The following is a 45,193-nucleotide window of genomic DNA, read 5'->3' on the forward strand; positions in this document are numbered from 1 at the left end:
GGTTTGATTCCAAGCGGTGTGATAAGAACCCCGATGCCGTAGTCGAGGAATTTCTTCAGCTGTTGAGGAATTCATCATGACAACCCCTAACCCCCAACCGCCATTAAAATACTCTCAATAACTCATTGACCGGCTCAAAGCTTTGTCGCAGTCACCTTTAGCCGCTGCCGTGGCTTGGCAAGGTTACCTCCTATTAGGGCGAGGGATGGTGTACATTAAGCCAGACCGTACACCATCGGAGAGGCTCATCCTCACTCACTACTGTTCTCTGGAGCAGTTTTGGAAAAGTATCCCTACAGCGGAACGAACACTCCACTTGAACTGTTCCTTCTACAACTTGCTCTCTAGCTACTGCCAGCTAACTGAATATGTTGTCTGCTACCCCAAAAATGCCAGTGCTGAATTAGAGGTGACTAGCTTCGACCATCTTGAACCTCCGGCTGAATACACAAGCCTGAAATCAAAGGGTTTTTTCCAATCAGGAGACGGTTTACTAATTACCTTCAACTATAATTAGCTAGCCTTTAGGATGAACTTGATTCAAATCTAAACTGAATGACTTGAGGCTATCGAAATCAATAAGTCCTTTCGCAATCTGTTCAATAAGTTCTGATTGACTCAAATCAAGAGCAGCACTTAACTTATCAAGTTTTTGAGCAGCCGTAGGAGTTAAAGAGAAAGTTTTTTTCTTCTTGACCTCTGAATACATTTCCGGACGACCCCGCAGACTTTTGTGTCCCGCTATGGCTTTTTTACGCTGGTGGGGCTTAGGAGATGGCTTGACTTTTGGGGTAGCAGGTGTGTCACATAACTTACATTTGTATCTCTGTTTGCCGTTTTTATCGTGTCCGTTCCTGATGATATTTCCTAGAGCAACTTGACCAAAGGCAGAACAAGTTTTTCTGGAGCATGAAATTTTCACAACTCACTGCCCATCTAACTTCCACGCTCATTCCAATCTGTCCAGGCGTTCAGTCAGTTTTGATATCGACTCTGAGACGCTATCGATATCGATTACTGTAGTGCTATCAATTCCAGCGCATTGGCATAGAATTCGGCAGTTAGGTCAGGGGCTGCCAGAAAGTCTTTCTCGCCCACAATCAGGCATCTGGGCCACGGTCGCTTTCACACGTGGATCGAATGCCGCCAAGTGCAATACATGACCGCCACTGTAGGAGAAGCCCCACAGACCAATGCGCTCGCGGTCATTCACTTTGGAGTTGAGTCCAGGCAAAAATCGAAATTAAAGGTATCCATCACGGAGCGATCGCAGAAGTTTTCGGTCTACTGATATTCTCTAGCGTCAGTTCGTTCAGGTGTTGACAAGACATGGAAGGCTCCTGTGAATGTGCAAGATATGTACTTGATCAAATGGAATACAGCCATTTGCGAAAGAGGTGGGTGAGGCGCGGCATAATCACATAGGTCAGCAGGGCAACCGTTAGACCTGTAACCAACAACGTTCTGAGCAATACCGGAAGCCCAGCTAGGAGTGGTACTAGCAAACGATTGAGAATAGATATCGTAAAAAACACTGCCAGCCATGTGACGACCGCCATTTTGTAGCGCGGAGGTGGAGCCTTCATGGGTTTGTTGGGAAGCGTAAACCAGGTTTCTAGACCTGTCAGGGTTTGAATGGTTTCAGGCTTTTCAATTAAGGGTTGCAGTCGCTCAATCCATTCTTGCCGAATATCTGATTCAATCCAGGTTTTGAGATTGTTGTAGCAATCGAACTTGAGAATGACCACGTATTCAGGATGAGCATGATCATGAGGTCGAATCGTGCTTACACCCAAATGACCCTTGAATTTTCGTGCATCTGCGGCGATACCATGAAACCATGCCTCATAACCTTGTTCACGTCCTGGTCTCACGATATGAGAAATCACGGCGGTGACTAGATAGTTTTCTTGACTGGTATTGCTTGCCAATGGTTCTTCCAACATAGAATTTAACAGTCCGGGAAATTGGATGGTTAAAACAGAAAACCAGGAAGCCGTAAGACTATAGCTATCCCCAACAATGCTGGCACTGTTTCCATTAAAGGGATCATTGGTAATGGCACTACTTGTACCAATATCAATTGAATTCAAAGAACGAGCATAGGTTAAGCCCAAACTTAAGGATTCTGTGGGTTTGAGTGTCAGTTGTGCTAAGGCAGAGTAAGAACCATCAAATAATCCAGATCCCGCAGTCGGGTTGCATTGGTGACAAGTTAAGGCTGTATGCCAGTTATCAAGGACTTTCTGCCAATGCTGGGTATGCCACTAGGTCAGGCATCTAGACTTCATAAGTAAATATGCTCGTTGGCGAAGGTTTTTCGAGCTAATCTACATTTAGTGTGAAGTTTTCACATGAGACACTAGATATAGGAGTTGACTAATTCAGGAAGTGCTTAACTTGTCACGAATGGATCGCTGGGGACAGCCAGTTAATTGCGATGGGTCGTAAACTTCGTATGTATAGCGAGTCTGTCCAGCCAAGTCGGTCGTGAATGAGCATTTAGGGTTTTGCAGAATGCCTTAAATAGAACACGCACAGCCCATGCCTCCCCAAAATCCGGCTAAACTCCCAACCTTGCTTAGTAACGCTGACGACAACTGGCTACTGGAATGCTGACTTGGAGAACAACAGCCTAAAGAGGAAGGTCGATAAGACGAAGCCGCAGGAATCGTTGTTTTGTTATGGTAGCCCCCATAATGGGCAACGGGAGACCAATCCGGGCTAACAGGTAAGGGAGGTGGGGCTAAGGTTTGGAATTCATCGGTTGCATATACGGGTTTGCCATTGACAAGGGTTAAGACCGATTCCAAGCTTTTGATGCGTTCCTCTGGAATCGAAAAGTAATCCTCGGAGAGAACCGCCAAGTCAGCTAACTGACCGGGTGCGATCGCGCCTTTATTTCCCTCCTCATTGGAAAACCAAGCCGCATTTGTCGTGTAAATCCTCAGCGCCTCCATGCGGTCAAACCGATTTGCCTCTGGATACAGCGACATACCACCAACTGTCTTACCACTAACCAGCCAGTAAAGACCCACCCAAGGGTTATAACTAGCAACTCGCGTTCCATCCGTTCCACCACTGACAGGGACTCCCATTGCCAGCATTTGTTTAATGGGAGGAGAGTTTGCTGTCGCCGTTTTCCCATAGCGATTGACAAAGTATTCCCCCTGATACGCCATGCGGTGCTGAATGGCAATTCCTCCACCCAATGCTTTCACCCGTTCGATGTTGCGTTGCGAGATAGTTTCGGCATGGTCTAAAATCCAGTGCATACCCTCGAAAGGTATCTCGCGATTGACAGTTTCAAAGACCTTGAGAAAACGGGTGATGGATTCGTCGTAAGTGGCATGGAGACGGAACGGCCAGCGATTTTGAGCCAGCAGCGTTACCACTTCCGTTAGGCTGGACTCCATCGTTTCTGGGAGATTCGGTCGCGCTTCCACAAAATCCTCATAGTCAGCAGCAGAATAGACGAGCATTTCCCCCGCACCATTCAAGCGATAAAAATCATCCCCTTGACCGGGAGTAGCAATCTTACTCCACTGCTCAAAGTCATCGAGTTCCTGACCGGGGCGCTGGGTGAATAAATTGTAAGCCACGCGAACCGTCATTAAACCTTGCTGGTGAAGTTGATTGATAATTTGATAATCATCCGGGTAGTTTTGTCCGCCTCCCCCTGCATCAATAACGCTGGTGATACCTAAGCGATTCATTTCGCGCATATAGTGGCGAGAGGAGTTGAGCTGGTCTTCTGGACTCAGCTTTGGTCCCTTAGCAAGGGCCGCATAAAGCAGGGTTGCATTAGGTTTGGCGATCAGGAGTCCGGTGGGATTGCCGTTGCGATCGCGTTGAATCTCTCCTCCCGTTGAATTGGGAGTATTTTTGGTGTAACCAAGGGCGCGTAGTGCTGCCCGATTGAGTAAGGCAGAGTTATAAAGATTGAGGATGAAAACGGGAACATCTTGAGACACCGCATTGATTTCCTCAAGAGTCGGCATTCGACGTTCGGCAAACTGAAACTCCGTCCATCCCCCCACAACTCGCACCCACTGAGGTGCTGGTGTCCTTCGTGCCTGTTCTCGCAACATTCGCAATGCATCCGCTAAAGACGGCACGCCATCCCACCTTAGCTCCATGTTGTAGTAAAGACCGCCACGAATCAGATGAGTATGGGTATCATTAATGCCCGGTACAACTGTCCGACCTTTGGCATCAATTATCTGGGTATTATCACCCTTGTATGCCATTATCTCTTTATCCGTGCCGACGGCTAGAAAGCGACCTTGACTAATCGCAACCGCTTCGGCAAAAGAACGTCGGTCATCTTGAGTTGCAATGCGAGCGTTCGTAAGGATTAATTCTGCCTTTGTATCTGCATTAAAAGCTGTGGTTGCAAACGTGCGGCGCTGTCCTAATAAATAGGACGAAATCCCTGCTCCTAGGGTTAGTTGGAGAAAATCTCTCCTTGTTGTTCTGCGTTTGTTACTCATGAGAACAATTCAAAATCTAAAATGCAAAATTGGTTAGGCTAGGAAATAGGCGCTGCAATTGGCAAAGTTCGCTGCATCTGAAAACTTCACACTAAACGTAGATTACTCCCTTCCCGGTCTAAGAATACCTATGTTGAGATAGCAAGGGGAGCAGGGGAGGCAGGGGGAGCAGGGGGAGAAGAGAATAGGTAATCTTCTGGCGGGAAGGGAGTAGCTCGAAAAACCTTCGCCAACGAGCATATTTACTTATGAAGTCTAGATGCCTGACCTAGTGGCATACCCAGCGTTGGCAGAAAGTCCTTGATAACTGGCATACAGCCTTAACTTGTCACCAATGGGCGTTCGCGATTGGCAGAGCCAGCATTTGATGTTGCTGCATAGCTCGTCATTAGGTTTTTGTAGTCAGGAATAAACTCTGCAAGGAGATTACCTAGCCCTTCAATATCGTTACGCCAATCACGGTGCAATTCACCCACAACGCTAAACCAATTGACCAATGGAGGAATTGCTGACCTGGACAGGTTTGCCGTCCGCTGGAGGGGTTGTTGCAAGGAGCTGAAGTTCCCATGCAAGGGCTACCGCACTAGCACCGCCATGCTCAAGAACAATATCTGATACATCCGCAGATGTTTCTGTGCGTGCCCAGTCACGTTGCCATTCAAAAAGTACAGCCATCCAGTTGATTGGAACTGCACCCGCCTGAACCATCCGGCGAACCGCCATGTCATGAGCTTCCGCAGTAACACTGCCCGAAGCATCGGTAACGATGAATACGTCATAACCTTCACCAAGCGCCTGAATTGCTGGCATTGCGAGACAGACCTCGGTCCAAAGCGCAGCAAGTATCAGTTGCTTGCGACCACTTTTCTTCACGATCTCTGTAACGTTTGGATCTTCCCAGGTATTGATGAAAGTGCGGTTGATCGGTTTTTGATCAGGAAAAACATCCTGTAGTCCCTTAATGATATAACCCCCTCTTTCTTCAATGACTGTGGTCAGGATTGTGGGTACGTTGAACAACTTTGCCGATTTAGCAAGACCAATCACATTGTTAATGATCATCGTAGGTTCATGGCTGTTCAGGTTGGTGAACTGAAAGGGCTGGTGGTCAATCAGTACCAGGATGCTATCTTCTGGACGAAGCAGTCCTTCTAGACCGATTTTTTGATTTTTAGACATTGAACTCTCCTATTTGAGCGATTGGTGAATGAGGAATTGCAGAATGAAATCAAAAGCTAAACATCTCTGCTTGTGCTTTTAAGTGAAACGTCTGTTTACCCTCAAGGGTTGATGACGTAAGCGATCGCGCCATGAACTGAGTCTGCAAGACAACGCCAAATTTCGCCACTTAAGAGCCGCGAGTTAAGCACAGAGTTAAGATTTTCGCGTCGCGTGCCCAAAGAGCATTCGCTTCACTGTGAAATTGCTCCTAATGCTTTCAACGTCGCTGCTTGAGCGTGCGTTAATCCAGTTGCACCTTGAATATTCATGCCTTCAAGCATAGAACCGTGCAATTTACTTGCTCGATCCATTTGCATGACTGTTTGCACAAATTCAATATAGGTGGTCGCCTTCAAGCTGTCGCCTATAGCAAGTTAAATTTTTTACAGTGCAAATTGATAGATTAGCCATGCCATCGCGGAGTAGAAGGCTAGCTCTAACTTAAGTTAGAATCCGAATTTGATCGAAAGTACATTCATACAACCGATCGACCATCAATGTCTGAATGCAAAATCTGGTAGCGATGTCCCACACCTTTGATGCGGACGAAACCTGTTTGCCCCCGGGATGAAGCGGCTGTCACTACGAGCCATTGCCGTGAACCGACGACAGACCCTGGCTGCCTCAACGCTTCAGCAATACGGCTCTCGATTCCGAGGCAGCCTGTGGGAGATCTTGAATCTGAAGCCCCAGTCCCCTGAGGGACAGCAACTTTTCAGGCACTACTTGACTATTGAGAAGCATCTGCTGCTGTTCCTCGACAATGAGACGGTGCCGCCGACTAATCATTTCAGTGAACAGGCACTGCGCTGGAGCGTGGTTTTTCGCAAGGAGCTTTATATTCTGGAGTTTGGCAAGCGATATACTTTGGGAAACGGATGACAGTCCTTCATCGGGGGAGCATTCAATGATTACCCTGCCTGGAATTACTATCCACAGCAAAATCTATGAGAGCTTAGCTTCCTTGGTGTATCGGGGTATCAGAGAGCAAGATGATTGTGCAGTGATTGCCAAAGTTCTCAAGCAGGATTATCCCTCTCCTCAGGAATTAACTCGCTATCGGCAGGAGTATGAAATTACTCGTTTTCTCAACATTGAAGGCGTAGTCAAGGCATACAGCCAGCAAGACTACCAGCGCACGCTGGTTATTCTTTTGGAAGACTTTAGTGGAGAGTCTTTAGAATGCTGGATGCGGCAACAATTAGACTTCTCTCCCATGCCGCTGTCGGTTTTTTTGAATATGGCGATCGCCATTACTGATACTCTAGGCAAAATCCATGCGGCTCATGTCATCCATAAAGACATTAATCCTAGCAACATTGTCTTGAATCCGAAGACTGGCGTTGTCAAAATCATTGATTTTGGCATTGCCACTCGCTTCAGTCGCACCAATCCCACATTCAAAAGTCTCCATCTTCTAGAAGGAACCCCCGCCTATTTGTCGCCAGAGCAAACCGGGCGAATGAACCGGATGCTCGACTATCGCACCGACTTTTATTCATTGGGCGTAACCTTTTACGAACTGTTGACGGGACAATTGCCGTTTCCCACCAGTGATCTCCTGGAACTAGTTCACTGTCACATTGCTAAACCGCCGATTCCCCCGCATGAATTGAATGCCACGATTCCCCAACCTGTTTCAAACCTGATTTTGAAACTGATGGCAAAAAATGCAGAGGATCGTTATCAAAGTGCCTGGGGTGTCAAAGCAGATCTAGAGCGCTGTGCCCAACAACTGGCAGAAATGGATCAGATTAACACCATATCGTTGGGGCTGCAAGATGTTTCCGAGCAGTTCCGCATTCCTCAAAAACTGTATGGGCGAGAAGCGGAGATTGCAGCATTATGGGTGGCGTTTGACAGAGTGGCAGGGAGTAAGGCAGTCCGTGAAATGATGCTGGTCTCTGGTTACGCTGGCGTTGGCAAAACGGCATTGGTACAGGAACTCTTTAAACCGATCACCGCAAAGCACGGCTATTTTATCTGGGGTAAATTTGACCAATTCCGGCGCAATATTCCCTACAGCGCGATCGTCGATGCTCTGCAAAAATTGGTGCAGCAACTCTTGGGTGAACCCAATGAACAGGTAGAAGTATGGCGATCGCGTTTACTCAGTGCTTTGGGAAGCAACGGGCAAATTATCATAGATGTCATTCTGAATTGGACGAAGGTTTGTTAGTTCAAGAGTATAAGTTTCTGCACGATCGCGTTCAGCAAGCGGCTTATGCTTTGATTGATGAATCGCAGAAACAGATGGTTCATCTCCAAATCGGTCGCAATTTGCTCGAAAAAACTTCATCAGAGCAACGACCCGATCGATTGTTTGAAATCATCGATCATCTCAATCAAGGACTTGAGCTAGTCGCTGCTCGATCAGAACGAACTGAAATTGCCAGATTGAATTTAATGGCAGGTCAGAAAGCAAAGGCAGCAACGGCTTATGAAGCAGCTTTTAAGTATTTCACTACAGGGCTTAAACTCCTCAATTCAGAGAGTTGGCAGAGTGAGTATGACCTCACCTTAGCGCTGTACTCAGAAGCAGCAGAAGCGGCGTATCTCCAGGGTTGCTTTGATGAGATGGAACAGTTGGTAGAAGTGGTACTCGATCGTGCCAAAACAGTGGTTGACAAAGTACAGGCTTACGATAGCAGAATTCAAGGATATTTGTCACAGGGCAACCTGAAAGAAGTACTAAAAACTGGATTGGAAGCGTTAAAGCTCTTGGGAATAGATTTAATAGAAAATCCAAGTCAGTTAGATGTTCAAAGAGAATTGGAGGAAACGGCTGCACTATTAGCTGGACGAGACATCGAAGACTTAATTAATCTAGCAAAGATGACCGCACCAGAACCGTTGGCAGCAATGTATATCCTGGTGAATATCGTGGTTGCTGCAAATATGGTGTCACCAGCACTGATGATACTGATTGTGTGCAAAATGGTAAATTTATCAATCAACTACGGCAATGCTACCTGGTCACCACTGAGTTATGCTGCCTACGGATCTATTCTATGTGGAGTTGTTCAAGACATTGAACTCGGTTATAAATTTGGTCAATTGGCTCTCAGCTTGACAGAACGATTGAATAGCAAAAAAAGGAATGCTAAAGCATTAGCGATATTTAATGCCAACATCATGCCCCGGAAGGTACATTTTAGGAAAATAATACCAATTCAGGTTGATGTTTATCAAAACGGAGTGGAAACCGGAGACTTTGAATTCGCTGGCTATGCTGCATGTAATGTATGTTATTACTCGTTTCTTGTCGGTGAGGAACTCACCCAACTGGAACAAAAAACGGCAACCTACAGCAAAGCAATCAGACAAATCAGACGGGAAAACCCCTCTAATTGGATTGCCGTGTTGTGGCAGACAATCCTTAATCTGTTAGGTAGATCTGAGAATCCCACCCGTTTGATTGGTAGTGTATATGATGAAGAGCAAGCGCTATCGCGCGCTATTGCAGTTAAAGACGGAACTGAAATTCCCTACCTCTATTTAAACAAAATTATACTGTGTTATCTATTTGGGGAATATCATCAAGCTGCACAAACTGCTGTGTTAGCAAGGCAGCCTTTAGAAGAAATAGCAGAAGCTATATTCCATTTCTACGATTCTCTGGTGCTTTTGAGCCTATTGGTTGAGGCTTCAAGCTCTGAAGAAGAAGCTTGGCTAAGTTGTGTTAGCACCAACCAAGAAAAGGTGCAAAAATGGGCAGATTACGCTCCAATGAATTATCTACATAAATTTCATCTAGTCGAGGCAGAGAAAGCACGAGTCTTAGGGCAATTTTTTGAGGCTGAAGAGTTTTATGAACGGGCGATCGCAGGTGCTGCTGAAAATGACTTTATCCAAGAAGAAGCATTAGCTTATGAATTAGCGGCTAAACATTATCTGGCGCGAGGTCGGTCAAAAATTGCTCAAACCTACATGAAAGAGGCGCACTATTGCTACGATCGCTGGGGCGCAACCGCTAAAGTTAAAGACTTAGAAACTCGCTATCCACAGTTCTTTTCTCAGTCGTCTAGAGCCGCTTCCACATCAATTCCTATTACTGCTGAAACTATCACTAATCCCTTCCATACCGCTTTCGATTTAGCAGCAGTGATGAAAGCTTCACAGGCGATTTCTCGTGAAATTGAACTGAAGCAATTGCTGCGATCGCTGATGCAAACTTTAATTGAGAATGCTGGCGCACAAACCGGATATCTGATTTTAGAAAACTCAGGAGAATGGTCGATTGAAGCGGCTTGTGAACTCAATGCCGATGAGAATGCTTGTGCGACTCAGGTGTTACAGTCTATTCCAGTTGCCGATCAATTGCCAGACTCAATCATTCAATATGTGATTCGGACTCTAAAGCCTGTCGCCTTAAATGATGCGACTCGTGAAGGTGCTTTTATTAATGAGCCATACATTCAACAGAACCAGCCTCAATCTATTTTCTGTTTGCCGCTGCTGAATCAAGCCAAGCTGGTCGGTGTATTGTATTTAGAAAATCGGTTAGCAGCTGGAGTATTTACACCAGAGCGATCGCAGGTCTTGCAGCTATTATCGACTCAAGCTGTGATCGCCATCGAAAATGCCAACCTTTACTCAGAACTGCAGGCTAAGGAAAGCAAGATCGCCCAGTTCCTTGAAGCGATTCCGGTGGGAATTGCGATCGTGGATGCGATGGGTCGCCCTTACTATGCCAACCAATGCGGCACTCAACTCCTGGGTAAAGAAACTGATACTTCCATAGCACCGGAGCAGCTCTCAGAGGCTTACCAGCTTTATGTAGCAGGAACGGATCAAAACTATCCAGCGGAGAGCTTGCCTAATGTTCGGGCATTAAGGGGCGAACGCATCAGGACTGAAGATATAGAAATTCGTCGAGATCATGTCTCAATTCTAATTGAGGCACGGGGAACACCAGTTTTTGATCAACAGGGCAATATCACTTATGCGATCGCTACCTTTCAGGACATTACAGAGCGCAAACAAGCCGAGAAACTCCTAGCTGACTACAACTGCACTTTAGAGCAACAGGTTGCAGAACGAACTGCTGCGTTACGACAAAGTGAGTCCAATTACCGCAACCTGCTACAAACCGCGAATTCCGTGATCATTTGCTATGATCCGCAAGGACGGATTCGATACATCAACGATTATGGGGTAAAACTCCTAGGTTATGAAGAACATGAGATTTTAGGGCGAACCTTATTTGAAACCATCATTCCAGAAGCCGAACTCTCTGGACGCGATGTGAGACCCATGTTCCACGATTTACTTCGTAATCCTCAATCGTACCCGCAAGGCGAGAGTGAAAACCTGTGTCGAGACGGACGGCGAGTTTGGATGGTCTGGTCGAATCAAGCCATCTTCAATGAACAGGGAGAGGTCGTTGAAATCTTATCGGTGGGCAATGACACCACCCAGCGCAAACAAGCAGAAGAGGCATTACAACGCAGTGAAGCCAAGTTCCGAGCTATCTTTGAAAACTCGCAGGTCGGCATCTACCGCACCCGCCTCTCGGATGCATTAATTCTCAATGCCAATCAACGCTATGCCAATCTGCTTGGCTTTGATTCACCAGAAGAAATCATTGGGCTGGAACACACTATCAACTATTTTGTAAATCCCAGCGATCGCCAAAAAGCCATTGAGGCGATGAAGCGGGATGGGGAAGTGCGAAACTTTGAAGCACAACTGCGAAAACGAGATGGGACAGTTTTCTGGGGACTTTCCTCTGCTTATCTGAATGCAGCCGATGGCTACATCGAAGGGGTGACTGCGGATATTAGCGATCGCAAACAGGCAGAAGCCGCGCTGCAAGCCTCTGAAGCAGAACTGCGAGCGCTCTTCTCAGCCATTCCCGATCCGCTGTGTGTTTACAATGCTGAAGGGCAAGTGATCGACGCAATCCCAGGAAATCCATCCTATGGAGAGGAGTATAGGGAGAAATATATTGGTAAAACAATGCATCAACTCTATGCCAAGGAACAAGCTGATGAATTCCTGAATTATATTCAGCAGGTGGTGAAAACCCAACAAGTACTCACCGTTGAATACACTGAATGCCAGTGGATAGCTAGACGAGAAGTCCGGTTTTCGGCTCGCATTGCCCCGATTCGGCACGAACAGGTGATTTGGTTGGCGCGAGATATTACGCCGCAAAAGCAAGCAGAAGCAGCCTCAATTTTAGAAGAACGCAACCGCATGGCGCGTGAAATTCACGACACACTCGCTCAGTCGTTTACAGGTATTCTGGCTCAGGTCGGAGCTGCAAAACAGGTGCTAACGGATGATGTAGAAGCAACTGGGGCACACCTAGACCTGATCAAAGAATTGGCGCGAACTGGACTGTCTGAAGCACGGCGATCGGTCGTCGCGCTGCGTCCTCAGCTTTTGGAGGAAGGCAGTCTACAGAGCGCTCTCCATCGTCTCATAACTCAAATCAGAGCGGCTGCAAACGATACCACTTTGTATTATGAGGTCAAGGGGATAGCGTATGCTCTACCCACTGAAGTCGAGAATAACCTACTGCGGATGGGGCAGGAAGCCTTGACCAATGCGATCAAACACGCCAACGCTGACGAAATTCGAGTGGAGCTAATCTACGAGCATGATCAGTTTTTGTTGCGCGTGAAAGACAATGGACAGGGCTTTGGAGTTGGGAGTATTCCAACCTCTGAGGGTTTTGGCTTACTCGGCATGAGCGAACGGGCAGAGCGCATCGGCGCACAACTCACTATTCGGAGTCAACCTGGACAAGGAACAGAAATTATTGTCACCGTCAACCCTTGAGTGAGCATCACGATGAGCCAAGCTACGACCATTCAGGTTCTGATTGCGGACGATCATGCCATTTTTCGGCAAGGATTAGCCACGATTATTGACCGTGACCCAGAGATGCAGGTGATTGCCCAAGCCGAAAATGGGGAACAAGCGATCGCTCTATTTGGGGAACACCAACCGGATGTCACTTTAATGGATCTGCGAATGCCGGAAGTGGAAGGAGTTGCCGCCATCGGTGCAATTTGTGCTGCTGCTAAATCGGCTCGGATTATTGTACTAACCACGTATGATAGTTACGAAGATATCTATCGGGGATTGCAGGCAGGCGCAAAAGGATACCTGTTGAAAGAAACTGAACCGGACGAGCTTCTGAATGCGATTCGTACTGTTCATCGGGGTCAGAAGTATATTCCGCCCGATGTAGGAGCCAAGTTGGTACAGCGCCTCAGCAATCCAGAACTGAGTGAAAGAGAACTGGCGGTACTCCGCTCACTGGCGCAGGGGATGAGTAATGCCGATATTGCGACTGCTTTGAGTATCGGTGAAGGCACTGTTAAATCTCATGTCAATCGAATTTTGAATAAGTTGGATGTGAGCGATCGCACCCAGGCTGTGATTGTTGCCGTTAAACGCGGCATTGTTAGTTTGTAGGGTGTACTTTCGATCGAGTTGAGAGTCTAACTTAAGTTAGAGCCGACCTTCTACTTTGCGATGAGTAGTTGCTCTATCAATTTCTACTGTCAAACTTTTAACTTGCTGTAGACGACGACTTGAAAGCGATCTCCTACATTGAATGTATGCAAACAAAGATGCAGTCAATGGATTGAGCAAGTTAATTGGAGCAGAAATGGCAACCTTGTATCGTTGTTTTGAGAACGTGAGTGATGCAGCGAACGTTGCCAATTGCAGCACCTATTTCCTAGCCTAATCAACCTTAAATCCTATTGGCAGAATCACAACTGGGCAAATCTCGCCAGAAGTGCATCCAATCAGGCAAATCATGCTCCTCTAGAGCGGTGAAGCTGATTGAGTTTTCAACCCTAAAACATTGGAGATAAATCTATGACCTCTACTCCCACAGCTACAGACCCAACGCTACGCCAAGGCGATTCTGGTGCTGCTGTCAGTGAGCTACAACAATTGCTGAATGCCAAAGGAATCAACATTACAGTCGATGGAGTTTTTGGCAATGCAACTCGCGCTGCAGTGGTTCAGTTTCAACAGCAGAATGGACTTGTTGTAGATGGCATCGTTGGCACCCAAACTTGGCAAGCCCTTCGTCGAGGTGGCCCCATTCAACTGGCTGATGCAGCCATTTACTACGAGCCATCGAAATATCCCTATCAAAAAGAGGCGTTTGAATGGTTGCAATCCCAGATTTCTAGATCGGCTCTAGAGGAATTTGCTCGCCGTTGGCGGAACCTACGCTAACGCAGCAATCACCGATTTCAAAGTTATTCAGCCCAGGATCGAATTGCTGACGCTGGGAATGCCTAAATCATAAGGTTTTTCCCAGCTTTCGTGGCAAGGTTCCAGGCTTGATGCAGATGTAGAAAAATGAACGACGATCGTAGCCATAGTTCCTTACTTGTACCTCCTTCAACCCAAGATTGGATGCAGGGTGTGCTGAGTGCTAAGGTCGTGCTGGTGATGTATGGAGACTATCAATGTCCTAGAAGTGCAGACGTTTACAAGCTGATTAAAGCGATCAAACGAGAGCTTAGTGCTGCTTCTGGAGAGGATGATTTATGTTTTATCTTCCGTCATTTTCCGCAAACACAGATTCATCCCCAAGCTCGACGGGCTGCCCAAGCTGCTGAAGCCGCCGCTGCCCAAGGACAGTTTTGGTCAATGCACGACACTTTATTTGCCCATCAACAGAAGTTAGAAAATGGTTATCTGATTGAGTACGCCAACGATTTAGGGCTTGATATCCCTCAATTTCTCAAAGAGTTGTCTAAACAAGTGCATATTGATCGCATCAATGAGGATATCGAAAGTGGATTGCAGAGTGGAATCACGGCTGCTCCAGCCCTATTTATCAATAACATTCGATATACCGGACGCTGGAAGATGACAGAGTTAATGACAGCCATTGTTGCTGCAAGTCATTAAGCTCCCCAACCTTTGTTCGCCATCCATGTTTGACTGAGGACAATTTTATGAAATTCAGTCCACGATCGACCAAAGATGATTTTAAGCAATCAAGGTTTTCAACTCAGGCTGATTTTTCCAATGCTCTCTCTTCTAATCATGCCCTTGTTACGGTTGCCCAAGAGGTCGCTGAGCGGCTCCAACAAGCCTATCCTCCTCCATCTGATGACCGTAACTCGGTTGAGGCGATCGTGATTCGCGCAGTTGATTCAGACTTGAGGCAAATGATTCTCGCTGAATCACTCACAAACCGGGAGTTGAAGGTGTTGCAATTGATTGTTGATGGAGACAACAGTATCGCGATCGCTCGGAAGCTTAATATTTCTGTGGGTACGGCAAAAACTCATATTCGCGACATTCTGAAGAAGCTCATATGAGCAATTTCTGACACATTCGTGCCTAGTGCTTATTTCTGAGAAGTGAGCAAGGTTTCAATCTAATTCATGACAATTCGGTCGATGTTTAAAGGCTCATGTTTTTAGTCTTGGGCAGCTTTATTGCGCTCAATTTCTAACTTAAAGATTCTGTTTTTGCTTGCTAGTGCCAGTAAGCTACCTGATTTTGACGGTTAGCTTTTCCTGTTGAACAAACCACCAATTTTTGCACCATGCTAACAATTACAACGCCAACCTTTGAATTCAAGAACAGAGGCTTAACGCGCACCCAATTACAACAAGTACTCGACTATATTCATACTCACCTTGATCAAGACTTGTCACTGGCTGAACTTGCAGAAACTCTAATCGTCTAATTGGGAAATCTTTCATAACAAGTAAGTTTCATCAAAAAACCATAACTGCTCTTGAGGAGAGGATAAGAAATGACTAATATTGCGCTGAAAATGCCATTGCAATCCTCTATATCTCTTCAGAAGCCCAAAACCGACGGCACCCCTCCCCCACTGAAACCCCATCACGCGGGACAGAAGCATCAAAATAATGTCCCGTCTCGTAGTCGCCAACGCGGAGTTATCCTAACACGGCAGGGATGGGATAAACTCCAAACTGCTAAATTTCAGGCAGAGTTTGAAGAGAAGGCGAGCGATCGCTTCACCTTAGAGGAATTGAGTGAACGCACACAATTGGCACTCAATACCATCTCCAAAGTCTTAGGACGCTCAGAACCTGTAGATCGCTATTCACTGCAAACAGTTTTTCAGTCCTTTGGCTTGGAGTTGAATAGAAGCGACTACTCTCACCCTAACTCGCCATTGAAAGGACTAGATACTCGGCAGAAGCATCCAAGCCAAGACTGGGGTGAAGCGATGGATGTATCTCTGTTCTGTGGAGGTGAAACGGAACTGACAACACTACGACAGTGGGTATTGGAAGAACACTGTCGGATGGTTGCCGTGCTAGGAATGGGTGGAATTGGCAAGAGTACCTTAGCCGTCAAACTTGCATCGCAAGTTGAGCAAGAGTTTGAAATTGTCGTGTGGCGATCGCTACACAATGCACCCTCATTAGAAGAGCTAGTGGACAGTATCTTGCCATTTCTGCTGCACACGAAGGGAGAAGCCTCGCTGCTGCCTGGTAGCTTAGATCGGAAAATAGCCAAACTAATGGACTGCTTGCGCTCCTCACGTTGTTTACTGATTCTGGACAACATGGAGACAATTCTCGCTAGTGGAGATCACAGCGGACGATGTCGAGCAGGCTATGAGAGTTATCATCAGTTGCTCCAGTACATTGGGGCAATTCCTCATCAGAGTTGTGTGATTTTGACCAGTCGTGAAAAACACCGAGAAATTGCACTACTTGAAGGAAAAACACTTCCTGTACGGTCATTACACTTAGGTGCATTGAAGCCAACTGAAGGGCGAGAGCTGTTTGAGCAAAAAGGGCAATTTATCGCCTCAGAAATCGAGTGGAACGCGCTGATTGAACATTATAGCGGTAACCCTCTAGCTCTAAAGCTTGTCGCTACAGCCACTCAAGAACTCTTCAACGGCAGAATTGCAGAAGTCTTGAAGTATGTTGAACAAGGTTTACTGGTCTTTGATGACATCCACGATGTGCTCGATCGCCAATTCGAGCGATTGTCGCCTGTAGAGCAGGAAGTCATGTTGTGGTTAGCCATTCATCAGGAGCCTGTCTCTCTAGATGAGTTGAAAGAAAGTTTAGTCAGCATTGGCTCAAAACAGGAGCTGCCAGGAGCTTTGAACTCACTGTTGCGGCGATCTCTAATCGAGAAAGCGGAGCCTACGCTGGTCGAGCTTACCACTTCTGCACTTATTGAGGAGAACATAACTCACTTCAGTTTGCAGCCGATAGTCATGAAGTATGTGCTGGCGCGACTGATTCGACAAGTCTGCCATGAGATCGAACAGCAGCAGATTGGTCTATTAAAAACTCATTGTTTATTCCAAGCCGAAGCAATTGATCTGCGCTTTTCCCAAGGGGAGACACCAAGGGCGAACGCAGCAGCGCTTCGCGATCTCGTTGGAAAACTGCAAAAAAAACTAATTGTGCAACCCATTGCAGAATGGCTTCTAACAGAAGCAAAGAAACCACAAGAAATTAAGCAGTGGCTTGAAGAATTACTAGAGCAGCAGAGGCAAGCTTCCCTACCATCTGGCTATACAATCACCAACCTTCTCAGTCTGCTAATGTACGACAAACAAAAGCAGTGAGTACTTCAATTCCAGATGGCACAATTTGTCAATCTGGAAAGCAGTGTGGTCTTCAGTATGAGTAAGCACCATCAATCCGAATTGGCTAAATCTTCGTAGCGATTGAAGGGACTGACATCCATTTCCTCTAACAACAGAAGACCATCATTAATATCCCAAGCTTGTCTTTCGGCTTCGGATAAGCTGCGATCAAACAGCACCACCTTCATGGATTTACTAATAAGCACTAAAGCGTTAGCAACCGCTTGAAGCACAAAGTCTGTATACCAATTGAGGAAATGGATGATTTACAACTAAATATCAAGCGTTTCCCAATAAAACTTTTGTGATTTGGGATTTTTTGTATCTATGATTATTACTTAGACTTGGTAGCTAACTTGTGCTTAAGTTGCATTTTTAACTTGATAAAATTGAGTGGTAGAAATCGAATGACAGTTGAATAATGAAGACATCTGATTGAAAGCTAGGTGAATCCCCTTGGCGATTAATCAGAACCTCAAGAAAACAATTCACTAACAAGGAAAAAACATGAACGTTGTGACTAACTTACAAACAACCAACAATTCAATGGAACAGTTCTACCAAGAGCTATTGAAGAGTCCTGAGTTGCAAGCAAAACTCAAGCAAGCAAGCGACCCAGAAAGCCTCTGCCAACTGGCGGTTCAACTGGGTAACGAGATGGGCTACAGCTTCACGATTGAACAAGCTCATGCAGCGATGGCAATCGAAGTTGCTATTGGAGATGTCATTGAAGAAAGCAACTTGTCTACTGGAATCCCAAGAGCAGCATTCGGTGGTTGCATTGGCGTTAAGTAATAACTAAGGTCAATGCCTTTACGGCGATGCGAGTGTAAAGGGTAGCTAGTGTCAAGAAGCAAGTTTTAGCAGTTGTTTTCTTGAAACTTCCGCTATATCCAACACTCCATCCTTTGTGAAAGGTAAATTGTAGGAACTCGGCTTATCTGTTTGATATTTCTACTTTTACCTTTCCTAATAATCATGATTGTGCCTGTTGCAGAAAGCAAAGCAAAAAGTTCTAAGAGGATGTTTGCTGACTGGCATTCCTTACAGTGCATAGCTGGAAATGTTTTTAAATAGACCTTAGCTTTCTTGTAACAGGCTTCTTATTTGCTTCAACTTGTCAACCTATTTAATTGATAAAAATGTACAGTTATGTGGTTTTAGATCGCCTTAATGCCCCTGCTTACAAGCATTTAACTTACCCTTGGCTTCAAGAACGTCTAGACCAGCTTTCACCGCAGAATCTAAAAAATATTGCTATAGGTGTAGCCCTTCAAGGACAGCCAGTTGGATTAGTTTTAGCTGAATACCTAACAAATCAAAATCAAGCAAATATTTTATCGCTCATTGTAGCCCAAGAGCATCGCCAACGGGGACTTGGCACTGTGCTGGTCATGCAGATTGAAGAAATACTAAAAGAGCATGGCTGTCAACAACTCGATATTTTATACAATTTGAATCTTACGACTCCAATTCTGGAACGTCTGCTTAAGCAACAAAACTGGGCACCTGCATCTTTTTATAGTTTGCAGTGTGTAACGAATCGAGAAACTATCAAGCAGGCTCCTTTTTTACATCGGTATACTCTCCCAAAAAAATTTACTATCTTCCCTTGGGTAGAGTTAACTGCTCAAGAGCGAATGAAAATTGAACAGCGAGAGAATGGACTGAATTACCCTGATGAACTTTATCCCTTTAAAGAAGACCGGATTGAAGCTCTTTCTAGCGTCGGTTTACGCTATGGGGAAGAGGTAGTTGGTTGGAGCATTTTCCAGCGATTGATGCCAAATTGTGTAATTTATAAGTCACTATTTGTTAAACCAGAATTTCAATCTATTGGTTTAGGAGTTCATTTGTTTGTAGCATCAGCTAATCAACAACTTACTGATGAAAAAGTGACAGAAGCAATATTTATTGTTTTAAAAGATAATACGCGAATGTTGAGATTCGTGAAGCGACATATTGTTCCTTATTTAACTGCAACTAATAATTTCTGGAAGTCTTCTAAGCTACTGCAAGCGTCTACATTGATTGAACGCGATCGCTCTCCATCTCATAGTTCAAGCTAGGCAGTGCTTAAGAGAACACAGCAACTTGTATTTCTTATAGCATGACTTTGCTGGACATTTAACTAGTAAGAGTTTCTCAATCAACCTTTGTGATTTGGGAAACTTTTTTGTATCTATAGTTATTGCTTAGACTTGGTAGCTAACTTGTGCTTAAGTTGCATTTTTAACTTGATAAAATTGAGTGGTAGAAATCGAATGACAGTTGAATAATGAAGACATCTGATTGAAAGCTAGGTGAATCCCCTTGGCGATTAATCAGAACCTCAAGAAAACAATTCACTAACAAGGAAAAAACATGAACGTTGTGACTAACTTACAAACAACCAACAATTCAATGGAACAGTTCTACCAAGAGCTATTGAAGAGTCCTGAGTTGCAAGCAAAACTCAAGCAAGCAAGCGACCCAGAAAGCCTCTGCCAACTGGCGGTTCAACTGGGTAACGAGATGGGCTACAGCTTCACGATTGAACAAGTTCGTGCAGCGATGGCGATCGAAGTTGCTATTGGTGGAGATGTCATTGAAGAAAGCAACTTGTCTACTGGAACCCCAACAGCAGCATACACAGCAGTTTGCAAGTAAGTGAAGTACATATGTAGATGCAAACCGCTTTTTCCCTGGGGATAGCTTGTACTCTATGTACCTGCAAACTGCTGTATTGGGTGTGCTGGTAGCCGTAAGTAATAACTAAGGTCAATCCCTTGACGGCGATGCGAGTGTAAAGAGTAGCTAGTGCCAAGAAGCAAGTTTTAGCAGTTGTTTTCTTGAAACTTCCGCTATATCCAACACTCCATCCTTTGTGAAAGGTAAAAGGTAAATTGTAAAAGTTCGACCCATCAAGTTGATATTTTTACTTTTACCTTTCCTAAAAATATTGCAAGCGTCTACATTGATTGAATGCGATCGCTCTCCATCTCATAGTTCAAGCTAGGCAATACCTAACAGAGTACAGCAACTTTTATTTACTGAACGTGCGAATTAACAATGCTAAAAAAACCTGTATTTAAACCCCACTTCCATGTTGAAGTTATCGAGCCAAGTAGCGTCTATCTACTCAGCGAACATGAACATCATGCTCTTAGCAGTCACCTTTATACGTTGCTTGCTCCCTTGCTTGATGGTCAGCATAATGTCGATGACATTGTGCAGCACCTAGAAGCTGAAGTATCAATGCTTGGTGTTTACAATGCCCTTACCCGTTTGGAGAGTCAGGGTTATTTAGCAGAAGCAGATCAGACATTGCCATCGCAACAAGCAGCATTTTGGAGTTTGCTAGGTACTGATTCAGAAACAGCTCTAAGTAAGCTAAAAAATACCAGAGTCAGCGTAGTATCGTTTGGCAACGTTGAAACAAAAGAGTTTATTTCTGCTCTCAAGTCATTAAATATCAATGTTGACGAACAAGCCGATATAACAGAAACTGATTTAACAATTGTCTTAACGGATGACTATTTACAAATTGGTTTAAGTGAATTCAACCAAGAAGCCGAAGCACGCCAAAAACCTTGGTTATTAGTTAAACCTGTTGGTACGGTTATTTGGCTGGGACCGCTATTTGTCCCACCTCGTACTGGATGTTGGGAATGTCTTGCTCAACGGTTACAGGGAAAACGAACCGTTGAAACAAGCATCGCCCAGCAGAAAGGAGCCACTGAATACTTTTCAACCTCTCGTGCCGTTCTTCCTGTGAGCTTGCAAATGGGAATCAATTGGGCAGCGCTGGAAACGGCAAAACAGATAGTTATAGAAACACCTTCACAGCTAGAAGGTAAAATATTCACCTTCAATACAACGCAGCTATCCATCGAGCAGCATATTCTTGTTAAACGTCCGCAATGTCAAGTATGTGGCGTTTCTGTGAAAGAAGAGAAACCACAAGTGATCGCACTTCAAAGTCAGAAAAAACGATTCACTCTTGATGGGGGACATCGTGGCTTCTCTCCCGAAGAAACTCTCAAAAAATATTCACATCATATTAGTCCAATCACAGGAGTAATTAGCGAGTTACTGAAACTCGAAAGCGATAACAATTTGATTCATGTTTACACTGCCAGCCATCTAAATCGCAAAAGTTCTAACAATTTAGTTGAGCTACGTCAGAATTTAAGTTCCAACAGTGCTGCTGGAAAAGGCAAAACCGACAGTCAATCAAAAGCGAGTTGTCTTTGTGAAGCACTGGAAAGATACTCTGGTATTTTTACCGGAAATGAGTATCGCCTCAAAGGAACTTATGCACAACTAGAATCTATCGCAATTCATCCTAACGACTGTGCCCAGTACAGCACTACCCAATACCAGCAACGGGAAGTATGGAACGCCCAGCATGGAGGTTTTGCTTGGGTTCCTGAAGCATTTGATGAAGACAAAGAAATAGAGTGGACACCTGTTTGGTCGCTAACTGAGCAAAAATTCAAATATTTGCCCACAGCTTACTGTTACTACGACTATCCCCAAGTGGATGGTCATCGCTTCTGTATGGGAGATTCTAATGGCAATGCAGCAGGCAACACCTTAGAGGAAGCAATTCTTCAAGGATTCATGGAATTGGTGGAGAGAGATAGTGTTGCACTGTGGTGGTACAACCGCATCCAGCGTCCTGCTGTTGATTTAGCTAGTTTTGATGAACCCTATCTGAAAGCCTTGCGAGACTATTACCAGAGTCAGAATAATGAACTTTGGGTTATCGATATTACTAGCGATCTCAATATTCCCTCTTTTGCTGCCATTGCCATAGTTCGAGGTACTAACCAAACCTCAGAATTGATCGCGCTCGGTTTTGGTACTCATTTTGACCCGAAAATTGCTATTCTCCGAGCCGTTACTGAAGTAAACCAATTTCTGGCGATGTTGTCGCACCATCAGACGACAAAAGAGTTTGATAACCCAGATTTGGAATACTGGTATAAAGAAGCCACATTGTCCAATCAGCCTTATCTCGTTCCCGATCCAAGCGCTAAGCCCAAAGTCTATGCTGATTACCCAAAATATTGCAGCAGCGATCTAAAACAAGACGTGCTTACCTGTGTAGAAATTGCTGCTAATCATGGCTTAGAAACCCTAGTTCTCGACCAAACCCGTCCAGATATAGGATTGAGCGTTGTCAAGGTTATTGTTCCTGGACTGCGGCATTTCTGGTGTCGGTTTGCTCCTGGGCGACTTTATGATGTTCCTGTGCAAATGGGTTGGTTATCAACGCCACTGAAAGAAGAGCAGCTTAACCCAATTCCAATGTTTTTCTAATCCCAGCCTTTTTAACCCTGTCTGTGCTGGGCAATTGCCACTGGATGCCTGCGAGTTCAGTGGTTGCATTAGGCATCCTCGACTACATATCCCTCTCCTAAGAAACAGCAATGTTTCTTTACATACATAAGGAATGTGATCACCTTCCTGAACAGCTTCTGTCACTTTCTGAAATACGAAGTAACAAGAAAGCGAAATTATCGATCAGGAAAAAAGAATGCAGTCTGTCCAATCTACAATCAGCAAACTTTCTGAAGTAAAAAATTTACTTGGAGATCGTACAATGAAACGTCTAATTTTTGGTAGTCTATCTCTCTTACTGATGTCTGCTACTACTGCACCTGCCATCAAAGCACAACCGCCAGTGGCAATTGATCCAGCCGAAGCCAGAGTCGTCCCATCCTATATTCAACAGACAACACCAGTAAATCTTGTTTCCCTCGCTTATCGGGGTTACTTCAAAAACCAAGGTATTTCCAGCTATGCTGTTCTCATTGCAGCGCACCAATCTGGCGAAATTAATGCCCAAGAACTTGTCCAGGTTGCTGTAGAAGCGAACCGAGTGTCAGCAGAAGCTTTATCCGACTCTGGGTATCTTAGTGCTGTCGAGCAAGGACTTAGAGATCTACAAGACGACTAGTAAGCTGTTGTGCATCTAAGTGGTCTATTTAACGAATTGTTTTTAGGGAAGAGGGGAACGGTGAAAGGAAAAGACTTTTTCCCCTTTCCTTTTTGCCTTCATTCTTGTAGATGTTCAAACTTCTATTAGTGAGTTTGCACTCAGTACTTGTCACAATTAAGAAAAAAGAGTTTGCCGAAATGCAATTCCTTCAGGCTTTTAACCAGATAATCAAAAAGTATAATTCCTTAATTTTGAGTACAATATTTGGATATTTTGAGGAATTAATTGCTCGTTTTTCTTTGGCGGGAAATTCTCCGATTTTTGCTAACCAGCAATTTGACTGGGTAGAAACATTGGAAGCTAACTGGTCGAAAATTAAACAAGAACTCGATGAAATTCTGAAATATAGAGAGGAGTTACCAAACTTTCAAGATATATCTCCAGAACAATATGTAATTTCTCCGGATAATCGCTGGAAAACATATTTTTTATATGGTTATGGTGTCAAAGCTGAACAAAATTGTGCCCGATGTCCTGAAACCACCAAAATCATTGAACAAATTCCTGGAATGACAACAGCTTTTTTTTCAATTCTCTCACCTCATAAACACATTCCAGAGCATCGTGGATATTACAAAGGCGTGATTCGTTGTCATTTAGGACTAATCATTCCTCAACCTTTTTTTAAGTGTAGAATCCGCGTTGGTAATGAGGTTGCTTTTTGGCAAGAAGGCAAGGCTTTAATATTTGATGATTGTTATCAACATGAAGTTTTGAATGAGACAGATGGGGTTCGAGTTGTATTGTTTCTTGATGTCATCAGACCATTGCCATTTCCTTTATCAATAATTAATCAGTATTTGATTAATTTGATTGCTAAATCCAGCTTGGTAAAAAATGGCATTAAAAACCAGAATGAATGGGATAAACGTTTAGAAAATGTCTAAGTTTGAAAAACGGCAACAAGTCATTAGCAACGGTAGTCATGGTTTAGTTATTGGCAGTGGCATTGCTGGATTGCTGGCAGCCAGAGTGTTGCTCAACCACTTTGCGTTTGTCACTGTAGTTGAGCGCGACTCACTACCGGAACAACCTGGGGCGCGACCGGGAGTGCCTCAAACACTGCATTCTCATGGACTGCTCAAACGAGGTAGTAACATTCTAGAGCAGCTTTTTCCGGGCTTGGAAGCAGAATTGGTCGCTGCTGGTGCTATTTTGGTCGATCTAATCGCAGACACTTTAACTCTCATCCAACAGGATTCTTTTCCTCGCTGCCCTTCAGACTTAATTGTTCCTAGTTGTAGTCGTAGCCTTTTAGAATGGTCGATTCGCTGTCGTCTGCCCAAAAGCGATCGCCTGCAATTTCTAGACGCTACTCAGGTGAAAAAACTGTTAACTGACGAGACTAACTCTAGGATTACAGGGGTACAATTACTTGATCGCGATGACTTGCAGTTGGGAGAATTAACTGCCGATTTAGTTGTCGATGCTAGCGGACGCCAATCCAATATGCCCAAGTGGTTGGAGGAATTAGGCTATCCGACTCCTGCTGAAACCAAAGTTAACGCCTTTTTAGGCTATACGACTCGCTGGTACGAACGCCCTCAGCAGTTGGATGCAGATTGGAAAATGATGCTTGTGATGCCCCAATACCTCCATGAATCGCGTAGCGGCGTACTGATTGCGATGGAAGGGAACCGCTGGGTACTGAGTCTTTATGGTTTTAATCAAGATTATCCGCCTACGGATGAGGTGGGTTTTCTAGAATTTGCTCGGACATTATCTAATCCGGCTCTCTACCAAGCCGTCAAAGATGCCAAGCCTGTTTCTCCTATCTACAGCTTCCGCAACACAGAAAATCGGTTACGCCACTACGAGAAGTTGAAACTACCAGAAGGGTTAGTAGTCATGGGAGATGCCGTCTTTGCCTTCAATCCCTTCTATGGTCAGGGAATGAGTGCTGCTGCCGTGGGTGCCCTAGAACTGGATCGGTGTATTGAGCAGCAATTACGCTCTCGCACCGATCTAACAGGAGTAAGCGATCGCTTTCAAAAACAACTTGCTCAAAGCTTACAAGCTCCTTGGCTGCTGGCAACAAATCGCGATCGGGCGCGGTTGTCAGCCGTGGATGCAACAATGACAGGTAAAAAGCTCGGGTTGATCGATCACCTTTCAAGGCAATATGGGCAGGAAGTTGAAGCGTTATTGAAGAGCAGTCCTGAGCGCTACCGAAGCTTAATGGAAGTTTACCACATGGTTAAGACTCCCACCGCCCTGTTTAATCTGAAGTTCGCCTTAAATGTGGCAAAACAGGTTTTGAAGAGAAACATAGCTAATTATAGTCATGCTATCTGGGCGGTGCGATCGCTAACCCCACCTTTATAGCAGCAGTATTTTCATGAACGACTATCTAACCACCAATCGAAATAACTCACCTTACCCACACCTGCTTGATGCACTACTTATTCTTACATTTAACGATGATGTCTCTCTGACTCAAAATGAAGACGAGCAAATCGTTCTGGCATCTCTCCATCATAAGCTAACCTTTAAAGCCGTACAGCTCGGGTTAAAAAAGGCATTATTTGCTCTTGCGAATAATGGTGCAACCTTAGAAGAAATGAACAACTGGGTACAGCAAGATCGAGGAGAATTTATAGTTCTAAAATTTTATCAATATCTGCAAAAATTCACTCGTTTTGGCTGGTTGTGTCATTCTGTTGTTGCCAAAGGATGTCTCATCGCTACAGCTAAACCAATGACTACAGATTGTCAGTTTTTACTGGCAACGGCTGTTGCTCATAACCAGTATGTTTTATCAAAATTTGCATATGTTCATTAGGTTAATGGACAGATGATATTAGAGTCGCCATTATCAAAAATGGTAATTCATCTATTAAGTTGGCAAGCAATAGCTATAGTGGGTTTACTTGCTAATCCTTGTATTTGCCGTGAAATAGCAACACAAATTCAGGGGATTGAACTCGATACAATCCAACAATTTACTAGTTTACTCTTGAGTACGCAAATGCTGTCTGAAGTGGCTGAAGATGGAGCTATTTCAGAACAAACCGATATTATCTTAGCTCAATGGGAATTCCACGACTTACTGTTTCATTCTCGCAGCCGCAGCGGCAGACATGCTAATCCAGTTGGCGGAACGTACCGTTTTTTAGGTCAGATCGCACCGCTTCCAGCCCTCAAGCCTCGAACATGGAACAAAAGCATAACACTATATAAACCCGATTTAGAAAATCTCAAAACTTCAGATATTTCTTTCACTCAGGTTTTGGAAAGTAGAAAATCTATTGGAGAACATGGAGAAATGCCAATCACGGCTCAACAGCTAGGAGAATTTCTCTATCGTTGCGCCAGAATTAGAAACCTGCTCCAAACCGAGAAAGGTGAATTGCTCAGCCGTCCTTATCCTAGTGGTGGAGCAATGTATGAACTAGAACTTTATCCTGTTGTTAATCGCTGCCAGGATATTTTGCCGGGTTTGTATTACTATCAGCTGCAAGCTCATGAATTGTGTTGTATTTCCAGCGAAACGGAAGCTGTGGAAGCCTTACTGAAGGGAGCTAGTATGGCAATGGGAAAGCAAGAGATACCTCAAGTCCTAATTGTAATTACCGCTCGATTCCAACGCTTAGCTTGGAAGTATGAATCTATAGCTTACGCACTTATGCTGAAACACGTTGGTGCTTTATACCAAACTATGTATTTAGTGGCAACAGCGATGAATCTTGCTCCTTGCGGTATTGGTACTGGTGACTCCGATTTATTTGCTAAAGCAGCAGGATGCAATTATTACGCTGAAACATCTGTTGGAGAATTTGCACTTGGTAGTGGGACTTAAACAAAAATAGATCTCTTGCAAAAGTCGATTTTTAGCTGTAGGGCGAAGCATTTGCGGCCAGATTTATCGGTGAAATCAGGGTTTTTATCCGCAAATGCTTCGCCCTTTTCGGATTTATGCAAGAGGTCTATTTCATCCTCTGAGGGTTTTGGCTTACTCGGCATGAGCGAACGGGCAGAGCGCATCGGCGCACAACTCACTATTCGGAGTCAACCTGGACAAGGAACAGAAATTATTGTCACCGTCAACCCTTGAGTGAGCATCACGATGAGCCAAGCTACGACCATTCAGGTTCTGATTGCGGACGATCATGCCATTTTTCGGCAAGGATTAGCCACGATTATTGACCGTGACCCAGAGATGCAGGTGATTGCCCAAGCCGAAAATGGGGAACAAGCGATCGCTCTATTTGGGGAACACCAACCGGATGTCACTTTAATGGATCTGCGAATGCCGGAAGTGGAAGGAGTTGCCGCCATCGGTGCAATTTGTGCTGCTGCTAAATCGGCTCGGATTATTGTACTAACCACGTATGATAGTTACGAAGATATCTATCGGGGATTGCAGGCAGGCGCAAAAGGATACCTGTTGAAAGAAACTGAACCGGACGAGCTTCTGAATGCGATTCGTACTGTTCATCGGGGTCAGAAGTATATTCCGCCCGATGTAGGAGCCAAGTTGGTACAGCGCCTCAGCAATCCAGAACTGAGTGAAAGAGAACTGGCAGTCCTCCGCTCACTGGCACAGGGGATGAGTAATGCCGATATTGCGACTGCTTTGAGTATTGGTGAAGGCACGGTCAAATCCCATGTCAATCGAATTTTGAATAAGTTAGATGTCAGCGATCGCACCCAGGCTGTGATTGTTGCGGTTAAGCGCGGCATTGTTAGTTTGTAGGGTGTACTTTCGATCAAGTTGAGAGTCTAACTTAAGTTAGAGCCGACCTTCTACTTTGCGATGGAACGATTACTCTATCAATTTCTACTGTCAAACTTTTAACTCACTATAGACGACAGCTTGAAGGTGATTTCCTATATTGAACTTATTCTGAAAGAAGCTGAGTACTAGAACTGGCCACACTTCAGATAGCTAGGAAAAAACGACATTGATTGAATTTGAATGAAAAAGGAGACAAACCCATGAGCAACACCATCGACACAATGATCGATCCCAACGACGCCGTGCTGCTGCTGATTGATCATCAGAGCGGACTCTTCCATCTTGTGCGTGATATCGAACTCCCAGTTCTCCGCTCCAATGTCACAGCGCTCGCTAAGATTTCCCGACTCGTCAAGATTCCGACCTTCACAACTGCTTCGGTACCCGATGGTCCCAATGGTCCCCTGATTCCCGAAATCCACCAGCACAATCCTGAGGCAGTTTACATTCCGCGCACAGGACAGATTAATGCCTGGGATAACCCAGCTTGGGTAGATGCTATCGAGAAGACCGGGCGAAAGACTCTCCTCATCGCCGGAACTCTCACCAGTACATGCATGGCGTTTCCGACTCTGAGCGCACTGGCAGCTGGTTACAAGGTCTTCACGATCATTGACGCTTCCGGCAACTGGAGCCAGATGGCAACCGACCTCACTCTGGCTCGCGTCGTCCAGGCGGGAGCCATGCCCATCGACACTTACGCAGTAATGAGCGAACTCATGAACACGTGGAACCGTCCGGACGCAATGGAGTTTGCCGCTATTGCGGTTGACCACATCGTGCCGCCTTACCGCGCCCTGATGGAGAGCTATGACAAAGCTCAATCCGTGCAACGAGATGGACGAGAGACCAAGCTTGATCGGCAAATGGCACCTGTGTAAAAGCACCTAATTGCAACGCGCACGCACAAAATAAAAAAAGGGAAGGTGAGGAGTTAGTTATCAATTCCTCGCCCGCATTCCCGATAAGAGTGTCCGTAACACTCTAGCAAGCAGGCTAATCGGGTCGTCCTCGCCCTACAGCTTTTGTCCGATCCTTAACTAACCAACACGAGATATGGAACAAAATTCGATCGCTCAAGTTTTTGCCACTCATCTTGCATTGATTGGAACAGATGTGGAGGCTTGGTCTGATCTCTTGGCTGAAAATGCGATCGTAGAATTTCCCTATGCATCTGCGCTAGGTGCGATTGTTCGATTTGAAGGCAAACCTGCAATCTACAACCACATGAAGAATGCAGTCTCACAATTGCAAAACTGGGTCTTTACCGATGTTTGTGAATATCAAACACTGATTCCAAATGTTCTATTCGCTGAATTTCATGGGGAAGCTGTGTTTGTAGCGACGGGTCAGCCCTATCAGCAAGACTATGTGGTGCGACTAGAAACCAAGAATGGAAAGATTATTCACTACCGCGAATACTGGAATCCGGCTCCAATACTTGAGCTAATGGGTAGCAGCGAAACTGCCTTCGACTGGATTCAAACCCATAGATAGGACAGAGATGAAAATTGTAATTGCAGCCGCATCTGGTAACATTGGACGACGTACCGCAGAAAAAGTCATCCAGGCAGGAGCCGAAACGATTCTTTTAGCCCGACATCCAGAGAAGTTAGCGGATCTGGTCGAAGGTGCGATTGCCTCCGGCAACAGCGAAGTTCGCGTTCAGCCGATCAGCAGCGATGATGCTCAAGAATTGATAGAAGTAACCCAGCGGGCAGATGCTTTGTTTTGGCTGACACCACCGAAGCTCGATGTGCCTAACATGAGGGATTGGTATCTTCAAACCGCAAAAGCGGGCGCGAACGCTGTATCCGCAAACGGCATTCCGCGAGTCGTGAACATTTCCAGCATTGGTGCGGGTGCAAAACCAAACTTGGGCACAGTTTCATTCAGTGGAACTGTTGAATCAATCCTCAATCAAATGGCTGCCAATGTAGTTCACTTACGTCCCGGCTATTTTATGGAGAATTTCCTGGCGCAAATCGAGACGATCCAAAGCGAACGCACGGTTCGATTTCCTTATCCGAGTGATCATGATATTCCCTGGATTAGCACTGATGATATCGGAGATGTGGCAGCACACTATCTCCTGGATCAGCGTTGGGCAGGTCAGTGGACTCGTAATTTAATGGGAGCCGAAAACCTAACATTGCTTGAAACATCTGCTATCTTGTCACGAGTGTTGAGCTATTCGATTGAATATGCTCAAGTCAGTATCGAATCGCTCCAGCAGCAGTTTGCCGCAATGGGAGCGACTGCTGAGGTTCAGCGCGAAATGGGTGATCTATTCCGTGCGCTTGGCGATCCGGATGGAGTTTATGCCACAGCACGAACCCCGGAAGCAACAACACCCACAACATTCGAGCAGTTTGTTAAAAACAAGATCCTTCCAAATCTTTTAAGCTTTTCAAGCAAGGCAACGCCTTTAAGTAAGCATAGCTAACGCTGAAGGATTGAAGTTTACAGCTTTTTACCGAAGTGCGACCTCGCCGCTGTTCGACTGAATTTCTCGGCGAGTTCACCTTGATGAGCTTTGAGAATAATCTGTACCTGTCTGACTAGCCGTTGTGAACTGGTATGACGACGCAAGATTTGTTGCACAATTGCTTGCTGCCGTTGACTTAACTGGATTGGTAATGGTGATAGACCCGACATCTTTTTGCTTGAGCCGCTTTTGGCTGTTCGCTCAAATTTGAGCTAATCCTACCACCTTTCTAACTGCTTACTTACTTGGCGAAAATAGAAGGTTCGTGCAACCAGGGGCAATGTAGTGTGTTATTGCAAAAGTCAACCCCTTTTTAGGGCTGGACTGATAAGTAATACAAATCATGACTTTGCCTAATTTGTCTCCTTCTAGGCAAAGTATGCTGGAAATATCTACCCCAGCATGAGGGATTGACCCATGCTATTTCTCACCAGCCAACTTCCATTTTCGGCAAAGATATTTTCTCGTCCTCTTCCACCACCGAAAAAATCATCTTCATCAGAACGAGAATATCTACGCATCTCAGAAGTCAAAGCCATAATGAGCGCGGCCAAAAAAGTAGGTCGTCATGGTGTCAGAGATGCAGCGATTATTCTACTGATGTTTCGTCACGGGCTGAGAACCGCTGAATTAGTAGCTCTGAAATGGTTGCAGGTAGATTTAGTAGGAGGCTACATCGAAGTCCGAAGAGCCAAACATGGTCATGATAGCATTCATCCCCTACGTTCTCCGGAACTCAGAGCCTTACGTCAAATTCTCAAGAGTTATCCCGATACCCAATACGTTTTCGTATCAGAACGAAAAGCTCCTCTCTCAACTCGCTCAATTCGCCACATCGTAGCTAGAGCAGGAGAACTAGCTGGAATACCATTAATGGTTCATCCCCATCAACTGCGCCACGCTTGTGGCTACTATTTAGCTTCTCTTGGGCATGATACTAGAGCGATTCAAGATTATTTAGGGCATAAGAACATTCACCACACAGTTCGTTATACACAGATGTCACCTCAAAGGTTTGAAAGTTTCTTTCCGGATTAAGCTACCGATAGTTGCGTTAGCCGAGCAATTCTTTCGGTCATATCCAACTTGAACGTGCCATAAGGATTGACATGACTAAAAATCAGAGGTGTAATTGCTCTTAAATCAGTTGCAGTAAGCTTTTGCTCCCAATGCTTCTGAGCTAGTACACTCTGAATCATCAAGGTATTCACATACACCAAACATATTTGCAATAGGTGCAAAGATAACACGGATAACTCCTGAGTTTCCAAGCGATTTGAGGCAAACTCCCCACCTTTACCGTAAAAGATAAAATCATTAACCCCATTCCATCTTTCCACCACATTTAAGCCTTCATTAACTTCCCGTCGTACTGCCTCCTCTTCGAGATATTGGCACAGGAAAATTGTCTTAATTACTCGACCCAATTCCAGCAAAGCTAGATAGGTAGGGTGAATAATCGGATTTTTGCTAAAACGTTTTAATATGGCTTCGGTTTCTGCCGTTCCCAACCTCAAAGCTGTGGCATACTTCACCATCTGGTCGTATTGTTGGCGAATTAAATCCCAATTAATCGGACGGGTCAGAATGGGCTGTAGATTAGGATAGGCATCACTGTGACCAGTATAAGGATGATACAACTTCTGCGTTTTAATCCGCTTGAGCCTGGGCATTAACTGAAACCCCAATAGGTGAGTAAAAGCAAAAGCCAAGTCCGATGCTTTAAGTTTTCCCTGAAGCTTCTCTGAGTCAGCCTTTTCTATGTTATTGGTTTCTTCTGTGGTGAGGAGAAGGTCAATTTGTTCGATATTTGTGGGAGTAAGTTGAGAGAAAATTTGATTACAGAACTTGGTTTCGTGTTGGTGAATAGCACTACGAGTTAAACGTTCAACCTGTTGGGGGGTTGGGGGTTCAATTTGTAATTCCCGAAACCTTTGATAGATAAGTTGAAGGAGTGGTTCAAATCTTTGTTCATTAGGCAAAATGTTTTCGATTAACCAATTAGACATCTCCTCCGAATCCGAGAGAGTAGCAGTCCGAAACCCGAATAACTGACGAATTTCCGCACGATGATTTTTAAGAGAACGTCCTTGCCAATTGTATTGAGAATACAAATTAGGGTCAATTTTTAGTTGTGAGGCGATGTAAGAGATAATAAGGTCTGGTATTTCGGCATCTGAGTCAGGAAACCGAGCCACTAGTTGAAAAGATTTTAGTAAAATGGCAAAACCAATCTGATTAGCACCGACTTTCTTATTGACCCGTTCTAATTCTTGGGGAAGAAGTGTCCAATTTTCGACGAGTTCTTCTGTATCCCAATGTGGTTTGACCATTCATTCTCAACTCCTATCAGGCAATCCCAGATTTGAGTTGAGCATAAATGAATAGATAGTCGTATTTTCAGAAATTTATCAAAAGTGCAGATTTAAGAGAGTTTGTCAAATTCAGTCAAAATAGTATATTTAGAAAACTTATTAATAAGTGGTGAAAATGGGTATCATTCATCATTAAGAAACAAAGGCTGAAACCTATACATATCAATGGTTTCAAGTCAGGGTTGCCCCAGCTTGTACCAACCTTCTATTTTCGCCTACTTCTGCGACGCTGTACTAAGCGTATCCTCGAACTTTCATCTAAAGTTTTCAGCTCGATGAAATTTTTGTTCTTCAAGTTATGAGTTAGCCATTCCCGTATGCGTTGTATGATACAGCGAATGAGCAATCCAGAACTGAGTGAACGAGAACTGGCGGTACTCCGTTCACTGGCACAGGGGATGAGTAACGCTGATATTGCGGCGGCTTTGAGCATCGGTGAAGGTACAAATCCCATGTCAATCGGATTTTGAATAAGCTAGATGTCAGCGATCGCACCCAAGCTGTGATTGTTGCCGTTAAGCGCGGCATTGTAAGTTTGTAGGACGTACTTTCGATCAAATTCGGATTCTAACTTAAGTTAGAGCCAGCTTTATACTTTGCGATGGCATGGTTAATCTATCAATTTGCACTGTAAAAAATTTAACTTGCTATAGGCGACAGCTTGAAGGCGACCACCTATATTGAATTTATGCAAGCAGTCATGCAAATGGATCGAGCAAGTAAATTGCACGTTTCCATGCTTGATACAGATGTAAAAAGATGAGCAACGAAAGTAGCCACAGGTCTTTACTTGTACCACCTTCAACTCAAGATTGGATTCAAGGTATTCTGAGTGCCAAGGTAGTGCTGGTGATGTACGGAGACTATCAATGCCCTAGAAGTGCGGACGTTTACAAGCTGATTAAAGCGATCAAACGAGAGCTTAGTGCTGCTTTTGGAGAAAATTATTTATGCTTCATCTTCCGTCATTTTCCACAAACACAGATTCATCCCCATGCTCAACGGGCAGCCCAAGTCGCTGAAGCCGCCGCCGCCCAAGGAAAGTTTTGGTTAATGAGCGATACTTTATTTGACCATCAACAAAGGTTGGAGAACGGTTATCTTGTCGAGTACGCCAATGATTTAGGGCTTGACATTCCTCAATTTCTCAAAGAGTTGTCTAAACAAGTGCATATCGATCGCATCAACGAAGATATTGAAGGCGGAATGCAGAGTGGAGTAACGACTGCCCCAGTCCTGTTTATCAATGGAATTCGGTATGCCGAGCGCTGGAACACGACGGAGTTGATGGCTGCCATGATTGCTGCAAGTCATTAAGTTCCCCGATCTTTGCTCTCAATTCATATCTGACTTGCCTGTAAGTGCTGTAAGCCATCTAATTTTGATGGCTAGACTTTGCCTATTCTGCTGAACAAAATTACCGCTTTTTGAACCATGCCAACAACTGAATTCCTGCGTATTGATTTAGTGAATTACAAATCAGTATTTCATTGAGGATAATTCTATGACACGTTTACTAGTACAAGGCAAGAATAATTCTGGGCATGAAGGTACACCTCAGACTGATTCTCTTCAGGACTCCTCAGTCAATCATGCTCTGATTGCGATCGCGCAAGAAGTCACTGAGTTGCTGAGACAAGCTTACCCGATACAAACTGACGAAATTGAAACAGGAGAAACAGAATGATACTGCAAGATAAAGTGGCGTTAGTCACCGGAGGCACATCGGGAATTGGCAGAGCAACAGCGATCGCTTATGCCAAACAACAAGCAAAGGTGGTGGTAGTTGGTCGTCGAATTGATAAAGGTGAAGAAACGGTTCGATTGATTAAGAAAGCTGACGGAGAGGCTATTTTTGTGCAAGCAGATGTTACGAAAGAAGCCGATGTTAAAGCAATAGTTGATAAAACGATTGACGTTTTTGGTCGGTTGGATATTGCCTTTAATAATGCAGGAATGGGCGGCGAAAATCCCTCATTGATTGAGCAAACAGAAGCTGAATATGACCGCACTATGAATGTCAATGTCAAAGGTGTTTGGTTGTCGATGAAATATGAAATTGCTCAGATGTTGAAACAGGGAAGTGGTGCGATCGTCAATATGGCATCTGTGGTTGGAGTCGTTGCACTTCCTAACATACTCCTCTACACCGCGAGTAAACATGCGGTAGTAGGCTTAACAAAAGCTGCTGCCCTCCAATATGCCAAAGCAGGTATTCGCATCAATGTCGTTGCACCAGCAGCAATCGAAACAGATATGTTTGAAGCTGCTACAGGTGGGCAGGATGAAGCCAAAGCTTACATAACAGGACTTCACCCGATCGGACGGGTTGGAACACCTCTTGAAGTTGCAAATGCAGTCCTGTTTTTATCATCTGACATGGCATCGTTCATAACAGGTGAAACGTTGATGGTAGATGGTGGGTATGTAGCGCAGTAGTTGAAAGGCAGTACGAAACGTTGCGACCAAGTAGCGATCGACAGCGATATGAATCCCGCAGACAGCGACTTTGCCGTAGAGCAGACCGATGACTGCCCTCGGTCGCTATGGACAGGGTGACGAGGTAGCTGGCATGGTCTCTTATCTCGCCAGTTCTGAAGCGGCTTTTGTTACGGGCGCAAGTCTCAAAATTGATGGCGGCTATACCGCTTGAACAACAGGTAATCCAGATCTGCAACCACTACAGCAATCCTAATTGGAGCCTGACGGGTCGTAGGGATGGAACCCTGGCTGGAGGCGCAGCCCTCACTCCCCTTATTCACAAGTAGGTCGTAAACGCTACAAACCTTATTCAGAGAAATTCAGAAGACATCATGATTTCGCAAAAACTCTCAGAAAAAGTTGCACTCGTCACTGGCGGCACCAGCGGCATCGGACTTGCCACTGCTAAGCGATTTGTCGCCGAAGGTGCCTATGTCTTTATCACGGGTCGTCGTTAGACTGAACTTGATGCTGCTGTAAACGAGATTGGTAAGAACGTTACTGGCATTCAGGGCGATGTCTCAAATCTGGCAGATCTCGATCGGCTTTACGCCACGATCGAGCAAGAGCAAGGTCACTTGGATGTAATCTTTGCCAATGCTGGCGTTGCCGAACAAGAATCTGACAAATCATTTTAAGAATCTGAAAGCAGTCAAGCCTTGGAACTCAAGACACTTTAGATAGATAAAACCAGGAGTATTTAATCATGGTTAAAGAGCAAACTGTAGACGGACAAGCAAATTTACAAGCAACTACCAATTTGACACCAGCCCAGGAGTATTTGCAAGCACTTTGGGAAGAGCATCTGCGACACGAGTTTGGCACTCACAGTACTGAAGATGCCCTCGCTACGATGCTTGAAGATGCTTACGTTAACCACATCCCGGTAATGACTGGGGGAGTCGGGAAACCAGCAGTGCGCGAGTTTTATTCCAAATACTTGATTCCACAGATGCCGCCCGACATGGAGTTGACCCCAATCTCGCGCACGATCGGGACTAATCAACTCGTCGATGAAATGGTGGCTAAGTTCACTCATACCATTCAGATGGACTGGATGCTACCCGGCATTGCTCCGACTCTTAAACGTGTTGAAGTGCCAGTGGTAGCGATTATTCGGTTCCGTGACGGCAAGCTAGCCCATGAACACATCTACTGGGATCAGGCGAGTGTATTGATTCAACTTGGCTTGCTCGATCCTGGTACGCTGCCCGTTGTAGGGGTTGACAGTGCGCGCAAGGTACTTGATCCGAGCTTGCCCTCAAACGCACTGATCGATCGTGCCAGCGATCGCGACTAAGCGTAGGAGCCAGCAAATATCAATGCCTAAACCCGCCATTTTGCAACCAGGATCGCAACTCGCCTGACCCAGCCACGTTCTATACCCGTGGTGAAAAAGGCTATCTGGATTATCCAGCCCTAGCAAAAGTTTAGAAACTTAGAAAACGAAACAACTCACATGAAAGTTTTGATTGTTCTTGCACACCCAGAGTCGAAAAGCTTTAACGGAGCAATGTTTCAGACAGCAATTGACACGTTCAAAGACTCTGGGCATGATGTTCAATATTCAGATCTCCATACCATGAGATTTGACCCTGCATCCGATCGCCGCAACTTTACGTCTGTCAAAGATCCTGACTACTTTAAGCAGCAACTTGAAGAGATGTATGCAACTGAAGTTGGAGGATTCATTCCAGAAATTGAAGCTGAGATCCAAAAACTGGAATGGTGCGATCTGATGATTTGGCAATTCCCTTTGTGGTGGTTCAGTGTCCCTGCAATTTTGAAGGGGTGGGTCGATCGCGTCTTTGTTATGGGGCGTGTTTACGGTAATGGACATATTTATGAAACGGGCAGATTTCGAGGTAAGCAAGCAATGCTCTCGTTGACCACAGGTAGCACAGAAGAGGACTATCTTGCAGGCGGTTTTAACGGTGATATCCATGCTATTCTGCGCCCAATTCAGCGAGGGATGCTGCAATTCGCTGGTTTTGACGTTCTTGCTCCGCAGATTGTTTATGCCCCCGTTCGCCAAACAGATGCAGTTCGTCAACGTATCTTAAATGATTTTTCGCAACGATTGCGAACCATTGAACGTGAGTTGCCGATCGCCGTAGGTCAGTATTGATCGGCATGGAACTGGCGGGACTGGATTTATGGGGCACGCAGCCAGGATCGTACTCATCCTGGTTGTAGGAGGCGCTTCTTATTGCTGGCTCCTACACGTATTGCTCATTGAGTTTTTGACAAAGTGACACAGCCATTCACAACAAGAGGTAACTATCATGATGCTGAAAGACAAGGTTGCTTTAGTGACGGGAGGAACATCGGGCATTGGTAGAGCTACTGCGATCGCTTATGCCCAACAACAAGCAAAGGTGGTGGTGGTGGGTCGTCGAATGGATGAAGGTGAAGAAACTGTTCGATTGATCAAGGAAGCTGGCGGAGAGGCGATTTTTGTGCAAGCAGATGTCACGAAAGAAGCCGATGTTGAAGCAATGGTTGATAAAGCGGTTGGCGTTTTTGGTCAGTTAGATATTGCCTTTAATAATGCAGGAACTGTCGGCGAAAATCCCTCATTGATTGAGCAACCAGAAGCTGAATACGATCGCATGATGAACGTCAATGTCAAAGGCGTTTGGTGGTCGATGAAATATGAAATTGCTCAGATGTTGAAACAGGGAAGTGGTTCGATCATCAATACGGCATCTGCAAATGGAGTAGTTGCACTTCCTAGCGTACCTCTCTACACCGCGAGTAAACATGCGGTAGTAGGCTTAACAAAAGCTGCTGCCCTCCAATATGCCAAAGCAGGTATTCGCATCAATGTCGTTGCACCAGCAGCAATCGAAACAGATATGTTTGAAGCTGCTACAGGTGGGCAGGATGAAGCCAAAGCTTACATAACAGGACTTCACCCGATCGGACGGGTTGGAACACCTCTTGAAGTTGCAAATGCAGTCCTGTTTTTATCATCTGACCTGGCATCGTTCGTAACAGGTGAAACGTTGATGGTAGATGGTGGGTATGTAGCGCAGTAGTCGAACGACAGTGCGACACGTTGCGACCAAGTAGCAATCGACCTGCATCATCTGCTCGATCACTCTCCGTGCCGTTGGTTCCTCAAGGGCATCCCGGTAGTACGCAGTGTTTGATTGAGCAGTAATACATCCAAAGGAGTCCATCATGACGACAACACTTGCAGGCAAAGTTGCACTGGTAACGGGTGGTTCTCGCGGTTTAGGAGCGGTGATCGTAGGGTATGCGAAAGATCAAAACTTTTACACTCACAATTAACGAAAGGAAAAGAAATGGCTGAAAAATTTGGTGCAAAATCGACCGCCGACGAGGTGCTTTCCGGCATTAATCTCAAGGGAAAGCGATTTCTCATTACGGGTGCATCGTCAGGCATTGGGCTTGAAACCGCCCGCTCACTGGTCTCTCACGGCGCTAGCGTCGTCGGCGCGGTCAGGAACCTCGCTAAAGCTGAGCCAGCTACTGCATCGGTTCGTGATGCCGCGTCGCAGGGCGGCAGCCTGGAGTTGATCAATCTCGATCTGGCATCCTTGCAAAGCGTTCATGCCTGTGCGGATAAACTGTTGGCTGACGGTCAACCGTTCGATGCCATCATCGCTAACGCTGGCGTTATGGCAACTCCGTTCGGTCGAACGATCGACGGCTTTGAAGTCCAGTTCGGAACCAACCATCTTGGTCATTTCGCCCTGATCAATCAGATCGAGCCGCTGCTCGTCGATAATGGACGGCTGGTAGTCCTGTCGTCGCTCTCACATCGCGGTGCCGATATCGACTTGGACGATCCGAATTTTGAGCAGCAGGCATACGATCCATGGGTCGCCTACAGCCGATCGAAAACCGCCAATTCCCTGTTCGCTGTGGAGTTTAACAGGCGGCATCGCGATCGCGGCATTCGGGCTGCTTCGGTGATGCCCGGAAACAGTCTCACGGACCTGCCCCGCCATTTCTCGCCAGAGGATTTGCAGGAACTTTTGCAGACCGTTGACGCAGCGCACCGAAGCGGGTCTGCCGCCGAAAGAGTTGAAAGAAATTCCGCAGGCAGCCGCAACGTTGGTCTGGGCAGCAGTCGTAGCTGACAAAGACGAGATCGGCGGACACTATCTCGAAGATTGTGCAGTTGCGCCGATCAATGACACGCCCAACCCGTTTGCCGACGGCGTAAGGTCGTATGCACTTGACGCTAACAAAGCTAAGCAGCTTTGGGCGAAAAGCGAGGAATTGATCAGCGCTGTATCCTAAAGGTTTTCGACTTTTGTCACTAAAATTCAGATGCGTTTACCCTGGGATTTGGAATAGTCAGGAAAAACTATTCATGAGAAAGTTCATTCTTCGGTTAGTTATTATCGTTCTGGTTGTCAGTGTGCTTGTTGGCTCTGGTTGGCTGAATCGCGCAACTCCTGCTTCAACCTGTGACATCGCAACTCGCTCTACCCAAATCGGGAGTGGAACGCTTTCCTATAATCAAGCAGGGACAGGACAGCCGATTTTACTGCTGCATGGATTATTTGCCGAGAAAGAGCAGTGGAATGGCATGATGTGCGAGTTGGCTAGAGCAGGCTATCAAGCGATCGCACCCGATCTACCCGGTTATGCCAAGAGTACTGGATTTACCGTGAAAGACTATGCACTAGAGAATCAGGTAGCCCTCTTGCACCAGTTTGTCGAGCAGCTAAAGATTCAATCCCTTGATGTTGCAGGTAGCTCGATGGGGGGCACGATCGCAGTCCTTTACAGCCAGCTTTATCCCAACCAAGTTCGCAGCCTCGCCTTTATCGGTTCACCGCTAGGCGTAACGAATTGGGCAACTAGCGTCAGGAAATCGATTATTGAGGGCATCAATCCCTTTATTCCGATTACCAAAGAGCAGTTCGATCTAGAAATCAGTCTGCTTTTCGTGACGCCTCCTACGATTCCGGATGAGGTCAAAACCGAGAAAGTGAACGATTATGTGAATCGTAATCGAAATTATCAGCAGACTTGGGACATTGTGAATCTTTATGATGATGTGCTTTGTCAGTTGCCTCACAGTCGGGTTCCAACCCTGGCGATTTGGGGTCAGGAAGACAAAATCTATGATATTCGGGATGTCGAGCGCTCACATCGCTGTCTTCCAGGGAGTCAAATTATTCAATTACCCAAAGCAGGACATTTGCTGTTGATCGAAAATGCTCAGGAAGCAGCATCGAATTATCTTGGTTTTCTGAAAACAATCAAAAATCGATAGACGAATCAAGCCTTCAGCAATTACCCGATCGACTACCAAACTTGTCGTGGTGATTACAAGGAACTGGTTCGATTAGCCGCCATTCTTGGAGTCGATGTTTCAGGGGTGATTGAGGCAATTAGCGAAGCTGTGACTGATTTCAAGGTGGGAGACAACGTATATTACTCGCCGCAAGTTTTTGGAGAATTCGGTAGCTATGCTCAGAATGGATCGTACAAAAATGAGTATTCAGCAATTAATCACGCCTGAAAAGCACGACTTAGGTGGGTTTAGCGTACAGCGCATCTTACCGAGTGAAACCCTAAAAATGGTTGGACCTTTCATCTTCTTTGATCACTTGGGCCCAGCTATTTTCCCGGCTGGAAAAGGCGTCGATGTTAGACCCCATCCACACATCAATTTAGCGACGGTTACCTATTTGTTTGAAGGAAGCCTTCTGCATAGAGATAGTCTAGGTACAGTACAAGAGATTTTTCCGGGCGAGGTGAACTGGATGACAGCGGGCAAAGGTATTGTTCATTCTGAGCGATCGTCCGAGAGCTTTAGAGAGAAAGAATCTACTCTTCACGGCATTCAGACCTGGATTGCCCTCCCCGAAACCGCTGAAGAAGTTGAACCCAGCTTTTCACATTATCCGGCAACTGATTTACCGAGGTGGATTCAAACAGGCACCAGCGCGACCTTGATCGCCGGTAGCTACCAGTCTCACCAATCACCCGTTAAAACCTACTCTGCTACTCTTTACCTAGCGCTCGTTTTCACGGAGGGTAGTCAATTTCAGCTAGCGCCAACAGAAGGTTTAGAGAGGGCCGTTTATAGCGTCACCTCCGGCCTGTTCGTAAATGGAGAGCCGTTAGAGCCATATCGTCTAGCCGTTTTAGCGCCGGATGAATCAGTAAATATCAGTGCGGGGGCTGAGGCAAAAGCAATGATTATCGGCGGGGCACCAGTGGGCGATCGCACAAAGTACTGGAACTTTGTGTCGAGCCGCTCAGCGCGTATCGAGCAGGCAAAACGAGATTGGCAAGACCGCCGCTTCCCGGCGGTTCCCGGTGAAACTGAATTCATTCCGCTCCCTGATAATTCAGATCACGGTAGTAGCGCGCCCCTCTGAGCTGACAATGGTTGGGCGGTTTTGCTGAGCGAGAGAACAGCAGCTTAACTCGTACACCAAGGCTTTCTACTATTTCGGATTAAGTCTATTTCATTCGCAAAATGCTTGGGAAATGATATGGAAGTTGGAATTGACAGTTTTGCCTCGGTTGGAACGAGTGAAAATGGTGAAACGGCGGATGCCACGCAGTCCATCGCCGAACTGCTGGAGAGAATAGAGCAGGCGGATCGTTCCGGCTTGGATATCTTCGGTATTGGCGAGCATCATCGGCATGAATTTTTAGATTCGGCAAACGCGGTTATTCTCGCCGCTGCCGCCGCACGCACCGAGCGCATCCGTCTAACTAGCGCGGTTACGGTGCTGAGCGCGGCTGACCCGGTGCGCGTGTTTCAACAATTCGCCACGCTCGATTTGATTTCAAAAGGTCGCGCCGAAATGGTTGTCGGGCGCGGCTCGTTCACCGAAGCCTTTCCGCTATTCGGATTTAGTCTCGGCGACTACGACGAGATTTTCGCTGAAAAGCTCGAACTCTTGCTCAAAATTCGGGACAATGAAACGGTCGATTGGTCGGGCAAATTTCGCCCCGTGCTGGAAAACCAAGCGATTTATCCGCGTCCGCTGCAAAAGCCGTTTCCCATCTGGATCGGGGTCGGCGGTACGCCACAATCCTTTCTCCGCGCCGGAATGCTTGGACTGCCGCTCGTGGTCGCCATTATCGGCGGCGAAACGCATCGCTTTCGCTCGCTCGTCGATTTATACCGCGACGCCGGAAAGCGCGCCGGGTACGCGCCCGAAACATTGAAAGTTTCATTGCATTCAATCGGTTATGTCGCCGACACGACCGAACAAGCCGTTGAAGAGTTCTTTCCGGGCTACGCCGAAACCTTCACTAGAATCGGCAGAGAGAGAGGCTGGCCGCCCGTTACGCGCGCCGCTTTTGACGCGCAGCGCGGTGCGACCGGCGCGTTACTGGTTGGCAGTCCCAAAGAAGTGGCGGAGAAAATCCGCCGTCATAGCGAATCGCTCGGCGGCATTTCGAGAGTAACTTTTCAAATGGACAACGCGCAGATGAATCACGCCCAACTGATGCGCTCCATTGAACTGATTGGAATGCAAATGTCGCCACTCTTGAACGATTAAAATATGCTCACGATCGTAGACAACCTAGCCATCGTTCTATATACAGCTCAAAAGAAACATTGGGTGAAATTGAGGCAACCGCATCATTGTAATTTAGGTGCCCAAAACTATGAATTCACAAACAGCTCAAACCACCACCACTGCTGACGAGTCGGCAATCCGTGATTTTCTTCACCAGATGATTGATGCTTGGAATCGAGGCAGCGGTGAAGACTTTGCTGCTCCGTTTAGTGAAACTGCCGACTTCATCGCGTTCGAGGGAACGCATCTCAAGGGTCGAAAAGAAATAGCTGAATTTAACCAGCAAGCCTTCGACACCGTTGTCAAAGGAACACGCCTGGAGGGTGAGGTGAATTTCGTCCACTTCCTGAATTCTCAACTTGCTCTCATGAGCGGAGTTGTCAGGGTAATGCTGCCCGGACAACCCGAAACTTCACCGTCACGAGATTCGATGCAGCTATTCGTCGTGATGAAACGTGATCAAGATTGACAAATTGAAGGGCTACTCAATGCCCGGAAGTTGACGCTAGAACGGCAATTTTTCCTGGACGAGTTTGACTCGCTGAGTGAAGAGGCTCAACGTCAAGTAACCGATCTCGTTATAGATATCAAGCAGGCTTCACTTCAATCGCGTGAGTAAACAAAGAATTCGGCAACGATCGCGAATGAAATAAGAATCTGAAAGAAGTTAAGCATAGGAACACCATGAATAAGCCCAAGTTTTTTGTTACCCCCGGCTATGGGGAATACATGCTGAATAACTTGCATTACTCGCAAGCGGTAAAAATTGGCGATCGCGTAGAAATATCTGGACAAGGTGGCTGGGATGACAATCTGCAAATTCCCGAATCGCTTGCGGATGAGATTGATCAGGCGTTTCGGAACATAGAGCGAACCCTGGCAACTGCTGGTGCGGGTTGGGAGCATGTTGTCCACGTTAATTCCTACCATGTTGGTGGGTTTCCCCCAGAAGTTAACGATGTGATGGTCAAGCTATTTCGTCATTACATGCCCAACCACGCCCCAATTTGGACAGAGCTAGGCGTCGCAGCCCTTGCGCTACCAACGATGCGGATTGAAATCCGCGTTACGGCAATTGTTCCGTGAGTTTTGCACAAGCGGCAATGGGTTATTGCTAAGTTAGGGATTTACCTCCGCTGAGTGGTACCGAAATCCCGTCACTATTTATTCTGAATCAAGGAGGGTTGGCACAGATGGAATCTATGCAGGCAGCCGTGTTAACTGCGTTTGGTGATGCTGAGAAGTTTGAGATTCAAACTGTTCCCACACCAAAACTGAAGGCGAATCAGGTGTTAGTCAGAGTTTGTGCAACCTCGATTAACCCGGTCGATTACCAAACTCGTCGTGGTGATTACAAGGAACTGGTTCAATTACCCGCCATCATTGGAGTCGATGTTTCAGGAGTGATTGAGGCAATTGGCAAAGCTGTGACTGATTTCAAGGTGGGAGATGAAGTGTATTACTCGCCGCAAATTTTTGGAGAATTCGGTAGCTACGCTCAGTATCATGTGGCTGATGCAGCGATTGTTGCATTGAAGCCTGCAAATCTATCGCACATTGAAGCAGCTTCTTTTCCGCTTGCGGGCGGAACTGCTTGGGATTGTCTAGTGACTAGGGGCAATCTACAAGTTGGTGAAACAGTTCTCATCCATGCGGGTGCGGGTGGAGTAGGTTCGATCGCAGTTCAACTCGCCAAAGCGATAGGGGCATACGTTTTTGCGACCTGTAGTTCTAGAAACCGAGATTTCGTGACAGAACTGGGCGCAGATCGGGTGATTGATTACAAAAATGAAGATTACGTAGAAGTCATTCGTCAGGAAACAAATGGACTGGGTGTGGATTTAGTTCTAGATACGATTGGCGGAGAAACAATTCAGCGTAGTCTAGATATCATTCGTCCCTTCGGTAGACTCGTGAGCATTGTAGACATTGCAACTCCGCAATCGCTTCTTGAAGCATGGGGCAAGAATCTGACGATTCATTTTGTTTTGACACCCCAGTACCGAGCAAAATTAGAGGCTTTGACAAAACTGATCGAGCGTCATCAGCTTCGCCCAGTGATTGATTCAGTATTTTCTTGGGATCAGGTCGTTCTGGCACATCAGCGTCTAGAGCAGGGAGGAACACGGGGCAAAATTGTGCTGAAGTTTACAGAAAATTAGACCAGCTTTACAGCGTTGGTAATTGCTAAACGGATCGGAGTTTGATTGTGTGCTGAAGGTCAACATTGACAGGACTTACGCAACTGGCACAACGCGAAGGGTGAAGTAGTACAAATGCACTCTT

General features: G+C 45.7%; 46 protein-coding genes and 6 pseudogenes. 41 read left to right on the top strand and 11 right to left on the bottom strand.

Translation table 11 applies throughout. From position 1 onward, the window contains the following. The first annotated feature begins 142 nt into the window (after positions 1–142). Positions 143–517 carry a hypothetical protein gene (locus tag AC5JL3_RS17725; RefSeq protein WP_496075743.1) on the top strand — a complete coding sequence of 125 codons (375 nt, stop codon included), beginning with the start codon at positions 143–145 and terminating at the stop codon, positions 515–517. Here the strand turns inward: AC5JL3_RS17725 and AC5JL3_RS17730 are convergent, their stop codons facing one another. The 6 genes from AC5JL3_RS17730 to AC5JL3_RS17755 all read right to left on the bottom strand — a co-directional run bounded on the left by AC5JL3_RS17730 (position 518) and on the right by AC5JL3_RS17755 (position 6,031). Further along, a complete protein-coding gene (locus AC5JL3_RS17730; protein WP_496075744.1) occupies positions 518–922 on the bottom strand; it encodes an IS1/IS1595 family N-terminal zinc-binding domain-containing protein in 405 nt (134 codons plus the stop codon). It lies immediately after the preceding gene. Between the two features lie 445 nt (positions 923–1,367). Continuing rightward, positions 1,368–2,093 carry an antibiotic biosynthesis monooxygenase gene (locus AC5JL3_RS17735; protein ID WP_496075745.1) on the bottom strand — a complete coding sequence of 242 codons (726 nt, stop codon included), beginning with the start codon at positions 2,091–2,093 and terminating at the stop codon, positions 1,368–1,370. Between the two features lie 429 nt (positions 2,094–2,522). Then, complete coding sequence (locus AC5JL3_RS17740) at positions 2,523–4,493, bottom strand: amidohydrolase (RefSeq protein WP_496075746.1); 1,971 nt, start codon at positions 4,491–4,493, stop codon at positions 2,523–2,525. 320 nt (positions 4,494–4,813) lie between these two features. Continuing rightward, complete coding sequence (locus AC5JL3_RS17745) at positions 4,814–4,969, bottom strand: hypothetical protein (protein WP_496075747.1); 156 nt, start codon at positions 4,967–4,969, stop codon at positions 4,814–4,816. A gap of 4 nt (positions 4,970–4,973) precedes the next feature. Next, positions 4,974–5,672 carry a hydrolase gene (locus AC5JL3_RS17750; protein WP_496075748.1) on the bottom strand — a complete coding sequence of 233 codons (699 nt, stop codon included), beginning with the start codon at positions 5,670–5,672 and terminating at the stop codon, positions 4,974–4,976. Between the two features lie 233 nt (positions 5,673–5,905). Then, the gene (locus tag AC5JL3_RS17755; RefSeq protein WP_496075749.1) at positions 5,906–6,031 is read right to left on the bottom strand and encodes a hypothetical protein; all 126 of its coding nucleotides are present in this window, start codon (positions 6,029–6,031) and stop codon (positions 5,906–5,908) included. Positions 6,032–6,311: 280 nt separating this feature from the next. Between AC5JL3_RS17755 and AC5JL3_RS17760 the strand changes: the two genes are divergently transcribed. From AC5JL3_RS17760 to AC5JL3_RS17800, 9 genes and pseudogenes are all read left to right on the top strand, one after another. Then, the gene (locus AC5JL3_RS17760; RefSeq protein WP_496075750.1) at positions 6,312–6,596 is read left to right on the top strand and encodes a hypothetical protein; all 285 of its coding nucleotides are present in this window, start codon (positions 6,312–6,314) and stop codon (positions 6,594–6,596) included. A 25-nt stretch (positions 6,597–6,621) separates the two neighbouring features. Beyond that, positions 6,622–12,503, top strand: a pseudogene (locus tag AC5JL3_RS17765) (PAS domain S-box protein). A gap of 12 nt (positions 12,504–12,515) precedes the next feature. Next, a complete protein-coding gene (locus tag AC5JL3_RS17770; RefSeq protein ID WP_496075751.1) occupies positions 12,516–13,145 on the top strand; it encodes a response regulator in 630 nt (209 codons plus the stop codon). 142 nt (positions 13,146–13,287) lie between these two features. Then, positions 13,288–13,422: a hypothetical protein gene (locus tag AC5JL3_RS17775; protein WP_496075752.1), complete on the top strand. Its 135-nt coding sequence runs from the start codon at positions 13,288–13,290 to the stop codon at positions 13,420–13,422. A gap of 134 nt (positions 13,423–13,556) precedes the next feature. After that, on the top strand, positions 13,557–13,925 hold the full coding sequence (locus tag AC5JL3_RS17780; protein WP_496075753.1) for a peptidoglycan-binding domain-containing protein: 369 nt from the start codon (positions 13,557–13,559) through the stop codon (positions 13,923–13,925). A gap of 126 nt (positions 13,926–14,051) precedes the next feature. Then, positions 14,052–14,609 carry a DsbA family protein gene (locus AC5JL3_RS17785; RefSeq protein ID WP_496075754.1) on the top strand — a complete coding sequence of 186 codons (558 nt, stop codon included), beginning with the start codon at positions 14,052–14,054 and terminating at the stop codon, positions 14,607–14,609. A 47-nt stretch (positions 14,610–14,656) separates the two neighbouring features. After that, entirely contained in the window at positions 14,657–15,025 is a 369-nt protein-coding gene (locus AC5JL3_RS17790; protein WP_496075755.1) for a response regulator transcription factor, read from the top strand. A 230-nt stretch (positions 15,026–15,255) separates the two neighbouring features. Beyond that, a complete protein-coding gene (locus AC5JL3_RS17795) occupies positions 15,256–15,399 on the top strand; it encodes a hypothetical protein (protein WP_496075756.1) in 144 nt (47 codons plus the stop codon). Between the two features lie 69 nt (positions 15,400–15,468). Next, positions 15,469–17,280, top strand: coding sequence for an NB-ARC domain-containing protein (locus AC5JL3_RS17800; protein WP_496075757.1), 1,812 nt, complete (start codon positions 15,469–15,471; stop codon positions 17,278–17,280). A 71-nt stretch (positions 17,281–17,351) separates the two neighbouring features. Here AC5JL3_RS17800 and AC5JL3_RS17805 read toward each other — a convergent pair whose 3' ends face one another. Continuing rightward, positions 17,352–17,534, bottom strand: a complete 183-nt coding sequence (locus AC5JL3_RS17805) for a hypothetical protein (protein WP_496075758.1) — start codon at positions 17,532–17,534, stop codon at positions 17,352–17,354. Between the two features lie 274 nt (positions 17,535–17,808). Between AC5JL3_RS17805 and AC5JL3_RS17810 the strand changes: the two genes are divergently transcribed. From AC5JL3_RS17810 to AC5JL3_RS17870, 13 genes are all read left to right on the top strand, one after another. Beyond that, entirely contained in the window at positions 17,809–18,096 is a 288-nt protein-coding gene (locus tag AC5JL3_RS17810; RefSeq protein WP_496075759.1) for a Nif11-like leader peptide family natural product precursor, read from the top strand. A gap of 347 nt (positions 18,097–18,443) precedes the next feature. Next, entirely contained in the window at positions 18,444–19,370 is a 927-nt protein-coding gene (locus tag AC5JL3_RS17815; protein ID WP_496075760.1) for a GNAT family N-acetyltransferase, read from the top strand. 295 nt (positions 19,371–19,665) lie between these two features. Next, positions 19,666–19,950, top strand: a complete 285-nt coding sequence (locus tag AC5JL3_RS17820) for a Nif11-like leader peptide family natural product precursor (RefSeq protein WP_496075761.1) — start codon at positions 19,666–19,668, stop codon at positions 19,948–19,950. 402 nt (positions 19,951–20,352) lie between these two features. Then, the gene (locus tag AC5JL3_RS17825) at positions 20,353–22,608 is read left to right on the top strand and encodes a TOMM precursor leader peptide-binding protein (RefSeq protein ID WP_496075762.1); all 2,256 of its coding nucleotides are present in this window, start codon (positions 20,353–20,355) and stop codon (positions 22,606–22,608) included. A gap of 283 nt (positions 22,609–22,891) precedes the next feature. Continuing rightward, positions 22,892–23,248, top strand: a complete 357-nt coding sequence (locus AC5JL3_RS17830) for a hypothetical protein (protein ID WP_496075763.1) — start codon at positions 22,892–22,894, stop codon at positions 23,246–23,248. A gap of 128 nt (positions 23,249–23,376) precedes the next feature. Beyond that, a complete protein-coding gene (locus AC5JL3_RS17835) occupies positions 23,377–24,177 on the top strand; it encodes an aspartyl/asparaginyl beta-hydroxylase domain-containing protein (RefSeq protein ID WP_496075764.1) in 801 nt (266 codons plus the stop codon). Beyond that, the gene (locus AC5JL3_RS17840; protein ID WP_496075765.1) at positions 24,170–25,615 is read left to right on the top strand and encodes an FAD-dependent oxidoreductase; all 1,446 of its coding nucleotides are present in this window, start codon (positions 24,170–24,172) and stop codon (positions 25,613–25,615) included. Before AC5JL3_RS17835 ends, AC5JL3_RS17840 begins: the two co-directional genes overlap by 8 nt. Before the next feature lie 13 nt (positions 25,616–25,628). Beyond that, positions 25,629–26,072: a hypothetical protein gene (locus tag AC5JL3_RS17845; protein ID WP_496075766.1), complete on the top strand. Its 444-nt coding sequence runs from the start codon at positions 25,629–25,631 to the stop codon at positions 26,070–26,072. A gap of 12 nt (positions 26,073–26,084) precedes the next feature. Next, a complete protein-coding gene (locus tag AC5JL3_RS17850) occupies positions 26,085–27,089 on the top strand; it encodes a SagB/ThcOx family dehydrogenase (RefSeq protein ID WP_496075767.1) in 1,005 nt (334 codons plus the stop codon). A 267-nt stretch (positions 27,090–27,356) separates the two neighbouring features. Continuing rightward, positions 27,357–27,986 (top strand): response regulator, encoded by a 630-nt coding sequence (locus AC5JL3_RS17855; RefSeq protein WP_496075751.1) that lies wholly within the window; start codon positions 27,357–27,359, stop codon positions 27,984–27,986. A gap of 242 nt (positions 27,987–28,228) precedes the next feature. Then, entirely contained in the window at positions 28,229–28,909 is a 681-nt protein-coding gene (locus AC5JL3_RS17860) for an isochorismatase family protein (protein WP_496075768.1), read from the top strand. Positions 28,910–29,084: 175 nt separating this feature from the next. After that, complete coding sequence (locus tag AC5JL3_RS17865) at positions 29,085–29,525, top strand: nuclear transport factor 2 family protein (RefSeq protein ID WP_333433094.1); 441 nt, start codon at positions 29,085–29,087, stop codon at positions 29,523–29,525. 7 nt (positions 29,526–29,532) lie between these two features. Then, complete coding sequence (locus tag AC5JL3_RS17870; RefSeq protein ID WP_496075769.1) at positions 29,533–30,474, top strand: NmrA family NAD(P)-binding protein; 942 nt, start codon at positions 29,533–29,535, stop codon at positions 30,472–30,474. A 17-nt stretch (positions 30,475–30,491) separates the two neighbouring features. On the opposite strand, the gene AC5JL3_RS17875 is transcribed toward AC5JL3_RS17870, so the two are convergent. Both AC5JL3_RS17875 and AC5JL3_RS17880 read right to left on the bottom strand, forming a co-directional pair. Next, positions 30,492–30,686, bottom strand: a complete 195-nt coding sequence (locus AC5JL3_RS17875) for a hypothetical protein (protein WP_496075770.1) — start codon at positions 30,684–30,686, stop codon at positions 30,492–30,494. Between the two features lie 222 nt (positions 30,687–30,908). Further along, entirely contained in the window at positions 30,909–31,055 is a 147-nt protein-coding gene (locus tag AC5JL3_RS17880) for a hypothetical protein (RefSeq protein WP_496075771.1), read from the bottom strand. A gap of 1 nt (position 31,056) precedes the next feature. Here AC5JL3_RS17880 and AC5JL3_RS17885 point away from each other — a divergent pair, with 1 nt between their 5' ends. Next, positions 31,057–31,554, top strand: coding sequence for a tyrosine-type recombinase/integrase (locus AC5JL3_RS17885; RefSeq protein WP_496075772.1), 498 nt, complete (start codon positions 31,057–31,059; stop codon positions 31,552–31,554). On the opposite strand, the pseudogene AC5JL3_RS17890 reads toward AC5JL3_RS17885, so the two are convergent. After that, positions 31,551–32,384 (bottom strand): annotated as a pseudogene (locus tag AC5JL3_RS17890) (Tn3 family transposase); the annotation flags it as partial. The gene AC5JL3_RS17885 and the pseudogene AC5JL3_RS17890 overlap by 4 nt on opposite strands. Before the next feature lie 15 nt (positions 32,385–32,399). Beyond that, a pseudogene (locus AC5JL3_RS17895) lies at positions 32,400–32,849 on the bottom strand (DUF4158 domain-containing protein); the annotation flags it as partial. 368 nt (positions 32,850–33,217) lie between these two features. Between AC5JL3_RS17895 and AC5JL3_RS17900 the strand changes: the two are divergent. The 17 genes and pseudogenes from AC5JL3_RS17900 to AC5JL3_RS17980 all read left to right on the top strand — a co-directional run. Next, positions 33,218–33,432 (top strand): annotated as a pseudogene (locus tag AC5JL3_RS17900) (response regulator transcription factor); the annotation flags it as partial. Between the two features lie 218 nt (positions 33,433–33,650). Beyond that, positions 33,651–34,208 carry a DsbA family protein gene (locus AC5JL3_RS17905; protein ID WP_496075773.1) on the top strand — a complete coding sequence of 186 codons (558 nt, stop codon included), beginning with the start codon at positions 33,651–33,653 and terminating at the stop codon, positions 34,206–34,208. A 187-nt stretch (positions 34,209–34,395) separates the two neighbouring features. After that, positions 34,396–34,578 (top strand): hypothetical protein, encoded by a 183-nt coding sequence (locus AC5JL3_RS17910; protein ID WP_496075774.1) that lies wholly within the window; start codon positions 34,396–34,398, stop codon positions 34,576–34,578. Next, entirely contained in the window at positions 34,575–35,330 is a 756-nt protein-coding gene (locus AC5JL3_RS17915; RefSeq protein ID WP_496075775.1) for an SDR family oxidoreductase, read from the top strand. Before AC5JL3_RS17910 ends, AC5JL3_RS17915 begins: the two co-directional genes overlap by 4 nt. A gap of 88 nt (positions 35,331–35,418) precedes the next feature. Beyond that, positions 35,419–35,544: an SDR family oxidoreductase gene (locus AC5JL3_RS17920; protein WP_496075776.1), complete on the top strand. Its 126-nt coding sequence runs from the start codon at positions 35,419–35,421 to the stop codon at positions 35,542–35,544. A gap of 160 nt (positions 35,545–35,704) precedes the next feature. Next, a pseudogene (locus tag AC5JL3_RS17925) lies at positions 35,705–36,010 on the top strand (SDR family oxidoreductase). A 68-nt stretch (positions 36,011–36,078) separates the two neighbouring features. Then, positions 36,079–36,672 (top strand): ester cyclase, encoded by a 594-nt coding sequence (locus tag AC5JL3_RS17930; RefSeq protein WP_496075777.1) that lies wholly within the window; start codon positions 36,079–36,081, stop codon positions 36,670–36,672. Between the two features lie 159 nt (positions 36,673–36,831). Then, a complete protein-coding gene (locus AC5JL3_RS17935) occupies positions 36,832–37,500 on the top strand; it encodes an NAD(P)H-dependent oxidoreductase (protein WP_190736661.1) in 669 nt (222 codons plus the stop codon). A 157-nt stretch (positions 37,501–37,657) separates the two neighbouring features. After that, complete coding sequence (locus AC5JL3_RS17940) at positions 37,658–38,413, top strand: SDR family oxidoreductase (protein WP_496075778.1); 756 nt, start codon at positions 37,658–37,660, stop codon at positions 38,411–38,413. A gap of 270 nt (positions 38,414–38,683) precedes the next feature. Then, complete coding sequence (locus AC5JL3_RS17945) at positions 38,684–39,484, top strand: SDR family NAD(P)-dependent oxidoreductase (RefSeq protein ID WP_496075779.1); 801 nt, start codon at positions 38,684–38,686, stop codon at positions 39,482–39,484. Positions 39,485–39,720: 236 nt separating this feature from the next. Beyond that, positions 39,721–40,632, top strand: a complete 912-nt coding sequence (locus AC5JL3_RS17950; RefSeq protein ID WP_496075780.1) for an alpha/beta fold hydrolase — start codon at positions 39,721–39,723, stop codon at positions 40,630–40,632. Between the two features lie 21 nt (positions 40,633–40,653). Next, positions 40,654–40,881 (top strand): annotated as a pseudogene (locus AC5JL3_RS17955) (alcohol dehydrogenase catalytic domain-containing protein); the annotation flags it as partial. Continuing rightward, positions 40,853–41,746 (top strand): pirin family protein, encoded by an 894-nt coding sequence (locus tag AC5JL3_RS17960; protein WP_496075781.1) that lies wholly within the window; start codon positions 40,853–40,855, stop codon positions 41,744–41,746. The pseudogene AC5JL3_RS17955 and the gene AC5JL3_RS17960, both read left to right, overlap by 29 nt. A 117-nt stretch (positions 41,747–41,863) precedes the next feature. Continuing rightward, on the top strand, positions 41,864–42,886 hold the full coding sequence (locus AC5JL3_RS17965; RefSeq protein WP_496075782.1) for an LLM class flavin-dependent oxidoreductase: 1,023 nt from the start codon (positions 41,864–41,866) through the stop codon (positions 42,884–42,886). A gap of 109 nt (positions 42,887–42,995) precedes the next feature. Beyond that, positions 42,996–43,376 (top strand): SgcJ/EcaC family oxidoreductase, encoded by a 381-nt coding sequence (locus AC5JL3_RS17970; protein ID WP_496075783.1) that lies wholly within the window; start codon positions 42,996–42,998, stop codon positions 43,374–43,376. Positions 43,377–43,591: 215 nt separating this feature from the next. Beyond that, positions 43,592–43,993, top strand: coding sequence for a RidA family protein (locus AC5JL3_RS17975; protein ID WP_496075784.1), 402 nt, complete (start codon positions 43,592–43,594; stop codon positions 43,991–43,993). A 107-nt stretch (positions 43,994–44,100) separates the two neighbouring features. After that, positions 44,101–45,069: a zinc-dependent alcohol dehydrogenase family protein gene (locus AC5JL3_RS17980; RefSeq protein WP_496075785.1), complete on the top strand. Its 969-nt coding sequence runs from the start codon at positions 44,101–44,103 to the stop codon at positions 45,067–45,069. Positions 45,070–45,193: the final 124 nt, after the last annotated feature.

The sequence above is a fragment of the Symplocastrum torsivum genome (assembly GCF_059505465.1).

Excerpts from the sequence above, each read along its gene's own strand:
- AC5JL3_RS17785 (WP_496075754.1), top strand. The coding sequence starts at position 14,052 with ATGAACGACGATCGTAGCCATAGTTCCTTACTTGTACCTCCTTCAACC.
- AC5JL3_RS17910 (WP_496075774.1), top strand. The coding sequence starts at position 34,396 with ATGACACGTTTACTAGTACAAGGCAAGAATAATTCTGGGCATGAAGGT.
- AC5JL3_RS17795 (WP_496075756.1), top strand. The coding sequence starts at position 15,256 with ATGCTAACAATTACAACGCCAACCTTTGAATTCAAGAACAGAGGCTTA.
- AC5JL3_RS17930 (WP_496075777.1), top strand. The coding sequence starts at position 36,079 with ATGGTTAAAGAGCAAACTGTAGACGGACAAGCAAATTTACAAGCAACT.
- AC5JL3_RS17970 (WP_496075783.1), top strand. The coding sequence starts at position 42,996 with ATGAATTCACAAACAGCTCAAACCACCACCACTGCTGACGAGTCGGCA.
- AC5JL3_RS17880 (WP_496075771.1), bottom strand. The coding sequence starts at position 31,055 with ATGGCTTTGACTTCTGAGATGCGTAGATATTCTCGTTCTGATGAAGAT.
- AC5JL3_RS17755 (WP_496075749.1), bottom strand. The coding sequence starts at position 6,031 with ATGCAAATGGATCGAGCAAGTAAATTGCACGGTTCTATGCTTGAAGGC.
- AC5JL3_RS17770 (WP_496075751.1), top strand. The coding sequence starts at position 12,516 with ATGAGCCAAGCTACGACCATTCAGGTTCTGATTGCGGACGATCATGCC.
- AC5JL3_RS17825 (WP_496075762.1), top strand. The coding sequence starts at position 20,353 with ATGCTAAAAAAACCTGTATTTAAACCCCACTTCCATGTTGAAGTTATC.
- AC5JL3_RS17950 (WP_496075780.1), top strand. The coding sequence starts at position 39,721 with ATGAGAAAGTTCATTCTTCGGTTAGTTATTATCGTTCTGGTTGTCAGT.
- AC5JL3_RS17935 (WP_190736661.1), top strand. The coding sequence starts at position 36,832 with ATGAAAGTTTTGATTGTTCTTGCACACCCAGAGTCGAAAAGCTTTAAC.
- AC5JL3_RS17830 (WP_496075763.1), top strand. The coding sequence starts at position 22,892 with ATGAAACGTCTAATTTTTGGTAGTCTATCTCTCTTACTGATGTCTGCT.
- AC5JL3_RS17875 (WP_496075770.1), bottom strand. The coding sequence starts at position 30,686 with ATGTCGGGTCTATCACCATTACCAATCCAGTTAAGTCAACGGCAGCAA.
- AC5JL3_RS17855 (WP_496075751.1), top strand. The coding sequence starts at position 27,357 with ATGAGCCAAGCTACGACCATTCAGGTTCTGATTGCGGACGATCATGCC.
- AC5JL3_RS17920 (WP_496075776.1), top strand. The coding sequence starts at position 35,419 with ATGACTGCCCTCGGTCGCTATGGACAGGGTGACGAGGTAGCTGGCATG.
- AC5JL3_RS17750 (WP_496075748.1), bottom strand. The coding sequence starts at position 5,672 with ATGTCTAAAAATCAAAAAATCGGTCTAGAAGGACTGCTTCGTCCAGAA.
- AC5JL3_RS17870 (WP_496075769.1), top strand. The coding sequence starts at position 29,533 with ATGAAAATTGTAATTGCAGCCGCATCTGGTAACATTGGACGACGTACC.
- AC5JL3_RS17860 (WP_496075768.1), top strand. The coding sequence starts at position 28,229 with ATGAGCAACACCATCGACACAATGATCGATCCCAACGACGCCGTGCTG.
- AC5JL3_RS17975 (WP_496075784.1), top strand. The coding sequence starts at position 43,592 with ATGAATAAGCCCAAGTTTTTTGTTACCCCCGGCTATGGGGAATACATG.
- AC5JL3_RS17915 (WP_496075775.1), top strand. The coding sequence starts at position 34,575 with ATGATACTGCAAGATAAAGTGGCGTTAGTCACCGGAGGCACATCGGGA.
- AC5JL3_RS17780 (WP_496075753.1), top strand. The coding sequence starts at position 13,557 with ATGACCTCTACTCCCACAGCTACAGACCCAACGCTACGCCAAGGCGAT.
- AC5JL3_RS17810 (WP_496075759.1), top strand. The coding sequence starts at position 17,809 with ATGAACGTTGTGACTAACTTACAAACAACCAACAATTCAATGGAACAG.
- AC5JL3_RS17885 (WP_496075772.1), top strand. The coding sequence starts at position 31,057 with ATGAGCGCGGCCAAAAAAGTAGGTCGTCATGGTGTCAGAGATGCAGCG.
- AC5JL3_RS17800 (WP_496075757.1), top strand. The coding sequence starts at position 15,469 with ATGACTAATATTGCGCTGAAAATGCCATTGCAATCCTCTATATCTCTT.
- AC5JL3_RS17865 (WP_333433094.1), top strand. The coding sequence starts at position 29,085 with ATGGAACAAAATTCGATCGCTCAAGTTTTTGCCACTCATCTTGCATTG.
- AC5JL3_RS17790 (WP_496075755.1), top strand. The coding sequence starts at position 14,657 with ATGAAATTCAGTCCACGATCGACCAAAGATGATTTTAAGCAATCAAGG.
- AC5JL3_RS17980 (WP_496075785.1), top strand. The coding sequence starts at position 44,101 with ATGGAATCTATGCAGGCAGCCGTGTTAACTGCGTTTGGTGATGCTGAG.
- AC5JL3_RS17905 (WP_496075773.1), top strand. The coding sequence starts at position 33,651 with ATGAGCAACGAAAGTAGCCACAGGTCTTTACTTGTACCACCTTCAACT.
- AC5JL3_RS17840 (WP_496075765.1), top strand. The coding sequence starts at position 24,170 with ATGTCTAAGTTTGAAAAACGGCAACAAGTCATTAGCAACGGTAGTCAT.
- AC5JL3_RS17775 (WP_496075752.1), top strand. The coding sequence starts at position 13,288 with ATGTATGCAAACAAAGATGCAGTCAATGGATTGAGCAAGTTAATTGGA.
- AC5JL3_RS17965 (WP_496075782.1), top strand. The coding sequence starts at position 41,864 with ATGGAAGTTGGAATTGACAGTTTTGCCTCGGTTGGAACGAGTGAAAAT.
- AC5JL3_RS17960 (WP_496075781.1), top strand. The coding sequence starts at position 40,853 with ATGAGTATTCAGCAATTAATCACGCCTGAAAAGCACGACTTAGGTGGG.
- AC5JL3_RS17820 (WP_496075761.1), top strand. The coding sequence starts at position 19,666 with ATGAACGTTGTGACTAACTTACAAACAACCAACAATTCAATGGAACAG.
- AC5JL3_RS17740 (WP_496075746.1), bottom strand. The coding sequence starts at position 4,493 with ATGAGTAACAAACGCAGAACAACAAGGAGAGATTTTCTCCAACTAACC.
- AC5JL3_RS17850 (WP_496075767.1), top strand. The coding sequence starts at position 26,085 with ATGATATTAGAGTCGCCATTATCAAAAATGGTAATTCATCTATTAAGT.
- AC5JL3_RS17940 (WP_496075778.1), top strand. The coding sequence starts at position 37,658 with ATGATGCTGAAAGACAAGGTTGCTTTAGTGACGGGAGGAACATCGGGC.
- AC5JL3_RS17845 (WP_496075766.1), top strand. The coding sequence starts at position 25,629 with ATGAACGACTATCTAACCACCAATCGAAATAACTCACCTTACCCACAC.
- AC5JL3_RS17815 (WP_496075760.1), top strand. The coding sequence starts at position 18,444 with ATGTACAGTTATGTGGTTTTAGATCGCCTTAATGCCCCTGCTTACAAG.
- AC5JL3_RS17945 (WP_496075779.1), top strand. The coding sequence starts at position 38,684 with ATGGCTGAAAAATTTGGTGCAAAATCGACCGCCGACGAGGTGCTTTCC.